The sequence below is a fragment of the Azospirillum sp. genome (assembly GCF_035628975.1).
GTDB lineage: Bacteria > Pseudomonadota > Alphaproteobacteria > Azospirillales > Azospirillaceae > Azospirillum.
Map to the genome: position 1 here is coordinate 1 of NZ_DASPIS010000058.1, position 52,264 is coordinate 52,264.

50 protein-coding genes are annotated in these 52,264 nt (G+C 67.9%); 22 read left to right on the forward strand and 28 right to left on the reverse strand.

Annotation, left to right across the window (positions count from 1 at the left end):
- Nucleotides 1-141: 141 nt before the first annotated feature.
- From fliF to VD964_RS13665, 10 genes are read left to right on the forward strand one after another with little or no spacing between them, the layout of a single operon-like run.
- Nucleotides 142-1,803 (forward strand): flagellar basal-body MS-ring/collar protein FliF, encoded by a 1,662-nt coding sequence (fliF, locus tag VD964_RS13620; protein ID WP_324869114.1) that lies wholly within the window; start codon nucleotides 142-144, stop codon nucleotides 1,801-1,803.
- Between the two features lie 50 nt (nucleotides 1,804-1,853).
- On the forward strand, nucleotides 1,854-2,627 hold the full coding sequence (locus tag VD964_RS13625; protein WP_324869115.1) for a FliH/SctL family protein: 774 nt from the start codon (nucleotides 1,854-1,856) through the stop codon (nucleotides 2,625-2,627).
- 34 nt (nucleotides 2,628-2,661) lie between these two features.
- Nucleotides 2,662-2,979, forward strand: a complete 318-nt coding sequence (gene fliN / locus VD964_RS13630; RefSeq protein WP_111069733.1) for a flagellar motor switch protein FliN — start codon at nucleotides 2,662-2,664, stop codon at nucleotides 2,977-2,979.
- Nucleotides 2,979-3,878, forward strand: a complete 900-nt coding sequence (locus VD964_RS13635) for a motility protein A (RefSeq protein ID WP_324869116.1) — start codon at nucleotides 2,979-2,981, stop codon at nucleotides 3,876-3,878. Before fliN ends, VD964_RS13635 begins: the two co-directional genes overlap by 1 nt.
- A gap of 4 nt (nucleotides 3,879-3,882) precedes the next feature.
- Complete coding sequence (locus tag VD964_RS13640) at nucleotides 3,883-5,451, forward strand: sigma-54 dependent transcriptional regulator (protein ID WP_324869117.1); 1,569 nt, start codon at nucleotides 3,883-3,885, stop codon at nucleotides 5,449-5,451.
- 40 nt (nucleotides 5,452-5,491) lie between these two features.
- On the forward strand, nucleotides 5,492-7,666 hold the full coding sequence (gene flhA / locus VD964_RS13645; RefSeq protein WP_324869118.1) for a flagellar biosynthesis protein FlhA: 2,175 nt from the start codon (nucleotides 5,492-5,494) through the stop codon (nucleotides 7,664-7,666).
- A 46-nt stretch (nucleotides 7,667-7,712) separates the two neighbouring features.
- The gene (locus VD964_RS13650) at nucleotides 7,713-8,978 is read left to right on the forward strand and encodes a GTPase (RefSeq protein WP_324869119.1); all 1,266 of its coding nucleotides are present in this window, start codon (nucleotides 7,713-7,715) and stop codon (nucleotides 8,976-8,978) included.
- On the forward strand, nucleotides 8,975-9,772 hold the full coding sequence (locus VD964_RS13655) for a MinD/ParA family protein (protein WP_324869120.1): 798 nt from the start codon (nucleotides 8,975-8,977) through the stop codon (nucleotides 9,770-9,772). Before VD964_RS13650 ends, VD964_RS13655 begins: the two co-directional genes overlap by 4 nt.
- An 8-nt stretch (nucleotides 9,773-9,780) precedes the next feature.
- Complete coding sequence (locus tag VD964_RS13660; protein WP_324869121.1) at nucleotides 9,781-11,682, forward strand: hypothetical protein; 1,902 nt, start codon at nucleotides 9,781-9,783, stop codon at nucleotides 11,680-11,682.
- Nucleotides 11,679-12,032 (forward strand): hypothetical protein, encoded by a 354-nt coding sequence (locus VD964_RS13665; RefSeq protein ID WP_324869122.1) that lies wholly within the window; start codon nucleotides 11,679-11,681, stop codon nucleotides 12,030-12,032. Before VD964_RS13660 ends, VD964_RS13665 begins: the two co-directional genes overlap by 4 nt.
- 172 nt (nucleotides 12,033-12,204) lie before the next feature.
- On the opposite strand, the gene mnhG is transcribed toward VD964_RS13665, so the two are convergent.
- From mnhG to VD964_RS13705, 8 genes are read right to left on the reverse strand one after another with little or no spacing between them, the layout of a single operon-like run.
- Nucleotides 12,205-12,555 (reverse strand): monovalent cation/H(+) antiporter subunit G, encoded by a 351-nt coding sequence (gene mnhG / locus VD964_RS13670; protein ID WP_149224326.1) that lies wholly within the window; start codon nucleotides 12,553-12,555, stop codon nucleotides 12,205-12,207.
- Nucleotides 12,552-12,833, reverse strand: coding sequence for a K+/H+ antiporter subunit F (locus VD964_RS13675; protein ID WP_324869123.1), 282 nt, complete (start codon nucleotides 12,831-12,833; stop codon nucleotides 12,552-12,554). The genes mnhG and VD964_RS13675 overlap by 4 nt, the downstream gene beginning before the upstream one ends.
- Nucleotides 12,830-13,318, reverse strand: coding sequence for a Na+/H+ antiporter subunit E (locus VD964_RS13680; RefSeq protein ID WP_324869124.1), 489 nt, complete (start codon nucleotides 13,316-13,318; stop codon nucleotides 12,830-12,832). The genes VD964_RS13675 and VD964_RS13680 overlap by 4 nt, the downstream gene beginning before the upstream one ends.
- A gap of 8 nt (nucleotides 13,319-13,326) precedes the next feature.
- Nucleotides 13,327-14,940 carry a monovalent cation/H+ antiporter subunit D gene (locus VD964_RS13685; protein WP_324869125.1) on the reverse strand — a complete coding sequence of 538 codons (1,614 nt, stop codon included), beginning with the start codon at nucleotides 14,938-14,940 and terminating at the stop codon, nucleotides 13,327-13,329.
- Entirely contained in the window at nucleotides 14,937-15,281 is a 345-nt protein-coding gene (locus tag VD964_RS13690; RefSeq protein ID WP_194914214.1) for a Na+/H+ antiporter subunit C, read from the reverse strand. The genes VD964_RS13685 and VD964_RS13690 overlap by 4 nt, the downstream gene beginning before the upstream one ends.
- A 1-nt stretch (nucleotide 15,282) precedes the next feature.
- Complete coding sequence (locus tag VD964_RS13695; protein ID WP_324869126.1) at nucleotides 15,283-18,249, reverse strand: monovalent cation/H+ antiporter subunit A; 2,967 nt, start codon at nucleotides 18,247-18,249, stop codon at nucleotides 15,283-15,285.
- Between the two features lie 57 nt (nucleotides 18,250-18,306).
- The gene (locus tag VD964_RS13700; protein WP_324869127.1) at nucleotides 18,307-18,816 is read right to left on the reverse strand and encodes a PTS sugar transporter subunit IIA; all 510 of its coding nucleotides are present in this window, start codon (nucleotides 18,814-18,816) and stop codon (nucleotides 18,307-18,309) included.
- Complete coding sequence (locus VD964_RS13705; protein ID WP_324869128.1) at nucleotides 18,803-19,729, reverse strand: universal stress protein; 927 nt, start codon at nucleotides 19,727-19,729, stop codon at nucleotides 18,803-18,805. The genes VD964_RS13700 and VD964_RS13705 overlap by 14 nt, the downstream gene beginning before the upstream one ends.
- Nucleotides 19,730-19,907: 178 nt before the next feature.
- On the opposite strand from VD964_RS13705, the gene VD964_RS13710 reads away from it, so the two are divergent.
- A complete protein-coding gene (locus VD964_RS13710) occupies nucleotides 19,908-21,584 on the forward strand; it encodes an ATP-binding protein (RefSeq protein ID WP_324869129.1) in 1,677 nt (558 codons plus the stop codon).
- Nucleotides 21,581-22,201, forward strand: a complete 621-nt coding sequence (locus VD964_RS13715) for a response regulator transcription factor (protein ID WP_324869130.1) — start codon at nucleotides 21,581-21,583, stop codon at nucleotides 22,199-22,201. Before VD964_RS13710 ends, VD964_RS13715 begins: the two co-directional genes overlap by 4 nt.
- 9 nt (nucleotides 22,202-22,210) lie before the next feature.
- Here VD964_RS13715 and VD964_RS13720 read toward each other — a convergent pair whose 3' ends face one another.
- The 4 genes from VD964_RS13720 to VD964_RS13735 all read right to left on the reverse strand — a co-directional run bounded on the left by VD964_RS13720 (nucleotide 22,211) and on the right by VD964_RS13735 (nucleotide 25,179).
- On the reverse strand, nucleotides 22,211-23,113 hold the full coding sequence (locus tag VD964_RS13720; protein ID WP_324869131.1) for a cell wall hydrolase: 903 nt from the start codon (nucleotides 23,111-23,113) through the stop codon (nucleotides 22,211-22,213).
- Between the two features lie 464 nt (nucleotides 23,114-23,577).
- On the reverse strand, nucleotides 23,578-23,754 hold the full coding sequence (locus VD964_RS13725) for a hypothetical protein (RefSeq protein WP_324869132.1): 177 nt from the start codon (nucleotides 23,752-23,754) through the stop codon (nucleotides 23,578-23,580).
- 102 nt (nucleotides 23,755-23,856) lie between these two features.
- On the reverse strand, nucleotides 23,857-24,075 hold the full coding sequence (locus tag VD964_RS13730) for a hypothetical protein (RefSeq protein ID WP_324869133.1): 219 nt from the start codon (nucleotides 24,073-24,075) through the stop codon (nucleotides 23,857-23,859).
- A gap of 318 nt (nucleotides 24,076-24,393) precedes the next feature.
- Nucleotides 24,394-25,179, reverse strand: a complete 786-nt coding sequence (locus VD964_RS13735) for an IclR family transcriptional regulator (protein ID WP_324869158.1) — start codon at nucleotides 25,177-25,179, stop codon at nucleotides 24,394-24,396.
- A 143-nt stretch (nucleotides 25,180-25,322) separates the two neighbouring features.
- On the opposite strand from VD964_RS13735, the gene VD964_RS13740 reads away from it, so the two are divergent.
- The 8 genes from VD964_RS13740 (at nucleotide 25,323) to VD964_RS13775 (ending at nucleotide 34,189) form a co-directional block, all read left to right on the forward strand.
- Nucleotides 25,323-26,897, forward strand: coding sequence for an ABC transporter substrate-binding protein (locus VD964_RS13740; protein WP_324869134.1), 1,575 nt, complete (start codon nucleotides 25,323-25,325; stop codon nucleotides 26,895-26,897).
- Between the two features lie 207 nt (nucleotides 26,898-27,104).
- Nucleotides 27,105-28,046, forward strand: a complete 942-nt coding sequence (locus VD964_RS13745; RefSeq protein WP_324869135.1) for an ABC transporter permease — start codon at nucleotides 27,105-27,107, stop codon at nucleotides 28,044-28,046.
- Between the two features lie 14 nt (nucleotides 28,047-28,060).
- Complete coding sequence (locus VD964_RS13750; RefSeq protein WP_324869136.1) at nucleotides 28,061-28,969, forward strand: ABC transporter permease; 909 nt, start codon at nucleotides 28,061-28,063, stop codon at nucleotides 28,967-28,969.
- 1 nt (nucleotide 28,970) lies between these two features.
- On the forward strand, nucleotides 28,971-30,575 hold the full coding sequence (locus VD964_RS13755) for a D-aminoacylase (RefSeq protein ID WP_324869137.1): 1,605 nt from the start codon (nucleotides 28,971-28,973) through the stop codon (nucleotides 30,573-30,575).
- A 38-nt stretch (nucleotides 30,576-30,613) separates the two neighbouring features.
- Complete coding sequence (locus tag VD964_RS13760) at nucleotides 30,614-30,997, forward strand: RidA family protein (protein WP_324869138.1); 384 nt, start codon at nucleotides 30,614-30,616, stop codon at nucleotides 30,995-30,997.
- Between the two features lie 80 nt (nucleotides 30,998-31,077).
- Nucleotides 31,078-32,136: an alanine racemase gene (locus VD964_RS13765; RefSeq protein ID WP_324869139.1), complete on the forward strand. Its 1,059-nt coding sequence runs from the start codon at nucleotides 31,078-31,080 to the stop codon at nucleotides 32,134-32,136.
- A gap of 35 nt (nucleotides 32,137-32,171) precedes the next feature.
- Complete coding sequence (locus VD964_RS13770) at nucleotides 32,172-33,176, forward strand: ABC transporter ATP-binding protein (RefSeq protein WP_324869140.1); 1,005 nt, start codon at nucleotides 32,172-32,174, stop codon at nucleotides 33,174-33,176.
- A gap of 26 nt (nucleotides 33,177-33,202) precedes the next feature.
- Nucleotides 33,203-34,189 (forward strand): oligopeptide/dipeptide ABC transporter ATP-binding protein, encoded by a 987-nt coding sequence (locus tag VD964_RS13775; protein WP_324869141.1) that lies wholly within the window; start codon nucleotides 33,203-33,205, stop codon nucleotides 34,187-34,189.
- Nucleotides 34,190-34,322: 133 nt separating this feature from the next.
- Here VD964_RS13775 and VD964_RS13780 read toward each other — a convergent pair whose 3' ends face one another.
- From VD964_RS13780 to VD964_RS13795, 4 genes are all read right to left on the reverse strand, one after another.
- Nucleotides 34,323-34,913, reverse strand: a complete 591-nt coding sequence (locus VD964_RS13780; protein WP_324869142.1) for a hypothetical protein — start codon at nucleotides 34,911-34,913, stop codon at nucleotides 34,323-34,325.
- The gene (locus tag VD964_RS13785) at nucleotides 34,910-35,500 is read right to left on the reverse strand and encodes a 3'-5' exonuclease (protein ID WP_324869143.1); all 591 of its coding nucleotides are present in this window, start codon (nucleotides 35,498-35,500) and stop codon (nucleotides 34,910-34,912) included. Before VD964_RS13785 ends, VD964_RS13780 begins: the two co-directional genes overlap by 4 nt.
- On the reverse strand, nucleotides 35,491-36,450 hold the full coding sequence (locus VD964_RS13790; RefSeq protein ID WP_324869144.1) for a hypothetical protein: 960 nt from the start codon (nucleotides 36,448-36,450) through the stop codon (nucleotides 35,491-35,493). The genes VD964_RS13785 and VD964_RS13790 overlap by 10 nt, the downstream gene beginning before the upstream one ends.
- A 260-nt stretch (nucleotides 36,451-36,710) precedes the next feature.
- A complete protein-coding gene (locus VD964_RS13795) occupies nucleotides 36,711-37,190 on the reverse strand; it encodes a VOC family protein (protein ID WP_324869145.1) in 480 nt (159 codons plus the stop codon).
- A gap of 299 nt (nucleotides 37,191-37,489) precedes the next feature.
- Between VD964_RS13795 and VD964_RS13800 the strand changes: the two genes are divergently transcribed.
- Nucleotides 37,490-37,915 (forward strand): VOC family protein, encoded by a 426-nt coding sequence (locus VD964_RS13800; RefSeq protein WP_324869146.1) that lies wholly within the window; start codon nucleotides 37,490-37,492, stop codon nucleotides 37,913-37,915.
- A gap of 36 nt (nucleotides 37,916-37,951) precedes the next feature.
- On the opposite strand, the gene VD964_RS13805 is transcribed toward VD964_RS13800, so the two are convergent.
- From VD964_RS13805 to VD964_RS13860, 12 genes are all read right to left on the reverse strand, one after another.
- Nucleotides 37,952-38,389 (reverse strand): CopD family protein, encoded by a 438-nt coding sequence (locus VD964_RS13805; protein ID WP_324869147.1) that lies wholly within the window; start codon nucleotides 38,387-38,389, stop codon nucleotides 37,952-37,954.
- Nucleotides 38,390-38,419: 30 nt separating this feature from the next.
- Entirely contained in the window at nucleotides 38,420-39,370 is a 951-nt protein-coding gene (locus VD964_RS13810; RefSeq protein ID WP_324869148.1) for a zinc-dependent alcohol dehydrogenase family protein, read from the reverse strand.
- Between the two features lie 194 nt (nucleotides 39,371-39,564).
- Complete coding sequence (locus tag VD964_RS13815; protein ID WP_324869149.1) at nucleotides 39,565-40,536, reverse strand: isoaspartyl peptidase/L-asparaginase; 972 nt, start codon at nucleotides 40,534-40,536, stop codon at nucleotides 39,565-39,567.
- Between the two features lie 11 nt (nucleotides 40,537-40,547).
- Entirely contained in the window at nucleotides 40,548-41,381 is an 834-nt protein-coding gene (locus VD964_RS13820; RefSeq protein ID WP_324869150.1) for a M55 family metallopeptidase, read from the reverse strand.
- Nucleotides 41,378-42,424 carry a P1 family peptidase gene (locus tag VD964_RS13825; RefSeq protein ID WP_324869151.1) on the reverse strand — a complete coding sequence of 349 codons (1,047 nt, stop codon included), beginning with the start codon at nucleotides 42,422-42,424 and terminating at the stop codon, nucleotides 41,378-41,380. Before VD964_RS13825 ends, VD964_RS13820 begins: the two co-directional genes overlap by 4 nt.
- Nucleotides 42,425-42,446: 22 nt before the next feature.
- A complete protein-coding gene (locus VD964_RS13830) occupies nucleotides 42,447-43,334 on the reverse strand; it encodes an ABC transporter permease subunit (RefSeq protein ID WP_324869152.1) in 888 nt (295 codons plus the stop codon).
- Nucleotides 43,331-44,251, reverse strand: coding sequence for a glutathione ABC transporter permease GsiC (gsiC, locus tag VD964_RS13835; RefSeq protein WP_014188862.1), 921 nt, complete (start codon nucleotides 44,249-44,251; stop codon nucleotides 43,331-43,333). Before gsiC ends, VD964_RS13830 begins: the two co-directional genes overlap by 4 nt.
- Nucleotides 44,252-44,444: 193 nt before the next feature.
- Nucleotides 44,445-45,977 carry a glutathione ABC transporter substrate-binding protein gene (locus VD964_RS13840; protein ID WP_324869153.1) on the reverse strand — a complete coding sequence of 511 codons (1,533 nt, stop codon included), beginning with the start codon at nucleotides 45,975-45,977 and terminating at the stop codon, nucleotides 44,445-44,447.
- A 22-nt stretch (nucleotides 45,978-45,999) separates the two neighbouring features.
- On the reverse strand, nucleotides 46,000-47,913 hold the full coding sequence (locus VD964_RS13845) for a dipeptide ABC transporter ATP-binding protein (protein ID WP_324869154.1): 1,914 nt from the start codon (nucleotides 47,911-47,913) through the stop codon (nucleotides 46,000-46,002).
- A complete protein-coding gene (locus VD964_RS13850) occupies nucleotides 47,910-48,755 on the reverse strand; it encodes a D-amino acid aminotransferase (RefSeq protein ID WP_324869155.1) in 846 nt (281 codons plus the stop codon). Before VD964_RS13850 ends, VD964_RS13845 begins: the two co-directional genes overlap by 4 nt.
- A 41-nt stretch (nucleotides 48,756-48,796) precedes the next feature.
- A complete protein-coding gene (locus VD964_RS13855; protein WP_324869156.1) occupies nucleotides 48,797-49,690 on the reverse strand; it encodes a MurR/RpiR family transcriptional regulator in 894 nt (297 codons plus the stop codon).
- 287 nt (nucleotides 49,691-49,977) lie between these two features.
- Entirely contained in the window at nucleotides 49,978-50,667 is a 690-nt protein-coding gene (locus VD964_RS13860; protein WP_324869157.1) for a hypothetical protein, read from the reverse strand.
- Nucleotides 50,668-50,837: 170 nt separating this feature from the next.
- Between VD964_RS13860 and fliG the strand changes: the two genes are divergently transcribed.
- Nucleotides 50,838-51,860, forward strand: a complete 1,023-nt coding sequence (gene fliG / locus VD964_RS13865) for a flagellar motor switch protein FliG (RefSeq protein WP_014188857.1) — start codon at nucleotides 50,838-50,840, stop codon at nucleotides 51,858-51,860.
- Nucleotides 51,861-52,264: the final 404 nt, after the last annotated feature.

The window sequence follows — 52,264 nt, forward strand, 5'->3', positions numbered from 1 at the left end:
GATTAACCCTCTCTTCATCAAGACGCCGCAGCATGCCCCAACGTAGGCAAGCCCGGCGCGGAACTTGCAAAAACCGTTTCGCATCAGCGAAGCGGCCGATGCGAAGAGAATGCCGGGGAGACTTCCGATCGGGGACCGCGCGTGAACAACCTGCTGCAGACCTTGCGCAATCTCGGGCCCGCCCGCCTCGCGGCGATCGGCGGCGTCGGGCTGCTGCTGATCGGATTCTTCGTCTACCTGACGACCCGCCTGTCCACGCCGGAGATGGAGCTGCTCTACGCCGAACTCCAGCAGACGGAAGCCGCGGCGATCGCCAAGAAGCTGGAGGAGGCGAAGGTCCCCTTCACCGTCGACAAGACGGGCACCAAGATCATGGTTCCGGCCGATCAGGTCGGGCCGATGCGCATGCGCATGGCGGCGCAGGGGCTGCCCTCCGGCGGCTCGGTCGGCTACGAGCTGTTCGACAAGGGCGAAGGCTTCGGCGCCACCAGCTTCATGCAGAACATCAACCACCTGCGCGCGCTGGAAGGCGAGATGGCGCGCACGGTGCAGACGCTGAACGGCGTCCAGCAGGCCCGCGTTCATCTGGTCCTTCCCAAGCGCGAGCTGTTCGCGCGCCAGCAGAACCCGGCCACCGCCAGCGTCTTCCTGAAGCTGCGCCCCGGCGCCCAGCTGAGCCGCGAGAACATCCAGGCGATCCAGCAGCTGATCGCCGCGTCGGTCCCCAACCTGGACCCCAACCGCATCTCCATCGTCGACGACAAGGGCAAGCTGCTGGCCCGCGGCACCGGCAGCGACACCGCCGAAGCGATGATGGCGAGCGCGGAGGAGAAGAAGCAGGCCTACGAGGGCCGGCTTGCCCGCACCATCGAGGATCTGCTGGGCCGCACTCTCGGCTACGGCAAGGTCCGGGCGGAGGTGTCGGCCGACCTCGACTTCGACCGCATCACCACGCAGTCGGAAATCTTCGATCCGGAAAGCCAGGTCGTCCGCTCCACCCAGACGGTGGCCGAATCGAACGAGAGCAGCGACCGCGACCCGCTGGCCCCGGTCACGGTGGACCAGAACCTGCCGACGGCGCAGGCCAGCAGCAGCGCCAGCCCGCTGTCGTCGAACAAGTCGAACCGCAACGAAGAGACGATCAACTACGAGATCACCAAGACCACCAAGTCGCATGTGCGCGAGGCAGGCACCGTCCGCCGCCTGTCGGTCGCCGTGCTGGTGGACGGCACCTACCAGCTCTCCAAGGAGGCGCCGCCGGCCTACCAGCCGCGCAGCGAGCAGGAGATCGAGAGCATCAAGGCGCTGGTGCGGTCCGCCGTGGGGCTGGACGCCGTGCGCGGCGACTCGCTGGAGGTGATCAACCTGCGCTTCTGGTCGCCCGAGGACGACATCCAGAAGCCGGAAGAGCTGTTCATGGGCATGACCAAGGACGACCTGTTCCGCATCGCGGAGATGGTGGTCCTGGGCATCGTCGCCGTCCTGATCATCCTGCTGGTCATCCGCCCCCTGATCTCCCGCGCCTTCGAGAAGGCCGAGATGCAGGAGGAGGATGAGATGGACCGCCTGCTGACCGATCAGGCCGGCATGCCGGCCGCCCTTGCCGCCCCGACCGGCGCGCTGGCCCAGGATCTGGCGCTGGAAGCCGCACAGGCCGACGAGGAGCTGGAGCAGATGATCGACATCAACCGGGTGGAAGGCCGCGTCCGCGCGTCGTCCCTGCGCAAGGTCGGCGAGATCGTCGACAAGCACCCGGAAGAGGCGGTCTCGATCCTGCGCAACTGGCTGTACCAGGAGAGCTGAGCCATGCCGGCCTCCAATTCCATACCGTCTTCTGAGGGAGTGCCGCGGCGATGAGCGTGCGCAAATTCCTCTTCGACGAGTCCTTCGACGTGGACGCCGTGCCCCGCATGACCCATGTGGAGGACGACGATCTGCTACCGGAGGACGAGTTCGCCCTGCCGCCGGAGCCGGAGGAGCCGCCGCCCCCGCCCGCCCCCACCTTCGGGGAAGAGGAGCTGGCCGCCGCCCGCGCCCAGGGCTACGAGGAGGGTCTGGCCGCCGGCAAGTCGGAGGGCACGGCCGCCGGATACGGCAAGGGCTTCACCGACGGCATGGCCGCCGGTCAGAACACCGGGTACGAGCGCGGCAAGGCGGAGATCGAGGCGACGGTGAACAACCGCATCGCCAACGCGCTTTCCCAGATCGCCGACGGGGTGTCCCGCCTGCTGGCGGAGCACGAGGCGGGCAACGCCATGCGTTCCGAACAGCCGGTCCATCTGGCGCTGGCCATCGTTCGCAAGCTGTTGCCCGAATGGGCGCGGCGCGGTGGGATGGCCGAGGTGGAGGCGATGGTCCGCACCTGCCTGACCGACCTGATCGACGAGCCGCGGCTGGTCATCCGGGTGGCGGAGGACACGATGGTGCTGGTGCGCGACCATCTGGACCAGACGGTCGGGTCGCGCGGCTTCGGCGCCAAGCTGATGGTGATCGGCGACCCGTCGATCGCGCCCGGCGGCTGCCGCATCGAATGGGCCGAAGGCGGCGTGGAGCGCGACACCGCCCAGCTGCTTGCCGAGATCGAACGCCGTGCCGCGCACATGCTGGAGGCTCCGGCCCCCGTCTAAGGGGTGACCGGATTGAAGGAGGTCCGAGACCGACATGCCGAGCGACAATTTCTCGCTGAACGACCTGCACGGTGGCGATGGCGACGACTACGCCAGTCCCGGAATCGCCAAGGATCTGGAGGCGGTGTACGACATCCCCGTCCAGATCTCCGCGGTGCTGGGCAAGTCGACCATGCAGGTGGCGCAGTTGCTGAAGCTGGGCCGCGGCGCCGTGGTGGAGCTGGACCGCAAGGTCGGCGAGGCCATCGACATCTACGTCAACAACCGCCTGGTCGCCCGCGGCGAGGTGGTGGTGGTGGAAGACCGGCTTGGCGTGACCATGACGGAAATCATCAAGTCGGACCGGGGCTGATGGCGATTTCGTCCGACAGCGCCGCATCCCGCGCCAAGGCGGCCCAGCCGCAGCCGGCGGCACCCGCCGCCGCCGCTCCGGGGCGGGGCGTGCGGCTGCGCGGCGGGCTGGACGTGGCGACCCTGGTCGGGCTTGCCGCGGCCGGCGCGGTGATCCTGCTGGCGATCACCACCGGCGGTTCGGCGCGCGCCTTCCTCGACCCGCCGTCGCTGCTGATCGTGCTGGGCGGGACGCTGGCGGTCACCACCGCCTCCTTCTCGCTGGGCGACGTGGCGGTGGCGTGGCGGAGCGCGGCGGCGGTGCTGGTCCACCAGACGCTGGACCCCAAGGGCGTGGCGCGGCAGGTGATCCTGCTGGCCGAGGCCGCCCGCCGGGCCGGGCCGGAGACCCTGCGCAACGTCCTGCCGGAACTGCGCGGCGAGCCCTTCCTGCACCGCAGCGTCACCCTGATCACCGAAGGGCATCCGCCCGACACCATCGAGCAGATGCTGACCGGCGAGGTCGAGGCGACCGCGGGCGCCCTGGGCAAGAGCGCCGGCGTGCTGCGCCGCGCGTCGGAAGTGGCGCCGGCCATGGGGCTGATCGGCACGCTGGTCGGTCTCGTGCAGATGCTGGGCAGCCTGAGCGACCCGTCGGCCATCGGGCCGGCGATGGCGCTGGCATTGCTGACGACCTTCTACGGGGCCGTGCTCGGCAACGTCGTCCTCTCCCCGCTCGCCGCCAAGGTGGAGCGGTCGGCGGAGGAGGACGCGCTGGTCAAGACCCTCTTTACCATCGGCGCCGTATCCATCGCGCGCCAGGAGAATCCGCGGCGTCTGGAGATGCTCCTGAACGCCGTCCTGCCGCCTGGAAAGCGGATCCAGTATTTCGACCGGGAAGCCCCGAGAGTGGGAGCGTAAGGCTATGCGTCTGCTGATCGTTGGAACGTTGGAAGGCTACATCACCGCCGCCGGCAAGATCGCCATGAAGCGGGGGGCCAAGGTGTCGCACACCGACAGCATCGAAGGGGCGCTGAACGCCTTGCGCGCCGCCGCCGGTGCCGACTTGGTGATGATCGACGTCAAGCTGGACATCGCCACCTTCATCGACAGCCTGAAGTCGGAGCGGATCACCATCCCGGTGGTCGCCTGCGGCATCGGCACCGATGCGGCCGCCGCCGTGCGCGCCATCCGCGCCGGCGCCAAGGAATATCTGCCGCTGCCGCCGAACGCCGAGCTGATCGCCGCGGTGCTGGAAGCGGTGGCCGAGGAAAGCCATTCCATCGTCTGCAGCGACCCCGCCATGCTGGCGACGCTGCGGCTGGCCGAGCAGGTGGCCCCCAGCGACGCGTCGGTGATGATCACCGGCGAGAGCGGCACCGGCAAGGAGCTGATGGCCCGCTTCATCCACCGCAAGAGCCGGCGGTCGGGCGAGCCCTTCGTCGCGGTCAACTGCGCCGCCATCCCGGAAAACCTGCTGGAATCGGAGCTGTTCGGGCACGAAAAGGGCGCCTTCACCGGCGCCGTGGCCCGGCGTCTCGGCAAGTTCGAGGAGGCCAACAACGGCACCCTGCTGCTGGACGAGCTGTCGGAGATGCATCCCCGCCTGCAGGCCAAGCTGCTGCGCGCCATCCAGGAGAAGGAGATCGACCGCATCGGCTCCAGCCAGCCGGTGAAGGTCAATGTCCGCCTGATCGCCACCTCCAACCGCAACCTGGAGGCGGAGGTCCGCTCCGGCAATTTCCGCGAGGATCTGTATTTCCGCCTGAACGTGTTCAGCGTGGCGATCCCGTCCCTGCGCGAACGCCCGGCCGACATCCCGATGATCGCCGAGCATTTCCTGAAGAAGTACGCGGAGGCCAACGGGCTGGGCGACAAGCGCCTGACCGAGGACGCCCTGCTGATGCTGAAGACCCACCACTGGCGCGGCAACGTGCGCGAGCTGGAAAACACCATGCACCGCGCCGTCCTGCTGTCGCGCGGCGAAGAGGTGGGACCCGAGGCCATCATGCTGACCAGCAAGATGCTGGCGCCGGAGGGCAGCGCCCAGGCCTCCATCCCCGCCGACTCGCCGGTCGCCAACCCCTTCGCCGGTCCCGGCGGCACCGTGCCCGCCGCGCAGCCGCATGCGCCCCAGCCGCCGGTTTCCGCCCCGCCCCTGGTGGTTCCGCCGCCGGGCGCCCTGCCGACCAGCTACGGCCCGCCCAAGGGCGGCAAGGCAGGTCCCTACGGCATGGCCGCCAACAGCGGTGCCGCCGCCGCGGCGAATGCCGGCGGGACCGGTGCCGGCTTGGCGGCGCTGATCGGCCGCACGGTGGCCGACGTGGAGCGCGACCTGATCCTGGAGACTCTGACCCACTGCCTGGGCAACCGCACCCATGCCGCCAACATCCTGGGCATCTCGATCCGCACGCTGCGCAACAAGCTGAAGCAGTACGGCGATGAGGGCCGCAGCGTGCCCTCGCCGGGCAACGACGAACGGGCGACGGCCTGACGGCCGGTCCGGCACCGGGCCCTGAGCGGCGGGAGCATCCATGGCGCTGACGGAACAGAATGGCGGAGGCGGCGGCAGGGGCGGCGGTCCCGGCAACATGGCCGCCTTCGGCGAGATGTGGGCGGTCACCAAGGCGTCGCTGAAGCGCGGCGACGTGGCGATGGCCATCGGCATCCTGATCGTCGTGGTCGGGCTGATCATGCCGCTGCCCAGCGTCATGCTCGACATGATGCTGGGGCTGAACATCACCATCTCCATCCTGATCCTGATGGTGGTGCTGTTCATCGAGAAGCCGCTGGAGCTGTCGTCCTACCCGACGATCCTGCTGATCACCACGCTTCTGCGCCTGTCCTTGAACATGGCCTCCACGCGCCTGATCCTGACGCAGGGGCATGAGGGCACGTCGGCCGCCGGCCATGTGATCGAGGCCTTCGCCAGCTTGGTCATGGGCGGCGATTTCGTCATCGGCGTGATCATCTACGCCATCCTGACGATCGTGAACTTCAAGGTCATCACCGCCGGTTCGGGCCGCATCGCCGAAGTGGCGGCGCGCTTCACCCTCGACGCCATGCCCGGCAAGCAGATGGCCATCGACGCCGACCTGTCGGCCGGCATGATCGACGAAGGCACGGCACGTGCGCGGCGCAAGGAGCTGGAGGACGAAAGCGCCTTCTTCGGCTCCATGGACGGTGCGTCGAAGTTCGTCAAGGGCGACGCGGTCGCCGGCCTGATGATCATGTTCATCAACATCATCGGCGGCGTCACCATCGCGGTGCTGCGCCACGACATGCCGGTGATGCAGGCGCTCGACACCTTCACCAAGCTGACCATCGGCGACGGCCTCGTCTCCCAGATCCCGGCGCTGGTGATCTCGATCTCCGCCGGCTTCCTGGTGTCGAAGGCCGGCATGGGCGGCTCCACCGACAAGGCGGTGGTGGGGCAGTTGACCGGCCACAGCCAGGCGCTGGCCCTGTCGGCCGGCGCCATCGGCGTGCTGGCCCTGCTGCCGGGCATGCCGATCCTGACGCTGGCCCCGGTCATCGCCGCCGTCGGCGCCGCCGCCTGGTACATGCCGCGCCTGCGCGCGAAGAAGGAGGCGGAGGAGGCCGCCGCGGCGGAGGAGGCAGCGGCCGGCGCAGGACCGGGCGGCATGCCCGGAGCAGGGCCGGTACCGGACGAGCCGATCTCCACAGCGCTCGCCATCGACCTGATCCGGCTGGAGCTTGGCTACGGCCTCTTGTCGCTGATCAACCAGCCGCAGGCGGGAAGCCACCGGCTGACCGACCAGATCAAGGGCCTGCGCCGGCAGATCGCCGGCGAGGTCGGCTTCGTCATGCCGGCCGTGCGCATCCAGGACAACCTGCAGCTTCCGCCCAACACCTACATCATCCGCGTGAAGGAGATCGAGGCCGGGCGCGGCGACATCAGGCCCAACATGCTTCTGGTGATGGACCCGCGCGGCGACGCCATGAGCCTGCCCGGCGAGCAGACGGTGGAGCCGACCTTCGGCCTGCCCGCCATCTGGATCGAGCCCGGCTACCGCGAGGAGGCTCTGTTCAAGGGATACACCGTGGTCGACCCGTCGACCGTGGTCACCACCCATCTGACCGAGCTGATCAAGGACAACATGCAGGAGCTGCTGTCCTTCACCGAGACGCAGAAGCTGCTGGACGAGACCGACAAGGAACACCAGAAGCTGATCGCCGACGTGGTGCCGAATCAGATCACTGTGGGCGGATTGCAACGGGTGTTGCAGAATCTCCTTGCCGAACGCGTTTCGATCCGGGATCTTCCCACCATATTGGAAGGGGTATCCGAAGCGACCAGCCAGACCCGCAGCATCACCCAGATCACCGAGCATGTGCGGTCCCGCCTTGCCCGGCAGATCTGCGACGCGAACACGAACGAGATGGGCTTCATCCCGCTCGTCACCCTGTCGCCCGAATGGGAGCAGGCGTTCGCCGAGTCGCTGGTGGGCGACGGCGACGACCGGCAGCTGACGATGGCCCCGTCCCGCCTGCAGCAGTTCATCACCTCCGTCCGCCAAACCTTCGAGCGACATGCCATGATGGGCGAGAGCCCCGTTCTGTTGACCAGCCCGCTGATCCGGCCGTTCGTCCGCTCCATCGTGGAGCGGTTCCGGCCGGCTACCGTGGTCATGTCCCAGAACGAGATCCACCCGAAGGCCCGCATCAAGACCCTGGGGCAGATCTGATGGTGCGCGCCGTTCTCTCCCCCCTGCCTGACGGAAGGCACCGCCGATGCGGCTGAAGTCCTTCCACGCCAAGACCATGTCCGACGCCATGCGGATGGTGCGCCAGTCGCTGGGCGACGACGCCATCATCGTCGCAACGCGCGAGGAGGAAGGCGGCGGCGTGCGCGTCACGGCGGCGGTGGAAGAGGACGACCTGCCGGCCGCCCCCGTTTCCGGCGGTGTGCGCGGCGGTCGCGCCAAGGCCCCGCCGAAGCCGGTCGAACCCGAGATCGACGTGGGCGAGGTGGTGGCCGACGCCCTGCAGCGCCACGGCGTCCCCGCCACCCTGGCCGAACAGCTGATCGACGCCGCGTCGGGCCTCGACACCGAGGATCCGCGGCTGGCGCTGGGCTCGGCGCTCGATTCCTATTTCACCTTCAATCCGCTGCCGGACGGCCGCAGCCCGGTGAAGCCGCTGGCGCTGGTCGGGCCGCCGGGATCGGGCAAGACGCTGGTCGCGGCCAAGCTGGCGGCCCGCGCCGTCTTCAAGAAGCGGTCGGTCGGCGTCATCACCACCGACACGGTGCGCGCCGGCGGCGTCGACCAGCTGGCCGCCTTCACCCGGTTGATGAAGCTGAAGCTGGCGACGGTGGAGGACCCCGACGCGCTGGCCGGCGCCTTCGAAGTACACCGCAAGACCGACCTCGTTCTGGTCGACACCGCCGGCCGCAACCCCTTCGACGCCGTAGACATGCAGGATCTCCGCGCCCTGCTCGGCGCCGGGGAGGTGGAACCGGTGCTGGTCCTGCCCGCCGGGCTGGACGCGCTGGAGGCCGCCGACATGGCGCTGGCCTTCAAGGCGGTCGGCGTGCGGCGGATGCTGGTCACCCGGCTGGACATGGCCCGCCGGCTGGGCAGCCTGCTTGCGATCGCCGCCCGCGCCCGGCTGTCCTTCTGCGACGCCAGCGTGTCGTCCAAGGTGGCGGAAGGGCTGACCGCCCTGAACCCGCTGGCGCTCGCCCGCATGATGATCCCGGCCGAGGAGAAGGCGCCCGCCGCCAAGGAGTCGGCACCGCGCCGCACCGCCCGCACCGCGGACTGGGAAGAGGAAGACGACGGGCAGCCGGATCATGAGCCGGACCATACGCCCGTGCGCAAGCCGACCTTCGGGCGGGCCTATGAGCCGGAGGACGACGAGCCGGAGATCGAGCCGGCGCCGCCACCCCCGCCACCACGCAGGGCCGCCGCCGCCAAGCCAACGAAACCCGCAACCGCAAAATCCGCAACCAAGGCAAAAGCCTCCAGTTCCCCCTCGTCGAGGACCCTGCCATGACCGATCCGGTGTTCCCGGCCGCCCTCAAGAACGTTCGCCCGCTGCGCGGCGCCAACGTCATCGCCGTGGCCAGCGGGAAGGGCGGCGTCGGCAAGACGTGGTTCTCCATCACGCTCAGCCACGCCCTCACCAAGGCGGGAATGAACACCCTGCTGTTCGACGGCGACCTCGGCCTCGCCAACGTCGACATCCAACTGGGCTTTTCTCCCAAGAACGATTTGGGCGCCGTCATCAACGGCGAGGTGACGCTGGCCAAGGCGGCGCAGCGCTTCCCCGACACCGGGTTCGACATCATCGCCGGCCGGTCGGGATCGGGCACGCTGGCGCAGTTGCCGAGCCAACGCCTGTCGGGCCTGCGCAACGACCTGCTGGAACTGGCCAAGGGCTATGACCGGGTGGTGATGGACATGGGCGCCGGCGTCGACCGCACGGTGCGCACCCTGTCGGGGCCGGCCGGCACCACGCTGGTGGTGACGACGGACGAGCCGACCTCGCTGACCGACGCCTATGCCTTCATCAAGCTGACCCATGCCACCAACCCGTCGGCCGACCTGCGGATCGTCGTGAACATGGCGCAGAGCGTGAAGGACGGCGAACGCACCTACGGCACCATCCTGAAGGCCTGCCAGAACTTCCTGAAATACAAGCCGGCGCTGGCGGGCATCATCCGCCGAGACCTGAAGGTGCGCGACGCCATCCGCAACCAGACCCCGCTGCTGACCCGCTCGCCCGCCTGCGACGCGGCGCGCGACGTCGAGGCGATCGTGCAGCGGCTGCTGGCCAGTTCCAAGTAGCGGAACCGATGGGCGGGGCGCTCCCACCATCGGTCACGCCCGCTGCCGCCACCGCCGTGGCGGCTCCCGCCACGCCCGCACCCGTCACGACCGAGGCCACGGTCGTCAGGCTGCCCGAACGGCTGCCGGAGGTGACCCGCCCGGTGGTGCTGACCGGCACCGTCGCCGGCCAGACGCCGGAAGGCCTGACCCGCGTGCGCACGTCGGCAGGCGAACTGCTGCTCGACAGCAAGGCGGAGCTGCCGCCCGACAAGCCGGTCACCGTCCAGATCACCCCCGGCACCGGCACACCGACGCCCACCGCACCGGCGACAGTCACAGCCAAGCCCACCGCGCTGATCCTGCTGCAGGCGCTGGGCACCCCAACCGGGACGGGGGCAGCCGGAACGGGGGCGGCCGGGACGACGGCAGCCACGCCCGCGGGCAGCCCGGCGCCCGGAAATGCCGCGACTCCCGCCGTCCTGCTGCCGACCCCCACCCCGACCACGGTGCCCGCCCTGCCGCCCCTGCTGCCCGGCACGGTGGTGCCGGCGCTGGTGATCGCCGGCGGATCGGGCGCCAAGCCAACGCCGGCGGCGCCGGCCGGCGGCGCCGCACCCCAGCCGCCTCCCCCCTCCCCAACCGGCGCCAACCCGGTCGGACCGGCCAAGCCCGAGGCTGCAGCACCCGCCACACCGGCACCCGCCCCCCCATCCATGCCGGCACCGCCGATGGCCGGGGGAAGTGCAACCTTCGGCACGCCGGTCCAGCTGGGCGGCGATGCGGCGCACCCCGGCGCGGGAACCCCGGCAAAGCCTGACCAGCCGTCCGGCAGTGCCGCCGGCACACCTGCCGAGCCGCCCGATCTGCCGCGCGGCGCCACGGTGGCGTTGAGGATCCTGACCGTCACCCCGCCTCCGCAACAGCCGCGCCCGCCCGGCGACTCTGACGCCGGTGGACGGACCGGGCAGGGCGGAAGCCAGACCGGCAGTAGCCAGGCTGGCAGTAGCCCGGCTGGGAGCCAGGCCGGCGGCCAATCCTCTCCGGAAGCGGCGGATCCCAACCCTCCGCCCGACACCCCCGTCCTGCGCGGCACGGTCGCCGGCAGCACGCCGCAGGGTCAGCCGATTCTGGCGACCAAACAGGGCATGCTGGCCCTCAACGTCGCGGCCAGCCTGCCGCCGGGCGCCAAGGTCACCGCGGCTCTCACCGACCTCGCCCAGGCGACCCAGGCGGCGGCCCCCACCCTGCCCGGCCCGCCGGGGCCGGTCGGCGAGCGCGACTGGCCGGCGATGCGGCAGCTGATGGCGACATTGGCGGCGTCCGACCCGGCGTTGGCGAAGTCGATGCTGGCGACCATGCCTCAGCCGAACCGCAAGCTGACCGCGGCGCTGGGCTTCTTCCTGGCGGCGATGCGCGGCGGCGATGCCCGGGGCTGGCTCGGCGATGATGCCTCCTCCGCGCTGGACAAGGCCGGGCGGCGCGACCTGCTGGAGCGGCTGGACAAGGATTTCGAGGGGTTGCGCCGCGAGGCCGCGGAACCGCTGCCGGGAGATTGGCGCAGCTACACCATCCCGCTGATGGATTCGACCGGCCCGAAGCCGATCAAGCTGCATGTCCATCCCCTGAAGGAGGACGAGGAGGGCGACGGCAGGCCGCGCGGCAAGCCCGGCAGCCGTTTCCTCATCGATCTGGATCTCAGCCGCTTCGGGCCGATGCAGTTGGACGGTCTGATCCGGCCGAACCATTTCGACCTGATCCTGCGTAGCCACGCCGCCCTGCCGCCGGAGCTGCGGGTGGAACTGATCCAGGTCTTCGCCGACAGCGTGCGGGCGGTGGGCTACAGCGGCGGGCTGTCCTTCCAGTCCGGCGCCCGCAGCTGGGTGAAGCTGACCCGCGCCGGGCAGGCCGGACTTGGAGTTTCCGCATGAGGCGCGAGCGCCTGACCACCCGCCCCTCCCCCGACGCCCGCCACGACTATCTGGTGGAGCTGCGCGGCGAGCCGATGGCCGGCACGCGCCTGACCCTGCGTCTGGTGCCCGACCGGCTGGTGCCGGACCCGGCCTCCGTCGCCGCCTATCTGGCGGAATTCGCCGGCTTCGCGGACGGGCTAGAGGCGCTGGCGCTCGCCATTCTCGATGACCTCAACAACGAGCTGGTGCCGCGCTGGGTCGAGGTGGTGCTGGAACGCGACACGCCCCTGCCCCACCGCGTGGTGATCGAGGACCGGCAGCCGAACTGGGACAATCCGCAACTGATGGGGCGGCTGCGGCGGATTTGAGGAAGCCGGTCTATTCCTCCCTCATCCGCACGTCTTTCCGAGCAGGAGCAGTCCCCTCTCCCCCGGGGAGAGGGTTAGGGTGAGGGGGTCGCGCGGCGGCCCCCCTGCAAAAGTCCAGCATGTGCATCCCCCTCACCCCGACCCTCTCCCTGGGGGGGGAGAGGGGGATTGGTCAATCCGAAGGCGGTGGCGGCACCTCGTCGCTTCCCTCCGTGCGGTCGCGGTAGAGGGCGGCGCGGGCCAGCAGCATCAGGGTGATCGGCGTGGTGACCACCATCAAGGCGGTGATCAGCAGTTCGTGGATGATCGCCCGCGATTCCAGGACGGAGAAGAACAGCATCGAGGCCAGCAGGATGCAGCCGATGCCCAGCGTCGAGCCCAACGTCGGAGCGTGGACGCGCTGATAGAAGCTGTCGAAGCGCAGCAGACCGACCGTCCCGATCAGCGTCAGGACGGCGCCGGTCAGCAGCAGCACTGCGGTCAGGACCGCCGCCCAGGCGGGAATTTCGGCCAGATGGGTCATTCGATCACCTCCCCGCGCATCAGGAACTTCGCCAGCGCCGCCGTCGACACGAATCCCAGCAGGGCGATGATCAGCGCCGCTTCGAAATACAGGATGCTGCCGGTGCGGATGCCGAAGGTCAGCAGCAGCATGGTCGCCGTGACATAGAGGGTGTCCATTCCCAGCACGCGGTCCTGAGCCCGCGGCCCGCGCAGCACCCGGAAGGTCGCGAAGGCCATGGCGATCACCAGCAGGATCTGGGTCAGAAGGATCGTTCCCATCAGAAGTTTGACGATCATTCGAACAGCTCCATCAACCGTGTCTCGTACCGCCCCTTGATGGTCTCGATCCACACCTGCTCGTCCACGAGATCGAGGATGTGCAGGAGGATGGTGTTCCGCGTCCGGTCATAGGCGACCCACACCGTGCCGGGGGTGGCGGTGACGATGCAGGCCAGCGTCGCCAGCCCATAAGGTGCCCGGAGGTCGAGCGGAATGCGCACGAAGCCCGAAACCCGGCCGCCTTTGCCCGGCCGCAGGATGATCCGGGCGACGGCGATGTTGGAGCGCACGATGTCCTCCAGCACCAGCAGCAGGAGCGACACGGCGGCCCGCGGCCGACGGAGCCGTCCGCCCGGAAGGCCGAGCGTGTTCAGCGTCGCGGCGGTCACAAGCGACAGCACGCCGCCGAGGATGATCGTGCCCGGAGCCACGCTTTCGTTCAGCAGCAGCCAGACCCCCAGCAGGGTCGCGGTCATCATGGGGTAGGGAAGCCATCGGCTCATCGACGGTCTCATTGGGAGCCTCCCATCGTTCCGGGTGTACGGGCAACGGACATCACGGCGCCGTTGTAGTCGCGCGGCGCATGCAGCGACCTCGCGGTGTCCTCCATGTAGCGCATCGCCGGCCCGGACTGCACGGTCAGCGCCACGTTGAGGGCGAGCAGAAGCAGGACCGGCGCGATTTCCGCCACCCGCACGCGCGGCGCCTCCTCGGAGGGGGAGGCCCAGAATGCGTCGATGCCGGCCCGCGTCATCGCCACCACCGTCGCCAGCCCGGACAGGACCAGCGCCGCCATCAGCACCCAGGTGGTGACCGGCACGTCCGGGCCGGCGGCCAGCAGCGGCGACAGGATCGCGAACTTGGCGAGGAAGCCCGACAGCGGCGGCAGGCCGGCCAGCAGCAGCGCGCTGGACATGAAGCCGATGCCGAGGATCGCCATCGTCGCCGGGATGGCGACGCCGGCCCCGCCGTCGTCGGACTCCTCGTCATCGCCCTCGCCGTACGCCTCGCGGGTCACCGCCAGCACGTCGGCGCCGACGGCGCGGCCGCGCTCCACCAGTTCCACCACCAGGAAGAAGCCGGCGACCGCCAGGACCGAGCTGCTGAGATAAAACAGGGCGCCGCCGGTCACCGACAGCTGCCCGGCGCCGATGGCCGCCAGCAGCGTGCCGGACGAAACCAGCACGCTTGCCCCGGCCAGCCGCGCCATGTTCTGCGTCGCCAGCACGGCGATCGACCCGAAGCCGATGGTCAGCAGCCCGCCGACCAGCAGGACGGTGCCGCCGAAGCCGGAGGAGGCCCCTGCCCCATCGCCGAACACCAGCAGCCACAGCCGCAGCACGGCATAGACGCCGACCTTGCTGAGGATGGAGACGATGGCGGCAGAGGCCGCACCCAGGGTGGAATAGGTGTTGGGCAGCCAGAAGCCGAGCGGCCACATCCCCGCCTTGATCAGGAAGGCGACGCCCAGAATGGCCGCCCCGGCCTCCAGAAGTCCCCGGTCCTCCGCCGCCAGACCGGCGACGCGGCCGGCCAGATCGGCCATGTTGAGGGTGCCGGAGATGCCATAGATCATGCTGACGCCGATCAGGAACAGCAGCGACGCCGACAGGTTGATTGCGATGTAGTGCAGCCCCGCCCGCACCCGCGCAAGGCCCGAGCCGTGCAGGGCAAGCCCGTAGGAGGCGGCCAGCATGATCTCGAAGAAGACGAACAGGTTGAACAGGTCGCCGGTCAGGAAGGCGCCGTTCAGCCCCATCAGCTGGAACTGGAACAGCGAATGGAAATGCGCGCCCGCCTTCTGCCAGCGCGGCAGCGAGAACAGCAGGGCGGCCACCCCCAGGATGCCGGTCAGCACCAGCATCAGCGCGGCGAAGCGGTCCAGAACCAGCACGATGCCGAAATTGGCTGGCCAGTCGCCCAGCCGGTAGACGCGGACGCCGGCCGCGCCCGAGTCCGCGACCGTCATCGCCAGGATGGCCAGCCCGAGCAGGGCAAGCGCCGACGCCATGCCGATCACGGCCTTCAGCGTGCGCTGCCGCTCGTCGATCAGCATCATCACCGCACCCGCCAGCATGGGCAGGACGATGGGCGCGATCGTCAGGTGATCCATCCAGCCGGTCACCGGCTCTTCTCCTTTCCGTCGACATGGTCGGTCCCGGTCAGGCCGCGGGCGGCGAGCAGCAGGACAAGGAACAGGGCGGTGGTGGCGAAGCCGATGACGATGGCGGTCAGCACCAGAGCCTGCGGCACCGGATCGGCATGCATGGCGAGGTTGCCGGCCCGGCCGCCCTCCAGGATCGGTTCGGCGCCGGTGCGCAGGCCGCCGGTGGAGAAGATGAACAGGTTGACGGCATAGGACAGCAGCGACAGGCCGATGATCACCTGGAAGGTGCGGGGCCGCAGCAGAAGCCACACGCCGGAGCCGGTCAGCACGCCGATGCCGAGCGAAAGGATCAGTTCCATGTCAGTCGTCTCCCACGGCGGACGGCACAGGCCCGGATTGCACCGGTTCAGGCACCGCCGGCATCTCCGCCGGGCGCGGCGCGGCGGCGCGATGGCCGCGCAGCGACTGGCGGGCCAGCGCGATCAGGATCAGGATGGTGGCGCCCACCACCAGGGCGAAGACGCCGATGTCGAACAGCAGGGCGCTCGCTACCGGGATCTTGCCCAGCACCGGCAGCTCGGCGTAGGCGAAATAGCTGGTCAGGAAGGGCCGTCCGAAGATCCACGCGCCGAGCCCGGTGCCGGCGGCCAGCAGGATCCCGACCCCCATCCAGCGCATCGGCAGGACGCGCAGCCGCGCCTCCACCCACTGGGTACCGCCGAACATGTATTGCAGGATCATGGCGATTGCCACGGTCAGCCCGGCCGCGAAGCCGCCGCCCGGCAGATCGTGACCGCGCAGGAGCAGGAACAGCGCCACCATCAGGATCAGCGGAAACAGAAGCCGTGCGATCAGCGATGGGATGAACAGCCATTCCGCCGCCGTGTCGCCGTCCTTGCGGTCGGGATGTGAAATGTCGAAGGCGCTCTGGTCGCGCTGCTGTTCGGTAACGTCGACGCTGTCCGGCGCCGGGCGGAAGCGGCGCAGCAGCGCATAGGCGGTCAGCGCCACGGCGCCCAGTACGGTGATCTCCCCCATGGTGTCGAAGCCGCGGAAATCCACCAGGATGACGTTGACGACGTTGGTGCCGCCGCCCTCGCTATAGGCAAGCTCCAGGAAATGCTGGGCCAGCAGTTCCGGCGGGAAGCGGGTCATCACGCCGAAGGCGAGACCGGCCATGCCTGCCCCGGCGGCGATGGCGATGGTGAGGTCGCGCAGGCGGCGTGTCAGGGTGACCGCCTCCGACCCGCGGGCGCCGGGAACGTCCAGCCGCTTGGGCAGCCAGCGCAGGCCCAACAGAAGCAGGATGGTGGTGACGACCTCCACCAGCAGCTGGGTGAGCGCGAGGTCCGGGGCGGAGAACCAGACGAAGGTGACGCAGACGACCAGCCCGGCACCGCCCAGCAGGATCAGCGCCGCCAGCCGGTGGAACTTCGCCTGCCAGGCGGCGCCCAGCGCGAAGGCGGCGCCCAGCGCCCAGATCAGCGCCAGCACCGGATCGATGCCCGACGGCACCAGGTTGCCCGGCCCCAGCCCGCGCAGCCAGACCGTCCAGCCGGCGGCCAGCACCGCCACGCACACCACCAGACGAAGCTGCGGCTGCAGGCGGCGGGTGCCGACCAGCCCCTCCGCCGTGCGGGCGAGGCGCCAGGACAGGAAGACCATGGTCCGTTCGAACATGCGCCGGCCTTCCAGCGCGCGGATCAGCGGCGGACCCTCGATCCCCTTGGCGAGATGGCTCTGCAGCAGGCGGTAGAGGCAGACCCCGGCGATGAGCGCGGTGATGCTCATCATCAGCGGCCGGTTGAAGCCGTGCCAGACCGCAAGGCTGTATTCGGGCGTCGCCGCACCCAGCGCCGCCCGGGCGGCCATGTCGAGATAGGGGCCGACGGTGGCGGCCGGCAGGATGCCGATGACGATGCAGGCCAGCACCAGCACCTCGACCGGGAAGCGCATCCAGGCCGGCGGTTCGTGCGGCTTCTTCGGCAGGTCCACCGGGTCCGGTCCGAAGAAGGCGCCATGGATGAAGCGCAGCGAATAGGCGACGCTGAAGGCGCTCGCCACCATGGCGGCGATCGGCAGGACGTCGAAGAAGACCGGCAGCGGCCCCTTGGCCGACAGCGCCTCGGCGAAGAACATCTCCTTGGACAGGAAGCCGTTCAGCAGCGGCACGCCCGCCATGGCGGCGGCGGCGACCAGCGCGAGGCGCGCGGTGAAGGGCATCAGGCGGTTCAGGCCGGACAGTCGTCGGATGTCGCGCGTCCCCGTCTCGTGGTCGATGATGCCGGCGGCCATGAACAGCGAGGCCTTGAAGGTCGCATGGTTGATGATGTGGAAGATCGCCGCCACCAGCGCCAGTTCGCTGTTCAGGCCCAGCAGAAGGGTGATCAGCCCGAGATGGCTGATGGTCGAGTAGGCCAGCAGCCCCTTCAGGTCGTGCTGGAAGATGGCGACATAGGCGCCGAGCAGCAGGGTGGCGAGGCCGGCGGACCCGACGATCCAGAACCACGCCTCCGTCCCCGCCAGCACCGGCCACAGCCGCGCCAACAGGAAAACGCCCGCCTTCACCAGCGTCGCCGAATGCAGATAGGCCGACACCGGGGTCGGCGCCGCCATGGCGTGCGGCAGCCAGAAATGGAAGGGGAACTGCGCGCTCTTGGTCAGGGCGCCGAGCAGGATCAGCACCAATGCCGGCAGATAGAGCGGATGTGCGCGGATACAGTCGCCCGCCGCCAACACGGCATCCAGTTCGTAGCTGCCGACGATGTGGCCCAGGATCAGGACGCCCGCGAACAGGCAGAGGCCGCCCGTCGCCGTGACGGTCAACGCCATGCGCGCACCGTCGCGCGCGGCGGCGGTGTGGTGCCAATAGCCGATCAGCAGGAAGGAGAAGAGGCTGGTCAGTTCCCAGAAGAAGGCGAGCTGTATCAGGTTGCCCGACAGCACCACTCCGGTCATCGACCCCATGAAGGCGAGGAGGAAGGCGAAGAAGCGCGGCACCGGGTCCTCGGCCGCCATGTAATAGCGGGCATAGACCACCACCAGCGTGCCGACGCCGAACACCAGCCCGGCGAACAGCCAGGCGAAGCCGTCCATGCGCAAGGAGAAGTCCAGCCCCAGCATCGGCATCCATTCGGCCGAATAACGGACCACGCCGCCCGCCGACACCGTCGGATAGGCCGACCACACCATCGCCAGCCCGACCAGCGCCACGCCGCCGGCCAGCCACGCCGCCGCGTTGCGTGCGTGCGTGGGCAGCAGCCCGGCGACGAGCGCACCGGCGAACGGGAATGCAACGGCGATCAGGAGCAGCAGTGCGTCGGGCATGAAGTCCTACGGTCGAATGGATCGGCGGAGCCGGGCGAAATCAAGGGCCGGGCGGGATCAGAGGCCGGGCGGCGCGTCGTCCGGATCCTTGACGATGTCCGGATCCTCCCCATCCCGGGCGACGGCCTGGAGGACGATCTGGGCCGCGTCGGCGGGCGTCTTCGCACCGCGCAGCCGGCGCACCGATTGCGGATCGCGCAGGGCCCCGCAGATCTCGGCCATGGCGGCCAGCAGCCCCTTGCGGTTCGATGCCGGCCACAGGGCGAGGAAGACGAGATCGACCGGTTCGTCGTCGCGCGCGTCGAAGTCGATCGCGCGCTGGAGCCGGGCGAACAGGACGACCGGGACCGCCAGTTCGGCAAGCTCCGTATGAGGAAGGGCCACGCCCTTGCCGAGCGCGGTGGAGCCGATCTTCTCGCGCGCCAGCAGGGCATCCAGGATCTCCGGCGCCGGCCGGCCGCTCCGGGTCGCCGCCTCCGCCGCCAGCCGGTCGAGCAAGGCCGGCTTGGTGGCGGGAGCGGCGTCGAGGATGACTTCGGCCGCGGAAAAAAGCTCAGTGATGGCCATCTGGTTCTCCGGCATCCGACTCTCCATTGAGGCCAAAGGTGGAGGCGGGCACCGGGGACCGAACGCCACCCGTACCGCCGATCAACACGTCACAGGGCAGCGCCTCGATCACTTCGGAGGCCGTGCTGCCCAGCAGGGCACGGGAAACGCCGCTGCGCCGGGCGGAGCCCAGGGCGACCAGATCGTACCGTCCGTCCCGCGCGAGATCGACGATCCGCCGCCCCGGAGAACCGGTGAGCAGGATCGTCTCGACCGCCGGTTCCTGATCCGGTTCGCCGGACGGGGTGCCCAGCACTTTCCGGAAATCGTGCGCGACCTGCGCCGTGTCCAGGGGCGCCGTGTCCAGGGGAGAACTGCACCGGCCCGCCATCCCCGGCAGATCGACGACATGCAGCAGGTGGATGCTTCCCTCCCGCATCAGCATCCGCACGCCGTCAACCGAAGGGCGCGAGCGTTCGGAGAAGTCGACCGGCACCAGCGCCCGCAGATAGGGCTGGAGCGGCTTGTCGCGCACGATCAGCATCGGCGTTCCATCGGCGATCGCGATGCGCTCGACGGTGGAGGCCAGGAACAGGTCCGCCACACGGTCGCGCTGGTGCAGTCCCACCACCAGCAGGTCCGGGAGCCACAGCCCGGCATAGCCGGCGACCCGGTGTTCGACGGCGTCGCCGCGCACCGCAACCGCCTGTGACCGGATTTCCGCCCCGCCGGGCACGGCCAGGATGTGGCGCTGGAGTTCCGCTTCCACATGGTGCAGCGGCAGACAGCCATAGGGACCGCCGGTGCCGTCGACGACATGCAGCGCCGTCAACTCCGCATCGAACCGGCGGGCGAGATGGACGGCGCGCTCCAACGCACGGTCCGATTTCGGTTCCAGGTCGGTTGCCAGCAGAATGCGCCGGAGGCTCGCCATCGTGACTTTCGATTCATTTGCAGAGACACCTTGATGATCGGAAGTCGGCCGCAGTCTGTCCATGCCGGGAAATACGGACCTGAAAGGGTCGCATGGCACTCTGCCGAATGTCCGTAGTAATACGGGGCGGATCATTTCACCTGATGCAGTCCGGGCCGGTTGGCGTTACCATCGGTCCATGCCACAGACTATCCGCCGCCGATGGATGTTCATTCCGGCCTATCTGGCCGCCCATATGTTCCTGGATTGGATCAGCTTCATCCATGCGGTGTCGTCGATCAACATCACGCCGTGGAATCCGCCGGCCGGCCTGATGATGGGGCTGTCGGTGCTGCTGGGCGTACGCGCGGTGCCGCTGGTCTGGCTGGGGCTGACCGCCGCCGACATCGTGGTCCGCGACCTCCCGGTAACCCTGGGAACCGCCCTTCTGGCGAACGGCATCGTCGCCCTGGGCTATGGGGCGGCGGGAGGGATGCTGCGCAAGGTCATCGATCCGGGGCTGTCCAGCCTGCGTGACATCGTCCTGCTGCTCGGCTGCAGTGCGGCGGCGGCTTTGGTCATCGGGCTGGGCTTCATCGCCGTCCACACGGCGGCCGGGCTGTTCGAATGGGCGCGCTTTCCGGAGGTGCTGCTGCGCTTCTGGACCGGCGAGATCATCGGCATCGCCGTCCTGACGCCGATGGTGCTGATGGCACGGCGCATGCCGGCGCTGCGCTGGTCATGGGGCGGTGCCGCCGAGATTCTGGCCCAGGGCGCGCTGATCGGCTTCACCCTGTGGCTCGATTTCGGTCCGCTGGCCTCGTCGCAGTACGAGCATTTCTACCTGCTGTTCCTGCCGGCCATCGCGGTCGCGGTGCGGCACGGGCTGGGCGGGGCGGTGCTGGCGTCGGCCGCCACGCAGGCCGGGCTGATCGCCGCCATCGAGGTGGCCGGCGTCGATACCGCGCGCATGGCGCATTTCCAGCTTCTGATGCTGACGCTCGCCATCACCATCCTGCTGCTGGGCGCGGTGGTCAGCGAACGCCGCCGGGTGGAGGACAGGCTGCGGGTGCGGCAGTCCGACCTTGCCCACGCCTCCCGACTGATCGAGGCGGGGGAAATGGCGGCGGCGCTGGCCCATGAACTGAACCAGCCGCTGGCGGCGACGATGGGCTACGCCCGCGCCGCCCGCAAGATCGCGCGCCTGGAGGAGGCGTCGCCCCGCCTGACCGAGATCCTCGACAAGACGGTCACCCAGGCGGAGCGGGCCGACCGCGTCATCCGCAGCCTGCGCGACTTCGTGCGCAAGGGTGCCCGCGACCGGGCGCCGCTGCCGGTCGCCACGCTGATCGCCGACTGCCTGACGCTGGCCGGCCCGCTCGCCAGCCGGCATGCGGTGGAGATCGCGGCGGAAATCGCTCCCGCCCTGCCGGCCATTGCCGGCGATGCGGTCCAATTGCAGCAGGCGATCCTGAACCTCGTCCGCAACGCGGCGGAGGCGATGACGCCCGACGGCGCCCGGCCGGAGGAGCAGCCGGACCGTGAACAGATGGGGCGGCGACGCATCGTGATATTCGCCAGTCAGGCGGCCCAGCCCGGTTTCGTCGCCATCGGCGTGCGCGACACCGGCCCCGGCCTTGCCGAAGTGGTGGAGCGCAACCTGTTCGCGCCCTTCGTCACCACCAAGCCGACCGGCATGGGGCTGGGGCTGTCCATCGTGCGCACCATCGTCGATTCCCATGGCGGCACTTTGACGGCACGCAGTGGCGGTGGCAGTGGCGGTGGCGGTGGCGCCGCGACTGGCGCAGAAGGGGGAACCGTGTTCCAGTTCACCATTCCCGTGCATGCGAAGGACAGGGAAGGAGAGACTGCATGACGACCGAGAAGCCTGTCGCCTTCGTGGTGGACGACGACGAGGCGGTGCGCGATGCCCTGGCGCTTCACCTGGACCTGGCCGGGCTGTCGGTGCGCTGCTGCGCTTCGGCGGCGGAGTTCCTAGAGGCAGCCTCGCCCGACCAGCCCGGCTGCGCGATCCTCGACATCCGCATGCCGGGCATGGACGGGCTGGATTTGCAGCAGGAGATGGTCCGCCGCAGCCTGACCCTGCCCGTCATCATCATCACCGGCCATGGCGATGTGACCGCCGCCGTCCGCGCCTTCCGCGCCGGGGCGGTGGATTTCCTGCAGAAGCCCTTCGACGAGGATCTGCTGATCGAACGGGTGCAGGAAGCCTTCGAGCGCGATCTCGCCGCCCGCCGCGCCGACGTGGAGGCCGGGGAAATCCGCCGCCGGCTCGCCCTGCTCAGCCCGCGCGAACTGGAAGTGATGGAAATGGTCGCCGAGGGCCTGCCCAACAAGACGATCGCCCTGCGGCTTTCCATCGGCATCCGCACGGTGGAGACCCACCGCGCCCGCGTGCTGGAGAAGATGGAGGCGCGCAACGCCCCGGAACTGACCCGCATGCAGATGCGTCTGGGCGAGCGGCGGGAGTAACCGGTTGCCTTACTCGCCGACCTCGGCCACCTGTGTTTCGGCCGGAGCGGTCCGCTCGGCCGGGGCGGGCGGATAGCGGTAGAAGGAATGGTCGCCGATGGAGGCGGTGCGCAGCCGCGCCTTTGCCCAGTCCGGCTTCTGGCGCCCGAGCGCCGCCTGGGTGGGCGGGCTGTAGAACAGCGAGGCGCGCGCGGTCGGATCGGGCATCTCGTCGTCGTTCAGGTTCCAGGCAAGGCCGCGGGCAAGGCGCAGCGCCTCCTGGTCGGGGGCGAGGCGCAGCTTCGGCCAGGACGGCATGCCGCCCGCCCGGATCACCTGCGCCTGACGGCGGATTTCGGCCAGGATGCGCCGGGCCTCCGCCCGGTTGGCAACGCGGGGATCCTCCGCCACCTGTTGGCGCTCCGCCTGCTTGGCACGGGATTTCGCAGATTTGATCGGCTTGCGGCGCTTCTCCGGCTCCACCTGCTGGGGTGGGGAGAAGGGTTCGAACTGGCCGGCGGCGACGACGACGCGGCAGGGCAGCGACGGCTGCGACGCCGATGCGGCCCGGTTGGCGACCACCCACATGACGGCGGCCATGGCGTCGGCACCCTCGCCCCGCGCCTCAGCCCAGCCGGCGAGCGCCAGGCAGCGGCGCTCGCGCTCCGCCTGCCAGGGGGTCAGCATGTAGACCGAGGAGCCGATGACCACCGGCTGCTTCGCCCCGCCCCGCTTCGGCACGGCCCCCTTCAAATCGCCGACGAAGCGGGCGCAGCCGTCGTCGCCGGAAGGGCAGACCGGCCGATCGGCCTGAAAGCCGCCACTGATCAGAGCGCCGATGTCAGCACCGGTTTCCTGGGCGACTGCCTGGGCGCCTGCGCCGGCGGGAGCCAGGACGGTCGCGAACAGCAGGGCGAGGAGGGAGTGGCGCATCCCGGTCTCTCCGGTCTGGGGAAGGGGACTTCCTTCGACAGGAGGGACGGACCGCAAGTTCCGTGATTCGTCCACTTCTCCGATGGCTTAAGCCTGAGGGCGGCGGATGTAATCCGGCGGAGTCCCGAATGGGTTTTCCGGCGGATTCGGGTGTCGGGTTCGGGCATGAACCCGATGACGCGCATAAGCCCTGAAATGGCTAAGTTGCTGTGATACCGGGAGCTTTGCGTCATCCCCACGAAGGCGGGGATCCAGGGTTCCCAGATGGGGTCTCTCCCGGAAAAGCCCGGATTTCCGCCTTCCTGGGAATGACGGGCGAATTGGCTTTCCAGTCCCAGGGCTTGGCCCAATGCGGAAGCACGTATCGCGTGGCGCGCATATGGATTCGGGCCGGCAAGCCTTCGGATTCCTCCGGCTTCCAGCCCGATCGGCAGAATGGGTGCTGTGGGGAAATGCCGGCGGCGTCAGCCGGGCTGGCGATCCTCGTCCGGTTTGCCGCCTTCGCCGGTCCAGTCGTCGGTCAGAAAGTCCTGGGAGCGGCTGATCTCCTCCACCTCCGCGCGGGAGGGAGGTTTCGGCACCTGGTCCTGACCGGACTTGCGGTCGTCATTGTCGTCGGAGCCTTCAGGCTTGCGGGGCATCGGTTCCTCCTGGATCGCCGGGGACTTCCCAGCAAACAGGAACTGGCCTGCAAGATCACGAAACGGAGGAGCGGTTGAAGGAAACCCGCTCCCCCGGCCACATCAGTTGGTGGCGTCGGCCACCGTCACCGGCATGGTCCGCACCATTTCCAGGGCGACAGCGGCACGGACTTCGTCGGCGGCCAGGACGGCGGGCGTGTTCACGTTGGCGATGCCGGCGACGGCCGCGAACAGCAGGGCGCCGATGACGAAGCGGACGATGGCGAACTTGGCGGCATATTCGGCGTTGGCGGCGGCGAATTGGGTTTCATACGAGGTCATGATGATCTTCCTTCAATGTCGGTTTGGATTTCCGGCGGCCGATGCAGCGGCCTGTTGAGGAAGATATTGGCACAATCACGCCGCCGCAAAAGCGGAGACATCACATCCCTGCACTCGTCATTTCGCATTGCAGCATAGCGCTGTGAAAGACGTCATACGGAGTTTTTCTTGTAGTCTCCGCGTCGTTCGCAGCGCTCTACAGAGCTTTATGGGGGATTTCGCAGCGCTATTACTGGCTGCCGTCTGTTCAGATTAAAGACATGTGGGTTGGGTTGTGTCAATGGCAACGGCCGATGCGCCGAATTGGCGCAACCGCCGTCAGCGCCCCGGCGACAGCCGCTCGGCACTGGCCTTCAGCGTATCGATCATCGCCTGCTGCGCCTCTTCCGTCGTGTCGGCCGGGACGACGAAGCAGATGGTGGCGATGCAGCGGCCGGCCGGATCGCGGACCGGGGCGGCAAGGCAGGTGGTGAAACGGTCGACCAGCGCCGTGGTGCGGACATAGCCCTGGGTGCGGGCACGGCGAATGTCCTCCAGGAACTCGTCCTCGGCGATGCGGCGGCCGTCGGGAAGGATGAAGTCTTCGGGCGGAATGAAGCGGAGGATTTCGTCGGCGGCCATGTGATCGACCAGCAGCCGGCCGGACGCTGTCCAGGGGATCGGCACCTTGATGCCGATCTCGGAGCTGATGCGGAACATGCGCCGGCCCGGCTCATTCAGCACGACCAGATACTTGTCGCCTTCCAGCGTACAGAACTGAGCCGTCTCCCCCACCGTCTCGGCGATGTGGGCGACCTCCACCCGCGCCTTGCGGATCAGGTCGACGCTGTCGAGATAGTCGCTGCCGTAGTAGTGCATCGCCGGCCCGAAATAGACCGTGCCGTCCCCGTCGCGCAGTTCCAGCCAACGCGCCTCCACCAGCGTGTTGACCAGTTCGTACATGGTGGAGCGCGGGGTGCCGGTGTCGCGTGCGATGTCGGCGATGCGCGTGGGCGCGCGCCGGTCGTGCAGATGCTCCATCAGCGCGATGACGCGGTCGATGCCGCGGGCGCGGCCCGTCGTCTTCTCGGAAATCTGCTTCTCCGCCACACCGTCGCCCGTCATCTGATCCACGCTCCCTCTTGCCGCACTATCGCTTAGCACGCGGATTTTCGGCTTGCCAGCGATGTTTGTCCGATATACCGTTCTCTTGTCTGGAATACAAGACCGATGTCCGATATTCCGGACAAACGGTCGGGGAGGCAGAAATGACAGGGATCACGCGACGTCTGTTCAACACCGCCCTCGGCACGACGCTGGCCGCCGGCGGGCTTTCCTCTGGAATCCTGGGAACCTGGACCACGCCGGCGCAGGCCCAGCAGGGCGGCGCCTCGGTCGTCACGGTCGCCACCATCGGCGAGCCGCCGACGCTGGACCCGGTCGGCACCACGTCCGACCTCGTCAGCATCATCACCCAGCATATGTTCGAGACGCTGTTCACCTTCGACGGCGACTGGAAGCTCGCCCCGCTGGTGGCGTCGGCCCTGCCGCAGGTGTCGGCGGACGGCAAGACCTACACCATCCCCCTGCGCAGCGGCGTCACCTTCCATGACGGCAGCACCGTCACGGCCGACGACGTGGTTGCCTCGCTCGATCATTGGATCAAGGCCTCGCCGCGCGGCAAGACCGTCGCCCCCCTGGTGGAAAGCATCAGCGCCAAGGGTGCGGACGCCGTCGTCATCGCGCTGAAGGAGCCCTTCGCGCCGCTGACCGCGCTGCTGGCGATGAACAACGGCGCCGCCGCCATCGTGCCGAAATCGGCGATCGACGGGCCGGGCGCGCTGAAGTCGCTGATCGGCACCGGTCCGTACAAGCTGCTGGAGCACAAGCCCGACCAGTATATCCGGCTGGTGCGCCACGACGGCTACGCCTCTCCCGCCGGCACGCCCAGCGGCTATGCCGGCAGCCGCAAGGCCAACATCGGCGAGGTGCGCTTCGTCCCGGTGCCGAATGCCGCGACCCGGGTGTCGGGCGTGCTGGCCGGCCAGTACCAGTTCGCGGACAGCCTGCCGGCGGAAACCCTGCCGCGCATCAAGGACGCCGCAGGCGTCAAGCCGGTGATCGTCAAGCCCTTCGGCTTCCCGCTGATGATCATGAACACCAAGACCGGCGTGATGGCGAACCCGAAGCTGCGTCAGGCGGTTCTGGCGGCGCTGGAGCCGAACGACATGCTGCTGGCCGGCCTCGGCGACCCCGCCTTCGTCCAGGCGGAGGGGTCGATCTACGCCCAGGGCACGCCCTATTTCGATGCGGCCAGCGCCAAGCCCTACAGCGACCATGCCGCGGGCAAGGCGGCGGACCTGCTGAAGGCCGCCGGCTACAAGGGCGAGCCGATCCGCATCATGACCTCGGTCCAGTACGAGTTCCTGTACAAGATGAGCATGGTGGCGCAGGCCCAGCTCGAAATGGCCGGCTTCAAGGTCGATCTGCAGGTGCTGGACTGGGCGACCCTGCTGCAGCGCCGCGGCGACGACAAGGGCTGGGATGCCTTCTTCACCTATCACACCTTCGTGCCGGAACCGTCGCTGATCACGGTGCTGAACCCCAGCTATCCCGGCTGGTGGGACAGCCCCGCCAAGCGCGAGGCGCTTGCCGCCTTCAACCGCGAGATGGACCCGGCGGTCCGCAAGACGAAGTGGGTGGCGCTGCAGACGCTGTTCTACAGCGAGGTGCCCAGCGTGAAGGTCGGCGAGTTCTACAACCTTGCCGCCAGCAGCGACAAGCTGACCGGCTACACGCCGACGCCCTGGCCTTTCTTCTGGAACACCGAACTGAAGGGCTGAGGGGGGGATAACTCCCTCTCCATAAATCCCCCTCTCCCCCCGGGGAGAGGGTCGGGGTGAGGGGGATGCATAAGGTGGATCGGGGGATGATCGCGGCGTCACAATTCTTGTGAATCCTCGCCGCGCGTCCCCCTCACCCTAACCCTCTCCCCGGGGGGGAGAGGGGACCGTTCGTTAGTGATTTCCCCACCACCCAGGACCGCAACCATGCTCGTTTACATCGTCCGCCGGTTCGCCGGCATGATGATCGTCATGCTGCTCGTCGCCATGGTGGTCTTCGTGATCGCCCGCGTGGTGCCGGGCGATCCCGCCGCCGTCATGCTGGGGTCTTCCGCCACGCCGGAGGACATCGCGGCGCTGCGCGGCCGGCTGGGGCTCGATGAGCCGCTGCTGACGCAGTTCCTGCTCTATCTCGGGCAGATCGTCCGCTTCGACCTGGGCGAATCCATCTTCCTCAACCGTCCGGTGGCGCAGGCGCTGGCCGAACGGTCGGAGCTGACGGCGCTGCTGACGATGATGTCGGTGGGGATCGCCATGCTGATCGGCGTGCCCATCGGCATCCTGTCGGCGGCCAAGCGCGGCGGGCTGATCGACCAGACCGCGGTCGGGCTGGCCATGCTGGCGGCGAGCATTCCCAGCTTCTGGATCGGGCTGACACTGATCAAGTATCTGGCGGTCGACCATGCCTGGTTCCCGGTCGCCGGCTACGGCCCGCCCGAAGCCGACCTGATGGAGCGGATGCGCCATCTGGTGCTGCCGGCCATCGCGCTCGGCATTCCGAACTCGGCGCTGATCCTGCGCTTCACCCGCACCAGCATGCTGGACGTGATGAGCAACGATTACGTCCGCACCGCGCGGGCCAAGGGGCTGCCGCCGCTGGTCGTCGTGCTGAAGCATGCACTGCGCAACGCGATGATCCCGATCCTGACGGTGATCGGCCTGACCACCGCGGTGATGATCGCCGGAGCCATCGTGACGGAAACCGTGTTCGGCCTGCCCGGCGTCGGCAACCTGATCGTCTCCGCCGTGCTGCGCCGCGACTATCCGGTGATCCAGGGCGCCCTGCTGGTGGTGTCCGCCATCTATGTGCTGATCAACCTGACGGTCGACCTGCTCTATGCCGTGGTCGATCCGCGGGTCCGTTATTGAGAGGGAGGGTTACCATGGCAAGCGTCCCCGCCGGTCACGGCAGCATCCCCCTTCCCTCCAACGCCAAGCCGCAGCGCAGCCGGTCGCCGGCCGCCCTGCTGATGCGCCAGCTGTTCCGCCGCCGGCTGGTGGTGCTGTCCTTCCTGATCATGGCAGCGATCCTGGCGGTGGCATTGCTGGCGCCGTGGATCACGCCCTTCAACCCGATGAAGATGGACATCCTCGGCCGGCTGAAGCCGCCGTCCGCCGCCCACTGGTTCGGCACCGACGAATATGGCCGCGACGTGCTGTCCCGCGTGATGCTGGGCGCCCGGTTGTCGCTGCTGGTCGGGCTGCTGGTGGTGGTGGTGGCGACGCTGATGGGCACGCTGCTGGGGCTGGCCGCCGGCTATATCCGGCCGCTGGACGGCGTGCTGATGCGGCTGACCGACGCGCTGATGGCCTTCCCCGACATCCTGCTCGCCATCGCCTTCATGGCGGCGCTGGGGCCGTCGCTCTACAACGTCGTGCTGGCGCTCGGCATCGTCTACACCCCGCGCGTCGCCCGCGTGGTGCGTGCCGCCTGCCTCGTGGTGCGGGAGATGCCGTTCATCGAGGCGGCGACGGCGCTCGGCGCCTCCACGCCGCGCATCGTTTTCCTGCACATCCTGCCCAACCTGATCTCGCCGATCCTGGTGCAGGCCACCTTCATCTTCGCCTACGCCATCCTGACGGAGGCGGCGCTGTCCTTCCTCGGCGTCGGGGTGCCGCCGACCACCCCGACCTGGGGCAACATGATCGCCGGCGCCCAGCAGTATTTCCAGCAAGCCGACTGGCTGATCCTGTTCCCCGGCTGCGCCATCGTCCTGACCGTTCTGTCGTTGCAGATCGTCGGCGACGGGCTGCGCGACGCGCTCGACCCCCGGCTCCAGAAGGCGAAATGAGATGAGTGCCACTTTCCTCATCAAGAGCGCCCGCGTCATCGACGGCACCGGCGCCCCCTGGTTTCCGGCGGATGTGCTGGTGGAGCGTGGACGCATCGCCGCGGTCGGCCCGATGCTGGACGCGCCGCACGCCGAACCGCTGGAGGCGCAGGGCCGCTTCCTCGCCCCCGGTTTCATCGATGCCCATTGCCACGACGACCTGATCCAACTGCGCCAGCCCGGCCGGCCGGAAAAGGTGGCGCAGGGCGTCACCACCGTGGTGGTCGGCAACTGCTCCTTCGGCCTGTACCCGCAGAGTTCAGAGAGCGGCGGCGCCTTGCGCGAGCATTTCGGCAACCTGCTGGGCACGGTGTCGGATCAGGAAACCTTCGCCGATTTCGCCGGCTACCGCGCAGCGCTCGACGGGCGCGGCACCGCCATCAACCTCGTCTCGCTGGTCGGTCACGCCGCGCTGCGCCTCGCCGTCATGGGCTGGCAGAACCGCGCCGCCACGGCCACAGAGCGCGAAGCGATGGCAGCCCTGCTGGCCGAGCAGCTTCGCCAGGGCGCGCATGGCCTGTCGCTCGGCCTCGTCTATCCGCCCAGCGCCTGGGCAGAGCGCGCCGAGCTGGTGCGGCTGGCGGAGGTGGTGGCCGAGCATGGCGCCCTGCTGACCGCCCATGTCCGCTCCTATGAAGGCGGGCTGATCGCCTCGGTGGACGAGTTCCTCGACCTGCTGAAAGCCGGCGGGGCGAGCGGCCTGCTCTCCCACCTACAAGCCGCCGGAAAGCCCTATTGGGGCAGCCTGCCGCGGGCAGTGGAGCGGCTGGAGATCGCGCGGCACGACGGCACCGACGTCAGTTTCGACATGTACCCCTATCCGGCGGGTTCCAGCACCATCCTGCAGCTTCTGCCGCCTTCGGCGCTGGCGGGCGGGGTGGAGGCGCTGCTCGCCCGCATGGCCGATCCCGACGGTCTGGCGGCCTTGCGCCGCGCCGTGGAAGACGGCGAGGCGCCGCTTGACGCCGGCTGGGAATCCAAGATCCGCCTGATCGGCTGGGAGAATGTCCGCATCGGCGGCGTCTCGGCGGAGGATCTGCGGGAGCTGGAGGGGATGTCGCTGGCGGAAATCGCGGAGACGCGGTGGGAGCAGCCCTTCGACACGCTGGTCCGGCTGATCGCCATCGACCGCGGCCGGACCAACATCGTCATGTTCCAGCTGGCCGAAGCCGACCTTGAAACCGCGCTGTCGCACCCGCTGCACATGCTGGGATCCGACGGGTTGCCGCGCGAGACCGGCAAGCCGCACCCCCGCGCCTTCGGCAGCTTCCCGCGCTATCTCGCCCGCGCCATCACGGGCGACGGCAAGCTGGGGCTGGAGGACGCCGTCCGCCACATGACCGCGGTTCCGGCGCAGCGGTTCGGCCTGTCCGACCGCGGGCTGATCCGGCCAGGCATGGCGGCCGACCTGACCCTGTTCACCGCCGATGTGGCGGACCGCGCGACCTTCCAGGATCCGACGCGCCCGCCCCACGGCATCACCGACGTGCTCGTCGCCGGACAGTTCGTCCTGCGCGACGGCGGGCACACCGGCGCGCGTCCGGGCAAGGCCCTGGCCCGCGCCTGATCCATCAAGAACACATTTGCAAAACCTGTGAGGACCGAATGACCAACCGCAAGCCGATCTTCGCCGAAAAGGGTGCGAAGCCCGCCGGCCAGTACAGCCACGCCGTCGTCGCGAACGGCTTCGTCTATGTGTCGGGCCAGGGGCCGCACCATCCGGAGACGGGCGCGCTGCCCGAGGATTTCGCCGGCGAGGTGCGCCAGACCCTGCGCAACCTGGAGATCATCCTGAAGGCCGCCGGCACCGATCTTGCCCATGTGGTGAAGGTCAACAGCTACCTCAGCGACCTCGGCCGCTTCCAGGAATACAACGCGCTCTATTCGGAGTTCTTCCCGACCGAGCCGCCGGCCCGCACCACCATCGGCTGCCAGCTGAACAACATCCAGGTCGAAATCGACTGCATCGCGGTCCTTCCAACCGCGTAACATCCTGAGTACACGGCCGATCCCACGGCATCACCGCCGGGATCGGCCCTTTCCCTGAATTCGCGTTCCGGAGCGGTCCCATGCGCGTCGACGATCTCGACACCCCCGTCCCCGTCATCGACCTCGACCGGGTCGAGCATAACCTGACCAAGATGCAGGCCTATTGCGACCGGCACGGGTTGGCGCTGCGCCCGCACATCAAGACCCATAAGCTTCCCCAATTCGCCCTGCGCCAGATCGAGCTGGGCGCCGTCGGCATCACCTGCCAGAAGATCAGCGAGGCGCTGGTGATGGCGGAGGCCGGCTGCGCCGACATCCTGCTGACCTACCCCATCGTCGGCGCCGCCAAGGTGAAGCCGCTGGCGGAACTGGCCAGCAAGACCAGGCTGACGGTGGCGCTGGACAATGCCGTGGCGCTCGACACGGTGGCCGCCGCCGCGGCCGAGGCCGGCGTCGAGATCGGCATCCTGGTGGAGTTCGACAGCGGCGACGGCCGCTGCGGCGTGCAGACCCCGGACGAGGTGCTGACGCTGGCCCGCCGCGCCGCCGGCAACGGGCTGACCCGCTTCCGCGGCCTGATGACCTATCCGCGCGGTCCCCGCACCGTGCCCTTCGTCGCCGAGACCCGCGCCCTGCTGGACGGCGCCGGCATCGCGGTGGAGACGGTATCGGTCGGCGGCACCCCCGGCTGCTGGGACACCCACGAGCTTCCCGGCGTGACCGAGCTGCGCGTCGGCACCTACATCTACCACGACCGCGCCACCGTCGGCGCCGGGGTGGCGACGCTGGACGAGTGCGCCGTGCATGTCCACGCCACCGTGGTCAGCCGCCCCACCCCCGATCGCGCCGTTCTGGATTGCGGCAGCAAGACCCTGTCGAGCGACCGCGTCGCCCCGTCGGTCGGCGAGGGGTATGGCCTGATCCTCGACTACCCCGACGCGGTGATCGTCCGCGTCAACGAGGAGCATGCGGTGGTCGACCTCAGCAAGAGCGCGGAGCGGCCGGAGATCGGCGACCGCGTGCGCATCCTGCCCAACCATGTCTGCGTGGTGACCAACCTGCACGACCGCATGGCAGTCAGCCGCAACGGCGAAGTCGTCGGCGACTGGCCGGTGCCGGCACGCGGCTGCACCCGCTGACCTGCCTCCGATAGCCCAAGCTCCGGGATCCCGTCATGGACGCTGACCTCACGCTCGACATCCGCAACCTGCAAACCCACTTCACCGCCGATCCCGGCGTGTCGAAGGCGGTGGACGGCGTTTCCTTCGCGGTGCGCCGCAACGAGACGCTGGCCGTCGTCGGCGAATCCGGCAGCGGCAAGTCGGTGACCAGCCTGTCGGCGATGCGGCTGATCCCCTCGCCGCCGGGCATCATCGCCGGCGGCGAGATCCTGTTCCGCGGCCGCGATGGGCAGGTGCGCGACCTCGCCCGCCTCAGCGAGCGCGCGATGCGCAGCGTCCGCGGCAACGAGATCGGCATGATCTTCCAGGAGCCGATGACCTCGCTGAACCCGGTCTACACCGTCGGCGACCAGATCGGCGAGGCGCTGCGCTACCACCAGGGCCTCGACCGCCGGGCGGCGCGGGCGGAGGCGCTGGCCATGCTGAAGAAGGTCGGCATCCCGGCGGCGGAGCGGCGGCTGGACGAGTATCCGCACCAGATGTCCGGCGGCATGCGCCAGCGCGTGATGATCGCCATGGCGCTGGCCTGCCGCCCCACCCTGCTGATCGCCGACGAGCCGACCACCGCGCTCGACGTGACCATCCAGGCGCAGATCCTCGACCTGATGCGGCGGCTGCAGGAGGAGACCGGCACCTCGATCCTGTTCATCACCCACAATCTGGGCGTGGTGGCCGAGGTGGCGCACCGGGTGGTGGTGATGTATGCCGGCCGCATCGTCGAGGAAGGCGATGTCCGCTCCCTGCTGAAATCGCCCAAGCACCCCTACACCCGCGGGCTTCTGGCCTGCATGCCGCATCTGGGCCAGCGCCGCGGCGACGGCGGACGGCTGCACGCCATCCCCGGCAGCGTGCCGAGCCCGGTGAACCGGCCGGCCGGCTGCACCTTCGCCCCGCGCTGCCCGCTGGCCGAACCCGCCTGCACCGCTGCCGAACCCGTTCTGGAGCCGGTCGGCCCCGACCATTCCGCCCGCTGCCGCCGCTGGAGAGACGTGCAATGAGCACCGCTATTGGGACCGCCGAAATCATGACCGAACAGCCCCTGCTGAGCGTCCGCAATCTGGAGAAGCGCTTCCCGGTGCGCGGCGGACTGCTGCAACGGCCGGTGGGTTGGGTGAAGGCGGTGGACGACCTGTCCTTCGACCTGAACCGCGGCGAGGTGCTGGGGCTGGTCGGCGAATCGGGCTCCGGCAAGACCACCGCCGGGCGCAGCATCCTGCGGCTGATCGAGCCGACCGGCGGCTCCATCCGCTTCAACGGGCAGGAGATCACCGGTCTGCCGACGGCCGAGATGCGGGCGCAGCGCCGCCGCATGCAGATCGTCTTCCAGGACCCCTATGCCAGCCTCGACCCGCGCCAGCGCGTGCGCGACGTGATCGGCGAGGCTCTGACGATCCACAACATCGGCACCCGCGCCGACCGCCGCGACCGCGTGGCGGCCTTGCTGGAGAAGGTCGGCCTGACCGCCGACGCCATGGACCGCTTCCCGCACGAGTTCTCCGGCGGCCAGCGCCAGCGCATCGGCATCGCCCGCGCGCTGGCGGTGGAACCCGACTTCATCGTCGCGGACGAGCCGGTGTCGGCGCTCGACGTCTCGGTGCAGGCGCAGGTGGTGAACCTGCTGGGCGACTTGCAGCGCGAGTTGGGGCTGGCGGTGCTGTTCATCGCCCATGATCTGGCGGTGGTGCGCTACATCAGCGACCGGGTGGCGGTGATGTATCTCGGCCGCCTGATGGAGATCGCGCCGAGCGATTCCCTGTACGAGCGCCCGCGCCACCCCTACACCATGGCCCTGCTTTCCGCCGCCCCCGATCCGGACCCCGACGCGCCGAAGACCCGCATGCTGCTGGACGGCGACGTGCCGAGCCCGATGAACCCGCCGTCCGGCTGCGTCTTCCGGACGCGCTGCCCCTTCGCGCTGCCGGCTTGTGCGGAGCCGGAGGCCCGGGCGCTGCGCGAGGTGGCGCCGGGGCATTCGGTGGCGTGCATCCGGGATGATGTGGGGGTGGGGTGAGGACGTGACGGAGACTCTGGCGTGGAAATGCCGTAACTGTGATTGAATCACATAGAATATATTAGAATGACATAGTTTGGAAAACTCAATAAGCAACACAACTCATAACAAAGCCACCGCGCCTGTCTGAGGGTTAGCGCGTTGCGTCTCTCCATTGACGAACAAGAGATATTGCATTAGCGGTGACATTAGGTGCATTATCTGCAGTCATCACTGCGACATTAGGCGCAAATTCCTTAACTATCGTCGTTATATTTCTGCCAGCGGCCGCGCGAAAACACTCATCAGCATCGCGACCTTCTCCCAGAGAGATGGAGGGATCTAAGTCTGTGATGATAAGATGGTCGTAGTCATTTATGTGCGCAGCCACAATTTGTCTAAGAGCAGAAAGACGCCGTTCTCCGATGTTGCGGCCAGAGACTTCCAAGGCAGCCAGCAAATAGCCTAGCGCATCGGGTACCGGGCGATCGACTAAAATTACCTGTGCGCTCAAGGAAGCTTCCATCTCCTTTCTCATGCACTCAGCTATAATCCACAGAGTGCTTTCGAAAGTATGCTTGGATAGAATCGGAAACCCTATTTCTTGTGCGCGGGTCGCAAGGTTTTCAATTCTGGCAACAGCAACCCCCTCAGCAGCAAGAACATTCTCTACATCGCACACAAAAGTGGATTTGCCGGTAGAGTGCGTCCCAGCGACACCAATCTTGAAATTATTCCTGATCAAAACAGTTCCCCCTGTCTAGTGCTCAGAATATCCGCATCCATGACTAATGATAGCCTATCTTTCTCTGGAACTCTGGACAAAAACTCTATAAACAGCAATGCCGTAAGAACCGAATCGTAAAGAGCAGAGTGGTGAGTCTTTCCACTTATTCTCGCAGCTTCATCGGAACAACCAAGCCTTAGACCTAGTTTTTGAAGGCTGTAAGACTCCATTCCCGGTAAAACTATCTTAGCGATCCGCAACGTATCGATAGCCATCGCTGGTTTCCACTCGGGAATTGAACGCTTAATAATGTCAACATCAACACGGACATTGTGTCCAATAACGACAGAACCGTCCGTCCACATCATGATATCGTCAGCAATGTCACTAATAGTCGGAGCACTTTCTACGTCATCGTTGCTTATGCCATGGATTCGGGTCGCGATTGGAGTGATCGGCGCAGAGGGTTGGATCAGCCACTCCCACATACGCTCTCCCAACCTTAGGCTGCAAATTTCCGTTAGGGCGATTTGAACGATTTCAGGAGGCGTTCCGCCACTACCTTCTACATCTACAATCCACATACTTCCATTAATCAAGTCCATCCTTGCTCGGCCCTCCCATGCCTTCCATAATGATGAGGCTGAGCCCGATCATGCACCTGAAAATTTAGGCTATGCTGGATGAAGTATCGTTGCTGCTCCGTGCTGCCAGCTAATTCTATACGCCGATCATTGACTTCAATGTGGCTAAGATCTACTCCCGCAGCATCTGCTAGCTCTCGAACTTTCTCCATCTCAGGCTTATGATGGTCTCGAGCACAGATAGCAACTTGGGCAGGAGGACAGATGTCGCAAATTTCGCGTATGCCATAGTGGCCGTTGTAATCAGGCATACGGTGCGCATAGGCAATGCCACAAGACGTTTTGCGGAATAGAGGGAGTCCGGAGAATGCTGTTAGCACATGGCGTTCCAAATCGGCTGGCATGATCTTACGACGAGCTGTCTGTTCATAAAGATCAGGAAGCCCGATCGAGGTAAAATAGCGCCTGATCTCATCACGATAGAACAAACCTGTGAAAACCGTCGCGTTTGCCAAGGCCGAGAGTTCTTGGGCGCGACATAAATGAGCGTCAGTATCATTAATACCGGATATGATTGGTCTCCAGTATAAAATAGATTTTGTGCGTCTAGCGTGCGCAGAAAGGACCAAGAGAGAATTCTCAGCTATTGCGCTTTCAGTCGGCTCAAGCCGAAAATCATCAATTCCTGACCAAGTCACAAGAACTGTGACCTTTAGGTGCTGAAGCTTCTCAAGCCGAGCCACATCGTCTTGCATCACGCACCATCGCGTAATGATCAGCATATGATTTGTCAGTTTGCGCTCATCCAACATATGAAGACAATTGAATAGATGCTCCTTGACTCCGGGTAGGAACGGATCGGTCGCCCGGTTGAAGATCTGAATGGGAGTGCGGTGGGCACAGAAGGCCCAGTGACTCACAAGTTGCTCGACCGCCTCCTCATCGGGAACGACTAGATGCGGCTTTTTCATATCGAAATTATCGAATAAATGTCGGACACAGTATCCACAGTCAAGCGGACAGCCAACAATATGGTTCAAGCTCAAGCCAGATTTGCGATAATCAACAACCTGCTTAAGAGAAGCGGGCAGATTAGGGCCAGCGAACCGGAGTTGTATCATATATGTTTCTCCAGATGAGAATGGCGTACAGTAAACTTTGATAAACCGGGCTAAGCTTTGATTTCAACTTTTAATATACTGAGCGCTATCACTGTTTCTCCTAAATTTTCCTACCCCCTGCGCGCCGCCTCAATCGCCGCCACGTCGATCTTCGTCATCCCCATCATCGCTTCGAACGCCCGCTTGGCCTCCTCCCCACCGGCTGCCAGCGCGTCCGTCAGCACGCGGGGCGTGATCTGCCAGGAGATGCCCCAGCGGTCCTTGCACCAGCCGCAGGCGCTCTCCTGGCCGCCGTTGCCGACGATGGCGCTCCAATAGCGGTCGGTCTCTTCCTGGTCGTCGGTGGCGATCTGGAACGAGAAGGCCTCGCTGTGGGTGAAGGTCGGGCCGCCGTTCAGGCCGAGGCAGAGGATGCCGGCGACGGTGAACTCGACCGTCAGCACGTCGCCCGCCTTGCCCGACGGGTAGTCGGCGGGGGCGCGGTGGACGGCGTGCACGGCGCTGTCGGGGAAGGTCTCGGCGTAGAAGCGGGCGGCGGGCTCGGCGTCCTTGTCGAACCAGAGGCAGATCGTGGTCTTGGCGACGGCCATGGCTTGTCCTTTCGCGCTGAAACCGACTCCCCGGCTTGGGGCCGCGTGCTGCTCACCCAGTTTTACCACCATACATGTCACGATGGCGATAGCTCCGGCGATGGCGGCGAAGGGCGGCGGTCTTGACCGCCCTTGGCCTGGAGGATAGCGTTGGACCGTCTGAAACAGGTTAGGCTCGGGACGGTTGGCCCGGCCCCCGCCAAGCGGGTCCTTCCATTGCCAGGGTACGACCCAACGGCAACGGCCCAAGACTATCAGGGTGCGTGCATGATGCGGGCGCCGATAGCAGGGGCATGGACATGAAGCCGAGAATTTCCGTTCTGACGCTGGGCGTCGCCGACCTCGACCGGGCACTTGCCTTCTATCGCGACGGCCTCGGCCTGCCCAGCGACGGCATCGTCGGCCGCGAGTTCGACCATGGCGCGGTCGCCTTCTTCGATCTGTCGGGCGGACTGAAGCTGGCGATCTGGGCGCAGGACGACATCTGCCACGACACCGGCTTGGCCAAAACTCCCATCAGTTCCACCGCCGTCACCATCGGGCACAATGTCACGCGCAAGAGCGAGGTGGACGAGGTGATGGAGGCCGCAGGACACGCCGGCGCCGAAATCGTCAGGACCGCGCAGGAGACGTTCTATGGCGGCTATGCCGGATATTTCCGGGATCCCGACGGGCATCTGTGGGAGGTCGTCTGGAACCCCCATCTGCTCCCTGCCGATGACTGACCGACTGCAGCCGAGGCCTGTCCGTTGGGCTTCGGCTCAATAGGGCTTCACCACAACCAGCGTGACGATGACGATGACCCCGGCGATCACCGCCAGAGGGGAGAAGCGCAGCAGCGGCGAGACCGGGCGGACACCCGACGCGGGGGCCGGTTCGCCCAGCCGGCGCAGCCCGGCGGCGAGCTTGCCGTGCAGGGCGGACAGGGCGATGACGATGGCGACCTTGGTCACCAGCCACGGCTCCAGGCCCCAGCCGCCCCACACCACCAGCGTGATGCCAAGAATCCAGGCGAGCCCCATCGCCGGGGAGGTCACGCGGCGGTCCCAGCGGGATGCCGCGCGCAGGATGCGGGCCGGTCCCTCCTCGGCGGCGGTCGTGGCATCGAGGGCGCTGATCAGGATGGCGGCGACGGACATCCCCGCGATCCACACCGTCACCGCGGCGACGTGCAGCCCGATAAGCCAGATGTAATCCAAGGACCGTCCCTCAAGAGCCTCGCCTGACCGTCAGGCGCCCACTTGCAGGATGATTTTACCGCGACCGTGGCCGGAATCGAGCCGTTCATGCGCCTTGCCGACCTGCTCCAGCGGCAGGACGGCGTCGACGATCACCTTGGCCTGCCCGCGTTCGAACAGCGGCGCCATCTCGCGCAGGCGGGCGCCCTCGCGGGTCAGGAAGGTGCCGTAGAGGGTCTGGTTCTTCACATAGAGCGCATCGAGGTCGCCGGTCGGCGGCAGGATGGTGGCGATGCGGCCGAAGGGGCGCGTCACCTGCGTGCTCATCGGCACATTGCCGCCGGCGGTGTCGAAGGCGGCGTCCACCCCTGCCCCGCCCGCCTCGCGCAGGATCTGGTCCACCACGTCGGTGTCGCGGTAGTCGAGCGTCACGTCGGCGCCGAGATCGCGCATCGCCTCGTGGTTGGCCTTGCTGGCGGTGGCGAGCACGCGGGCGCCCGCCGCCTTGGCGAACTGGATGGCGAAGCTGCCGACGCCGCCGGCCCCGCCATGGATCAGCACCGTCTCGCCCGGCCGCACCGCAAGACGGCGGACGATGGCCTCCCATGCCGTGCCGCCGGCCAGCGGGATGCCCGCCGCCTCGACATGGGCAAGGCCGGGCGGCTTGTGCGCGACGATGGACGCGGCGGCGACGGTGTATTCGGCGTAGCTGCCGTTGGGATTGCCGAAGATCTCCGGCGTGTAGAACACTTCGTCGCCGGCCTTGAAGCCGATCACGCCGGGGCCGACCTCCTCCACCACGCCGGACACGTCGTAGCCCAGCACCGCCGGAAAGGGGATGCCGGCCCAGCTTCCCGCCTGCCGGATCTTGGCGTCCACCGGGTTGGTACCGGATGCCACCACCCGCACCAGCAGCTCTCCCGGCCCAGCGACCGGACGCGGCCGGTCCTGCAGTTCGAACACGTCGGGACCGCCGAACCGCGAAATCACCATCGCACGCATGCCGTCATCCTCCGTCTCGGGAATTGCGCCGTTGAAGCCGCAGCGTTGCAAACCGTCCCCCGCCTGTCCAGCCGGGGAAACGGGGCAGAGCCGGACGACAGCGGTCGAGATGAGGGATGCGCCATCTTCCCGACTTGTAAAAATTCCCCCTCTCCCCCCGGGGAGAGGGGACTTTCCTGGGGGAGAGGGAACCGTCAGCCGATCCGGAACTCCTCGCGGTGGATCGCGGTCATCGCCAGCCCTTCCGGCCCGATGGCGCCGCGATACATGCCGGAGCAGTTGAAGGGCAGCGCCACCCGGCCGTCGCGGTCGATGGCGACGAGACCGCCGGAACCGCCGATCACGCCCAGCTCGTCCACCACGTCGCCGGCGGCGCGCTCCAGGCTCTGGCCGGCCCAGCGCATGCGGGCGTCGATCTCGTGGGCGGCGCAGCGGCGGATGAAATGTTCGCCATGGCCGGTGGCGGAGACGGCGCAGGTGATGTTGTCGGCGAAGGTGCCGGCGCCGATCACCGGGCTGTCGCCGACTCGCCCCTTGGCCTTGGCGGTCATGCCGCCGGTCGAGGTGGCGGCGGCGAGATTGCCGTCGCGGTCGCGGGCAACGGCGCCGACGGTGCCGTGGCGGCGCTGGTCGGCGCCCCCATCGGAGTTATCTTCGGGAGCGCCGGAGCGGCGGCGCTCAAGCTCGGCCTGCAGGGCGTCCCAGCGCGGCTGGGTAAAGAAATAAGGGGCTTCCTCCATCGGCAGACCCTGGCGGCGGCAGAGATCCAGCGCGCCCTCGCCGATCAGCAGGACATGCTCGCTGTGCTCCATCACCGCACGGGCAGCCTGGATGGGGTTGCGCGGACCGAACAGGCCGGCCACCGCACCGGCGGAGCGGTCGCGGCCGTCCATGATTGCGGCATCCATCTCCTGCTTGCCCTCGGCGGTAAAGACGGCGCCGCGGCCGGCGTTGAACAGCGGCTCGTCCTCCAGCGCCATCACGGCGGCGGTGACGGCATCGAGCGCGCTGCCGCCGTCGGCCAGCACCTCGTGTCCGGCGGCCAGCGCCCGGCGTAGGCCGGCGTGATAGCCCTCGGTCAGCGCCGGGGTTAGGACGCTGCGCTTGATGGTGCCGGCGCCGCCATGGATGGCCAGCGCGAAGGGCTGCGGTTGGGTGAAGGTCATGGTTGCGGGTCTCAGCGCAGGGCGGCCGACATGGCCGACAGGGTGTTGATCCAGCCGAGAGCGGCGGCCATGCTGGCGGCCGGCAGGCGGATGGTGACGGGATCGAGGCGTTCGGAAACCGGGATCAGGGCGGCCAGATCGGCCAGCGCCGGGCTGTTCATCTCGATCTCCAGCCGGTAGGGCGCGCCTTCCGTTTGCGGCGGAACGCGGAAAGGCGGGATGCTGGAGACCCGGCGAACAGCGCGGGCCGCGGCCTCGCGGATGCGGTCGCGGGCGACCGTGGGCGCAACGGAGCGGGCGGCGCGCTGGCCGAGCGCCTGCTTGACCACCACGCGCTCGGACTCCGGGAACAGCGGCGCCATCTCGGCGGCGAAGCGGTCGTCGCCGCTCAGCAGGATCACCGGCACGCCGATCTCCCCGGCATAGGCGCCGTAATTGCCGGCCTCCCCCAGTTCCTGCCCGTTCACCCGGACACGGCCGAAGGCGAAGCTGTTGGTGGTGTGGGCGAGGATGCCGTACTGGCGCGCCGACGTATGGAAGCCGACGCACATGACGCCCGCCGCGTCCGGCTCCAGCCCGGCGAACATGCCGATGGGCTTGGGACGGCCGAGGATCAATTCGGCAGCCGGATGCAGCTCGTCGGGCAGCAGGTTGACCATCGGGCCGTGGCTGTCGTTGACCAGGATTTCGCTCGCCCCGCCCTCCAGCGCGCCTTCGATGGCGGCGTTGACCTCGGCGGTCATCAGGCGGCGGGCTCGCTCATACTCGGTGTTGCCCTGCGTCACCTGCTGCTGGGAGACGACGCCGGCAACGCCTTCGATGTCGGCGGAGATGTAGATCTTCACGGAGTGCTCCCGGAGGTGAGCGTATCGGATAGGCAAGGCCGGCTGGCGCCGTCGCGGCCGACCACCGGCGTGGCGGCGGCCAGCGCGTCCAAGACGGCTTCCTGGGTGGCATCGGCCATCGCCTCGAACAGCCTGTCGATGCGGTGTTCGTTCAACATGCGCAGGGCCAGGATGTCGGCGGTTTCGTCATGGTCGATGCGGTTGGCGGTGGTGAAGCCCAGCGCGATGTCGCCGCTGCCATGGCCCCAGAAGGATCCCACCCGCGCCAGCCCTACCCCGGCGCGGCGGATCACCCGGCGCAGCTGGCGGTGATCGAGCGGCACGTCGGTGGCGGCGATGACGATGACGGAGCCCTTCTCCGGCGCGTCGTCCTTGGCCGGCGGGGCAACGCGGTGGCCATCGGGCAGTCGCAGTTCCCCCGGCCGGCCGAAATTCGCCAGGACCAGCACGCCCAGGTGATGGCGCTTGCCGTCCAGCTTGAGACGGCGGGACGAGGTGCCGATGCCGCCCTTGAAGCCGAAGCAGGACATGCCGCGCCCGGCACCCACCGATCCGACCGCGACCTCGGCGCCGTCCGGTTCGGCGAGCGCAGCGGACAGCGCGGCGGCGGCATGGGCTTCCGTCACCGCCAGCGCCTGGATGTCGTTCAGCGGACCGTCGTTGCACTCCATCACCACCGGGTTGACGGTGGCGGTGGTGCGGCCGATGTCGGGGTTGCCGGCGATGGCGTGGCGGACCAAAGCGGTGGACGCCGTGCCGACCGACAGGGTGTTGGTCAGCAGGATCGGGGTTTCCAGCGCGCCGAGTTCCTCCACCTGCATCAGGCCGACGCTCTTGCCGAAGCCGTTCAGCACCTCCGCCGCGGCAATGGGCTTGTCGCGGTAGAGGTTGCCGGCATGGGGCAGGATAGCGGTTACGCCGGTCTGGATGGCGCCCCCTTGGAAAGTGTTCTCTTCCAGCGTGCAATGGCCGACGCGCACGCCCGGCACGTCGGTGATGGCGTTGCGCGGCCCCGGCGTCAGCCGGCCGCAGGCGAGCCCCAAGGCCCGCGCTCGCTTTACCGGTTCAACGGAGTTTCGGGTCGAGGGCATCGCGCAGTCCGTCGCCGAGCAGGTTGAAGGCCAGCACCGTCAGGAAGATGGCGAGGCCGGGATAGAAGGTGACATGGCTGGCGACGCCGATGTAGCTGCGCCCATCGGCCAGCATGGCGCCCCATTCCGGGCTGGGCGGCTGGGCGCCGAGCCCGATGAAGCTGAGGCTGGCCGCCGTCAGGATCGAGGTGCCGATGCGCATGGAGACATAGACGATCACGCTGGGCAGCGTGCCGGGCAGGATGTGGCGGACCATCAGCAGCCGGTCGCGCACGCCGATGGCGCGGGCGGCGTCGACATAGACCGCGCGCTTCAACGACAGCGTGCTGCCGCGCACGAGACGGGCGAAAACGGGGATGCTGAAGATCGCCACCGCATAGATGACGTTCTCGATGCCCGGACCCAGGATGGCGACGATGCCGATGGCCAGCAGGATGCCGGGGAAGGCCAGCAGCACGTCGCAGATGCGCATGATCAGGCTGTCGATCCAGCCTCCGCGGAAGCCGGCGATCAGCCCCAGCGCCACGCCGGCCACACCGCCGAGCAGCACCGACAGCAGCCCGACCGACAGCGAGATGCGGGCGCCCCACAGAATGCGGCTGAAGATGTCGCGGCCATAGGCGTCGGTGCCGGCCCAATGAGCGGCCGACGGGCCTTCCAGGATGCGGTCGTAATCGAAGGCCGCCGGATCGAACGGCGCGATCCAGGGTGCAGCGGCAGCGGCCAAGGCCAGCGCCAGCAGACAGATGCCGGCCGCCATGGCGGTGCGGTTGCGCCGGAACTTGCGCCAGAACTCGCGCAGCGGCGAGCGGACGGCTTCATGAGTGGCGGCGGCCACGCCGGTTGCGTCTGTCGTGGTCATGAGTAGCGAATCTCGGGGTTGGCGAAGGCGTACAGCACATCGACCAGCAGGTTGATGATGATGAACTCCAGCGAGAACAGCAGGATCTCCGCCTGGATGACGGTGTAGTCGCGGTAATTGACGCTATCGACCAGCAGCCGGCCCAGCCCCGGCCAGGAGAACACCGTCTCCACCACGATGGACCCGCCCAGCAGGAAGCCGAACTGCAAGCCGACCATGGTGATGATCGGGATCAGCGCGTTGCGCAGCGTGTGCTTCCACACCACCAGCCGGGCGGGCACGCCCTTGGCCCGCGCGGTGCGGACGTAATCCTCGCGCGCGATCTCGATGAAGGCGGAGCGGGTGAAGCGCGCCATCACCGCGGCGACGCCGAGGCCGAGCGTCAGCGACGGCATGACGAAATGCTGCCACGTGCCATAGCCGCTGGTCGGCAGCCAGCCGAGCTTGACCGAGAACAGGTCGATCATCAGCAGGCCGAGCCAGAAGGACGGGAAGGCGATGCCCGACACCGCGACGATCATGCCGGCATGGTCCTGCCAGCGCCCGCGCTTCGTTGCCGACGCCACGCCGATCAGCAGCCCGGCCAGCGTCGCCCACGCCATGGCGGCGACGGTGAGGTAGAGCGTGGGCATGAAGCGTTCGCCGATCTCCTGCGACACCGGCCGCTTGGTCTTCATCGAGCGCCCGAATTCGCCCTGCACCGCGTTGCCGAGGAAGCGGCCATACTGCACCCACAGCGGCTGGTCGAGGCCGAGGTCCTGGCGCACCAGTTCGACGTCGCGCTGGGTCGCATCCGGCCCCGCGACCAGCCGCGCCGGATCGCCCGGCAGCAGATGGACGAAGCCGAAGACGAAGACGGAAATCACCAGCAGAACCGGCAGGATGCCGGCGACACGGCCGACGAGATATTTCAGCATGGGGCAGAGGTCCTGGTGGAGGGCCTGGGTGGGGTGTCGGCTTCGAATGCCCCCTCCCCAACCCTCCCCCGCTTCGCGGGAGAGGGGGCAAGTCGCAGAGCCGCGGCAGTCCCCTCTCCCACCGAAGGTGGGGGAGGGTTAGGGAGGAGGCAACGCGGCGCCAGCCGCAACGACGACTGGCGCCACACTCACATCACTGCAGATCGGCCTCTTCCATCTGCAGGCCGCCGTCGGCGACGTAGTAGAAGCCGGTCAGCTTCTTCGACTTGCCGGCCAGCAGGTTCTCGACGCCGAGGAAGATCCAGGGCGCGTCCTTCCAGATCTGCTCCTGGGCGACGCGGTAGGCTTCGGCGCGCTTGGCGTTGTCGGCGGTGCCGATGCCGGTCTCGATCGCGGTGTCGACCGTCTCGTTCTTATAGTAAGCCACGTTGAAGAACTTCGGCGGGAAGCCCTTGCCCCACAACAGCGGACGCAGGCCCCAGTCGGCATCGCCGGTCGAAGCCGACCAGCCGCTGTACTGCATCTGCACCGTGGCATCCTCCGGCTTCTCGACGCTCCAGACGCGGGAGGCCTCGACACCGGCTTCGAGCGGGGTGACGGTCAGCTTGACGCCGACCTGGGCCAGCTGCTGCTGCACGAACTGCATGCCGCGGATGAAGTTGGTGCTGTTGCGGCCGATCATCTCGGCCTCGAAGCCGTTCGGATAGCCGGCTTCGGCCAGCAGCGCCTTCGCCTTGGCAAGGTCGTAGGTGTACTGGTTCGGCTGCGAGACGTGGAAGCCCAGCTTGGACGGGATGGCCGAATCCAGCGGGCCGGCATAGCCGCGATAGACCACCTTCGCGTAGGCGTTCTTGTCGATGGCGTAGTTCAGCGCCTGACGGACGCGCGGGTCGTTGAACGGCTTCTTCATGGTGTTCATCGCCACATAGCGGGCGATGATCGACGGGGCGTCGATGATCTCCAGCGCCTGGTTGGCTTCCACCATCTTCACCATTTCCGGCGGCAGCGGATAGATGAACTGAGCCTCGTTGGTCTGCAGCATGGCGATGCGGCTGCCGTTCTCCGGCACGCTCTTCAGCGTCACGCTGTCGACCTTCGGCAGGCCGGGCTTCCAGTAGTTGGCGTTCTTCTCGACCTTGAGGGTGTCCGCTTCCCAGCTCACGAACTTGTAGGGGCCGGTGCCGACGGGGTGGCGGCCGATCTCCTTGCCGAAGGTTTCCAGCGCCTTCGGGCTGTGGATCATGGCGCCGGGGTGGGCCAGGTTGTTGTTCAGCGCGCCGAAGGGCTGCGACAGCTTGAGCGTGATGGTGTGGTCGTCGAGCACCACCGTCTCGGCCAGCATCGCCAGCAGGCTCTGGCGCTTCAGCCGGTTGGCCGGGTTGGACAGGCGGTCGAAGTTGGTCTTCACCGCCTGGGCGTTGAAGGGCGAACCGTCATGGAAGGTGACGCCCTTGCGCAGGCGGTAGGTGTATTCGGTGGCGGTGTCGTTGACCGTGAAGCTCTCCGCCAGCAGCGGGACCAGCTTCATCTCCTTGTCGAAGCCGAACAGGCCCTGCATCATCGTGCGGCTGGCCGACTGCGACAGGGTGTCGTTGATGTCGGCCGGGTCCAGCGTGGTGATGTTGTCGGGGATGCCGACGACCAGAGTCTTGGCGGCGAAGGCCGGACCGGCCAGCGCGGTGCCGGCGAGCAGGCCGGCCAGCAGGGGAAGAGCGAAGCGCGTCACGTGATGTCTCCCTTTTCTTGATTCAGAAGTCGCCGCCGACGGCGTGGCGCGCGACGAAATGGTCGTCGCCGACCGGCACCAGCGGCTGCACCACCGGCTCGTCGCCGATGTTGCGGATCGGGCTTGGGATCTCGCCGGTCAGCAGCCGCAGGTCGCGCGTGCGCCGGCTGGGATCGGCGATGGGCACCGCCGCCATCAGGCGGCGGGTGTAGGGGTGCTGCGGATTCTCGAACACCGCGCGGCGGGGCCCGAGTTCGACGATCTGGCCCAGATACATGACGGCGACGCGGTGGCTGACCCGCTCCACCACCGCCATGTCGTGGCTGATGAACAGGTAGGACAGGCCACGCCTGGCCTGCAGCTCCATCAGCAGGTTGACGATCTGCGCCTGGATCGACACGTCGAGCGCCGCCACCGCCTCGTCGGCGATGATCAGCTTGGGATCGCAGGCGATCGCGCGGGCGATGCAGATGCGCTGGCGCTGCCCGCCGGAGAATTCGTGCGGGTAGCGGCGCGCGTGCTCCGGCTTCAGGCCCACCTGGGTCAGCAACTCCGCCACCCGCTCTTCGATGGCGCGGCGGCGCGACACGCCCGGCCTGGATGTGGGCACATAGTCGTGGACCAGCATCGGTTCGGCGACGCTGAAACCGACGGTCATGCGCGGGTTCAGCGAGGCGAAGGGATCCTGGAAGATGTACTGGATCTTCTCCTTCAGCTTCGCCTGACCGTTGGAATCCAGCGTCGCGGTGTCGAGGCCGTCGAAGCGGATGCTGCCGGAGGTGGCGGACTGAAGCCCCATGATGGTGCGGCCGGTGGTCGACTTGCCGCAGCCGGATTCACCGACCAGCGCCAGCGTCTCGCCCGGACGGACGGCGAAGCTGACCTTTTCCACCGCATGGACGCGGGCCTTCAGCGATCCGAAGATGCCCTTGCGCACGTCGAAGCGGGTGGTGAGGTCGCGCACCTCCAGAAGCGGGGCGTCGGCCGCGCGCACGGTGTCCTGCACCGGCGGCGGGGCCAGCGGCGCAGCCTCGGCCTTCGCGTCGTCCACCACCAGAAGCGGGAAGCGCATCGGCAGATCCTGGCCGCGCAGCGCGCCCAGCTTCGGCACGGCGGACAGCAGCGCCTTGGTGTAGGGGTGCTGCGGCGCCTGGAAGATGCGCTCGACCGTGCCCTCCTCCACCTTGCGGCCGCGCCACATCACGACGACGCGGTCGGCCACCTCCGCCACCACGCCCATGTCATGGGTGATGAAGATGACGCCCATGCCCATCTCGTCCTGCAGCAGGCGGATCAGCCGCAGGATCTGGGCCTGGATGGTGACGTCCAGCGCCGTCGTCGGCTCGTCGGCGATCAGCAGCGACGGCTTGCAGGACAGCGCCATGGCGATCATCACGCGCTGGCGCATGCCGCCCGACAGCTGGTGCGGGTGGCGGTCGAGCAGCCGGGCCGGTTCGGGAATCCGAACCTTCTCCAGCATGCGCAACGCCTCCGCCCGCGCCGCCTTGCGGTCGAGACCCTGGTGCAGCATCACCGCCTCGGCGATCTGGTCGCCAATGGTGAAGACCGGGTTCAGCGACGTCATCGGCTCCTGGAAGACCATGGCGATGTCGTTGCCGCGCATGGCGGTCAGCGCTTCGGCCGGCGGGGATGCCAGATCGCGTTCGCGCCCGTCGCGACCCTTGAAGCGGATGCGCCCGCCGACGATACGACCGCCGGCATAATCGACCAGCCGCATCAGCGACAGCGAGGTCACCGATTTGCCGGAGCCGGATTCGCCGACGATGGCGACCGTTTCGCCCGGCGCCACGGTGAAGCTGACATCGTCGACCACGCGCACGGGACCATGCTCGCCGTCGAAGGCGACGCTCAGGCCCTCTACGGAAAGCAGCGCCGGCGCGGTCTCGACCGCCCGCATCGCGGCGGCGCCGCTCATCGCCCAAGCCTCTCGGCGAACAGCGCGAACAGGCGGCGCCACACCATGCCGGGCGCGCCGGTGCCGACCGGCTTGCCGTTCAGGCTGGTGACGGGGGTGATCTCCTTGGTGGTGCTGGAGATCCAGATTTCGTCGGCCGTCTCAAGCTCCGCCACCGGGATGTCGCGCTCCTCCAGCCGCAGGCCGGCCTCGGCCGCCAGCCGCAGGATGACGGTGCGGGTGATGCCCTCGAGGATTCGGTTGTCGTTGAGCGGGGTGGCGATGACGCCGTCTTTGACCACGAAGATGTTGGTCGCCGCGCCCTCCGTCACCAGACCGTCGCGCAGTTGCAGCGCATCGACCACGCCGGCATCGGTCGCCGCCTGCTGCGCCAGCACGCTGCCGAGCAGCGCCACCGTCTTCAGGTCGCAACGGCCCCAGCGGATGTCGGGGATGGTAATGGCGGCGACGCCCTGGTCGCGCCATGCCGCGGGCGGGCGCTTCAGCGGGCTGGCCATGCCGAACACCGACGGGGTGACGCCGGCCGGGAAGGCATGGCCGCGGCTGGCGGCGGCTCCGCGGGTGACCTGGAGATAGACGGTCAGGTCGCCGTCGATGCCGGACTCCGCCGCCAGCCGCTCCATGATGCCCAGCCAGTCGCCGGCCGACAGCGTGCAGTCGATGCGCAGTTCGGACATCCCGCGCTGCAGGCGGGCGATGTGCGCCTCCGGCTCGAACAGGCGGCCATTGTAGGCGGCGGTCACCTCATAGAGGCCGTCGGCGAACAGGAAACCGCGGTCCAGCGGCGACACATGGACCTCGTCCAGCGGCAGGTAACGCCCGTTCCAATAGGAGATCGTCATCGCTTTTCAGCTTCTTTGGCGCGTGGAAAGGAAAGCCCCGCTCACTCCGTCGGCCGCTTGCTCTTCGGCACGACGTGGAGGTAGGGCAGGATGCGTTCGGCGACGTCGGCGGCCTGTCCGACGCTGTCCGGACCGGAGCGGGACAGCGCGGTGCCCAGCGCCACGATCAGCGCCATCAGCCCGGTGGGGGAGCTGTGGCGCACGCCATGGTCGGCCCCGGCCAGCAGGGTCACGTCGGCAAGCGGGACGATCGGGCTGTCCGGCGCGTCGGTCAGCGCGATGGCCTTCGCCCCGCGCTCGCGGCACAGCTGCAGATGCTCGATGGTCCGGCGCGAATAGCGCGGCGAGGTGATGGCGATCACCAGATCGCCGGGCTTCACCGTCATCAGCCGGCGGATGGTGCGCTCGGTGCCCGCGAATTCGATGGCTTCGCGGACATGGTCGACATAGGGCTCCAGCACGTCGGCCAGGAACAGGGCGAGATAGGCGCTGTCGCCCAACCCCAACGCCACGACGCGTTTGGAGTCGCGGATCAGGCGGATCGCCGCCTCGCACTGCTCGGGCTGCAGCAAATCCATGGTGCGGGTGATGTTGCCGGCATCGCTGGCCAGCGATTCCCGCATGATCTCGGCATTGGAGGTGTCGCGCTGCACGGCCACGCGCAGCTTTTCCACCGGCGCGAAGGTGGATTCGAAGGCGCGCAGCAGATCCTCGCGGAACTCCGGATAGCCTTCATAGCCGAGGAAGCGGGCGTAGCGGTTGACGGACGCCACCGACACCTCGGCCGCCGCCGCCAGCTCCCCGATCTTCAGCGTCGCGGTGCGGAAGGGATATGCCAAGGCCCACTCCCCCACCTTGGCGAGCGCCGCCGGAAGCTGCGCCTGGCAGTTCTGCATCCGGATCAGCAGCGATCCCGTCTGAATGGGCAGCTCCATCCCCTGATACCCTTTCGCCGCGTCGGCATGGCCCCTGTGAGTACAGAGTTACAGGAATGGCATAATTCTGTAAATCCATTTTCACATATGGCCGTATGCGGCTTGTGCTGACGCTTAAGCAGGCCAAAGGGCAAGCACTTCCCTCGGCTGTCATTCCCGCGAAGGCGGGAATCCAGTCGTTTCGCGCGCTTGGACCGGAAGCTTGGATCCCCGCTTTCGCGGGGATGACGCGGAGTTCATGCAGTTCCGAACACTTAGCACATGAAACTCACGCGTCCCGCAGCCCATTACCGCGACCGGTCGCGGAAAAGCTGATCCGGCTGGTTCAGCCATTCTTCCAGCTTCTGTGGCCGGTTCGCGCGAGCCGGCGGTGTGGCAGGCGGCGGGTCCGCAGGCGGTGGAAGTGCCGCCGATTGGGGAGGGCGGTCAAGCGGGGCGCCAGCGCCGATGGTGCCGCGGGCGTCGATCCGCGCGCGATAGCGGCGACCGTCCGCAGTGACGAACTCGCCCTCCCCGGTCGGCCGGTTGCGCTGGAACTGGCCGACATATTTGTTCCCGCTGGGAAAGGTCAGGGTGCCGAAGCCGGTCCGGCGGTCGTCCTTCCACTCCCCCTGGTACATGCGCCCATCGGACCAGACATGGGTCGCTTGGCCCGAAACCAGCCCGTTGCGGAAATTGCCGTCGAGGCGCCGGCCATCGCGCCAGGTGACGCGCCCCTGCCCCTCCAGCCTCCCGTCGACCAGCGTGCCCTCCACCTGCCCATCATAGCGGCCATCGTAGAACCAACTCAGCACGCCGGGGCCGCTCGCCCAGCCGTTCGGGCAGGCACCGGACCAGCGGACGGTCTTGCGCCGGTCGGGATACTGGTCCCAAACCTGGCAATCGGCGCCCTGGACCGTCACCGCCCGTTCCGCCAAGGCGGAAGCCGGCAGGACAGCCATCAGGCAGGGCAGCAGAAGGGCGGCACGGGCGGACATGGGCGCCACCTTTTTCACAAGGAGGGGGATGCCCCTTCCAACCGTCCTCGTCCGGATTCGGTTCCGATTTGCCTGTTTTCGTTCGCCCTCAGGGGCTTCCTTATCGTTTGTTAACGATGTTTGCCGCAATGATCGGGCTCTGTGAACACGCGCAATCATGAAGGGTAGCAATGGCTCAGAAGGTTCGTGAGGACTACCGGACCCTCACCGGCCCGGAAAAGGCCGCCATCATGATGCTCGCGCTGGGCGAGGAGCATTCGTCCAAGCTGTTCTCGCTGATGGACGACGAGGAGATCAAGGAGCTGTCCCAGGTGATGGCCAACCTGGGCACGGTGTCGGCCAACCTGATCGAGCGCCTGTTCGTCGAATTCGCCGAGCAGATGTCGTCGAGCGGCACCGTCGTCGGCTCCTTCGATTCGACCGAGCGGCTCCTGCTGAAGACCCTGCCGAAGGACAAGGTCGACCAGATCATGGAGGACATCCGTGGTCCGGCCGGCCGAACCATGTGGGACAAGCTGACCAACGTCAACGAGTCGGTCCTGTCCAACTACCTGAAGAACGAGTACCCGCAGACCGTCGCGGTGGTGCTTTCCAAGATCCGCTCCGACCATGCCGGCCGCGTCCTTGCCCAGCTTCCGGAAAGCTTCGCGATGGAAGTCATCATGCGCATGCTGCGCATGGAGGCGGTGCAGAAGGAGGTTCTGGACGACGTGGAGCGCACGCTGCGCACCGAGTTCATGACCAATCTCGCCCGCACCAGCCGCCGCGACAGCCACGAGATGCTGGCGGAGATCTTCAACGGGCTGGACCGCACCACCGAGCACCGCTTCATGGCCGCCCTGGAGGAGCGCAACCGCGACAGCGCCGAGCGCATCAAGTCGTTGATGTTCACCTTCGAGGATCTGTCGAAGCTCGACCCCGGCGGCGTCCAGACCGTCCTGCGGACGGTGGACAAGCAGAAGCTGGGCACCGCGCTGAAGGGCGCGTCGGAGTCGCTGAAGGATCTGTTCTTCTCCAACATGTCCGAGCGCGCGGCCAAGATCCTGCGCGAGGACATGGCCGCCATGGGTCCGGTCCGCGTCCGCGACGTGGACGAGGCGCAGATGTACATGGTCCAGCTGGCCAAGGATCTCGCCGCCCGCGGCGAACTGGTCCTGGCCGAGGGCAGCGGCGAGAACGAGTTGATCTACTGAGCGCGTCCACTGGCTGCACCCCCTGGCCGCGAGGCCATAAGGGACGGGCACCGCTGATTTTTTCCCCGGCTGTAACATTGGAGGTTTGACGGAACGCTCGGAACGGTGAACCCTTGGGGACCGAATGGGCAGGATCAGGGAGGCCGCTGTCACGATGCCTTGGCTACGGGCTGCTCGCGCAGGCTCCGGCCGGGCCGGACATCCGGCTTCTGCCCACCGTCCGACCAGCCATAAGGCCGGCGGGCGGCGATTCGGCCAACAATCAGGGAGCTTCCGAACATCATGACCGCTGACATGCTGCAATCCCGTCTCGTCGCCCGGATGGCCGGCCCGATCGTCGCCGGCCTGCTGGGGCTGGGCGTCGCCGCCGGGCCGCTGGCAGCACTCGCCGAGACCTGGGACAT

What these genes read in the sequence shown, in the direction of transcription:
- VD964_RS13625 (WP_324869115.1), top strand. Translation starts at nt 1,854, where the DNA reads ATGAGCGTGCGCAAATTCCTCTTCGACGAGTCCTTCGACGTGGACGCC.
- fliN (WP_111069733.1), top strand. Translation starts at nt 2,662, where the DNA reads ATGCCGAGCGACAATTTCTCGCTGAACGACCTGCACGGTGGCGATGGC.
- VD964_RS13635 (WP_324869116.1), top strand. Translation starts at nt 2,979, where the DNA reads ATGGCGATTTCGTCCGACAGCGCCGCATCCCGCGCCAAGGCGGCCCAG.
- VD964_RS13640 (WP_324869117.1), top strand. Translation starts at nt 3,883, where the DNA reads ATGCGTCTGCTGATCGTTGGAACGTTGGAAGGCTACATCACCGCCGCC.
- flhA (WP_324869118.1), top strand. Translation starts at nt 5,492, where the DNA reads ATGGCGCTGACGGAACAGAATGGCGGAGGCGGCGGCAGGGGCGGCGGT.
- VD964_RS13650 (WP_324869119.1), top strand. Translation starts at nt 7,713, where the DNA reads ATGCGGCTGAAGTCCTTCCACGCCAAGACCATGTCCGACGCCATGCGG.
- VD964_RS13655 (WP_324869120.1), top strand. Translation starts at nt 8,975, where the DNA reads ATGACCGATCCGGTGTTCCCGGCCGCCCTCAAGAACGTTCGCCCGCTG.
- VD964_RS13660 (WP_324869121.1), top strand. Translation starts at nt 9,781, where the DNA reads ATGGGCGGGGCGCTCCCACCATCGGTCACGCCCGCTGCCGCCACCGCC.
- VD964_RS13665 (WP_324869122.1), top strand. Translation starts at nt 11,679, where the DNA reads ATGAGGCGCGAGCGCCTGACCACCCGCCCCTCCCCCGACGCCCGCCAC.
- mnhG (WP_149224326.1), bottom strand. Translation starts at nt 12,555, where the DNA reads ATGACCCATCTGGCCGAAATTCCCGCCTGGGCGGCGGTCCTGACCGCA.
- VD964_RS13675 (WP_324869123.1), bottom strand. Translation starts at nt 12,833, where the DNA reads ATGATCGTCAAACTTCTGATGGGAACGATCCTTCTGACCCAGATCCTG.
- VD964_RS13680 (WP_324869124.1), bottom strand. Translation starts at nt 13,318, where the DNA reads ATGAGCCGATGGCTTCCCTACCCCATGATGACCGCGACCCTGCTGGGG.
- VD964_RS13690 (WP_194914214.1), bottom strand. Translation starts at nt 15,281, where the DNA reads ATGGAACTGATCCTTTCGCTCGGCATCGGCGTGCTGACCGGCTCCGGC.
- VD964_RS13695 (WP_324869126.1), bottom strand. Translation starts at nt 18,249, where the DNA reads ATGCCCGACGCACTGCTGCTCCTGATCGCCGTTGCATTCCCGTTCGCC.
- VD964_RS13700 (WP_324869127.1), bottom strand. Translation starts at nt 18,816, where the DNA reads ATGGCCATCACTGAGCTTTTTTCCGCGGCCGAAGTCATCCTCGACGCC.
- VD964_RS13705 (WP_324869128.1), bottom strand. Translation starts at nt 19,729, where the DNA reads ATGGCGAGCCTCCGGCGCATTCTGCTGGCAACCGACCTGGAACCGAAA.
- VD964_RS13710 (WP_324869129.1), top strand. Translation starts at nt 19,908, where the DNA reads ATGCCACAGACTATCCGCCGCCGATGGATGTTCATTCCGGCCTATCTG.
- VD964_RS13715 (WP_324869130.1), top strand. Translation starts at nt 21,581, where the DNA reads ATGACGACCGAGAAGCCTGTCGCCTTCGTGGTGGACGACGACGAGGCG.
- VD964_RS13720 (WP_324869131.1), bottom strand. Translation starts at nt 23,113, where the DNA reads ATGCGCCACTCCCTCCTCGCCCTGCTGTTCGCGACCGTCCTGGCTCCC.
- VD964_RS13725 (WP_324869132.1), bottom strand. Translation starts at nt 23,754, where the DNA reads ATGCCCCGCAAGCCTGAAGGCTCCGACGACAATGACGACCGCAAGTCC.
- VD964_RS13730 (WP_324869133.1), bottom strand. Translation starts at nt 24,075, where the DNA reads ATGACCTCGTATGAAACCCAATTCGCCGCCGCCAACGCCGAATATGCC.
- VD964_RS13735 (WP_324869158.1), bottom strand. Translation starts at nt 25,179, where the DNA reads ATGACGGGCGACGGTGTGGCGGAGAAGCAGATTTCCGAGAAGACGACG.
- VD964_RS13740 (WP_324869134.1), top strand. Translation starts at nt 25,323, where the DNA reads ATGACAGGGATCACGCGACGTCTGTTCAACACCGCCCTCGGCACGACG.
- VD964_RS13745 (WP_324869135.1), top strand. Translation starts at nt 27,105, where the DNA reads ATGCTCGTTTACATCGTCCGCCGGTTCGCCGGCATGATGATCGTCATG.
- VD964_RS13750 (WP_324869136.1), top strand. Translation starts at nt 28,061, where the DNA reads ATGGCAAGCGTCCCCGCCGGTCACGGCAGCATCCCCCTTCCCTCCAAC.
- VD964_RS13755 (WP_324869137.1), top strand. Translation starts at nt 28,971, where the DNA reads ATGAGTGCCACTTTCCTCATCAAGAGCGCCCGCGTCATCGACGGCACC.
- VD964_RS13760 (WP_324869138.1), top strand. Translation starts at nt 30,614, where the DNA reads ATGACCAACCGCAAGCCGATCTTCGCCGAAAAGGGTGCGAAGCCCGCC.
- VD964_RS13765 (WP_324869139.1), top strand. Translation starts at nt 31,078, where the DNA reads ATGCGCGTCGACGATCTCGACACCCCCGTCCCCGTCATCGACCTCGAC.
- VD964_RS13770 (WP_324869140.1), top strand. Translation starts at nt 32,172, where the DNA reads ATGGACGCTGACCTCACGCTCGACATCCGCAACCTGCAAACCCACTTC.
- VD964_RS13775 (WP_324869141.1), top strand. Translation starts at nt 33,203, where the DNA reads ATGACCGAACAGCCCCTGCTGAGCGTCCGCAATCTGGAGAAGCGCTTC.
- VD964_RS13785 (WP_324869143.1), bottom strand. Translation starts at nt 35,500, where the DNA reads ATGGACTTGATTAATGGAAGTATGTGGATTGTAGATGTAGAAGGTAGT.
- VD964_RS13790 (WP_324869144.1), bottom strand. Translation starts at nt 36,450, where the DNA reads ATGAAAAAGCCGCATCTAGTCGTTCCCGATGAGGAGGCGGTCGAGCAA.
- VD964_RS13795 (WP_324869145.1), bottom strand. Translation starts at nt 37,190, where the DNA reads ATGGCCGTCGCCAAGACCACGATCTGCCTCTGGTTCGACAAGGACGCC.
- VD964_RS13800 (WP_324869146.1), top strand. Translation starts at nt 37,490, where the DNA reads ATGAAGCCGAGAATTTCCGTTCTGACGCTGGGCGTCGCCGACCTCGAC.
- VD964_RS13810 (WP_324869148.1), bottom strand. Translation starts at nt 39,370, where the DNA reads ATGCGTGCGATGGTGATTTCGCGGTTCGGCGGTCCCGACGTGTTCGAA.
- VD964_RS13815 (WP_324869149.1), bottom strand. Translation starts at nt 40,536, where the DNA reads ATGACCTTCACCCAACCGCAGCCCTTCGCGCTGGCCATCCATGGCGGC.
- VD964_RS13830 (WP_324869152.1), bottom strand. Translation starts at nt 43,334, where the DNA reads ATGACCACGACAGACGCAACCGGCGTGGCCGCCGCCACTCATGAAGCC.
- gsiC (WP_014188862.1), bottom strand. Translation starts at nt 44,251, where the DNA reads ATGCTGAAATATCTCGTCGGCCGTGTCGCCGGCATCCTGCCGGTTCTG.
- VD964_RS13845 (WP_324869154.1), bottom strand. Translation starts at nt 47,913, where the DNA reads ATGAGCGGCGCCGCCGCGATGCGGGCGGTCGAGACCGCGCCGGCGCTG.
- VD964_RS13850 (WP_324869155.1), bottom strand. Translation starts at nt 48,755, where the DNA reads ATGACGATCTCCTATTGGAACGGGCGTTACCTGCCGCTGGACGAGGTC.
- VD964_RS13855 (WP_324869156.1), bottom strand. Translation starts at nt 49,690, where the DNA reads ATGGAGCTGCCCATTCAGACGGGATCGCTGCTGATCCGGATGCAGAAC.
- VD964_RS13860 (WP_324869157.1), bottom strand. Translation starts at nt 50,667, where the DNA reads ATGTCCGCCCGTGCCGCCCTTCTGCTGCCCTGCCTGATGGCTGTCCTG.
- fliG (WP_014188857.1), top strand. Translation starts at nt 50,838, where the DNA reads ATGGCTCAGAAGGTTCGTGAGGACTACCGGACCCTCACCGGCCCGGAA.